The 57,671-nt window shown below is 68.6% G+C and carries 46 protein-coding genes and 1 pseudogene (2 of these 47 only partly in view); 30 read left to right on the top strand and 17 right to left on the bottom strand.

Going from position 1 to position 57,671, the window contains the following annotated elements; genetic code table 11:
* Positions 1 to 117, top strand: the 3' end of a protein-coding gene (locus AZL_RS33675; protein WP_012977624.1) for a sensor histidine kinase. It extends 1,218 nt beyond the left edge of the window; only the last 117 of its 1,335 coding nucleotides appear in the window; the start codon falls outside the window, past its left edge; its stop codon occupies positions 115 to 117.
* Positions 118 to 153: 36 nt separating this feature from the next.
* Positions 154 to 555 (top strand): response regulator, encoded by a 402-nt coding sequence (locus AZL_RS27260; RefSeq protein WP_012977623.1) that lies wholly within the window; start codon positions 154 to 156, stop codon positions 553 to 555.
* Between the two features lie 66 nt (positions 556 to 621).
* Here AZL_RS27260 and AZL_RS27255 read toward each other — a convergent pair whose 3' ends face one another.
* Genes AZL_RS27255 through AZL_RS27245 form a run of 3 tightly spaced genes read right to left on the bottom strand, consistent with a single transcriptional unit; the run spans position 622 to position 2,718 of the window.
* The gene (locus AZL_RS27255; protein ID WP_012977622.1) at positions 622 to 1,323 is read right to left on the bottom strand and encodes a nitroreductase; all 702 of its coding nucleotides are present in this window, start codon (positions 1,321 to 1,323) and stop codon (positions 622 to 624) included.
* A complete protein-coding gene (locus tag AZL_RS27250) occupies positions 1,313 to 1,798 on the bottom strand; it encodes an OsmC family protein (protein WP_012977621.1) in 486 nt (161 codons plus the stop codon). The genes AZL_RS27255 and AZL_RS27250 overlap by 11 nt, the downstream gene beginning before the upstream one ends.
* A gap of 14 nt (positions 1,799 to 1,812) precedes the next feature.
* A complete protein-coding gene (locus AZL_RS27245) occupies positions 1,813 to 2,718 on the bottom strand; it encodes an AEC family transporter (RefSeq protein WP_247894478.1) in 906 nt (301 codons plus the stop codon).
* A gap of 353 nt (positions 2,719 to 3,071) precedes the next feature.
* On the opposite strand from AZL_RS27245, the gene bcsA reads away from it, so the two are divergent.
* The 6 genes from bcsA (at position 3,072) to AZL_RS27215 (ending at position 13,274) form a co-directional block, all read left to right on the top strand.
* On the top strand, positions 3,072 to 5,357 hold the full coding sequence (gene bcsA, locus AZL_RS27240; RefSeq protein WP_012977619.1) for a UDP-forming cellulose synthase catalytic subunit: 2,286 nt from the start codon (positions 3,072 to 3,074) through the stop codon (positions 5,355 to 5,357).
* Positions 5,358 to 5,366: 9 nt separating this feature from the next.
* Complete coding sequence (locus AZL_RS27235) at positions 5,367 to 7,898, top strand: cellulose biosynthesis cyclic di-GMP-binding regulatory protein BcsB (protein ID WP_247894477.1); 2,532 nt, start codon at positions 5,367 to 5,369, stop codon at positions 7,896 to 7,898.
* Positions 7,895 to 8,941: a glycosyl hydrolase family 8 gene (locus AZL_RS27230; RefSeq protein ID WP_012977617.1), complete on the top strand. Its 1,047-nt coding sequence runs from the start codon at positions 7,895 to 7,897 to the stop codon at positions 8,939 to 8,941. The genes AZL_RS27235 and AZL_RS27230 overlap by 4 nt, the downstream gene beginning before the upstream one ends.
* Positions 8,938 to 10,797 (top strand): hypothetical protein, encoded by a 1,860-nt coding sequence (locus AZL_RS27225; RefSeq protein WP_012977616.1) that lies wholly within the window; start codon positions 8,938 to 8,940, stop codon positions 10,795 to 10,797. Before AZL_RS27230 ends, AZL_RS27225 begins: the two co-directional genes overlap by 4 nt.
* Before the next feature lie 10 nt (positions 10,798 to 10,807).
* Positions 10,808 to 11,518: a cellulose biosynthesis protein BcsN gene (gene bcsN, locus AZL_RS27220; protein ID WP_247894476.1), complete on the top strand. Its 711-nt coding sequence runs from the start codon at positions 10,808 to 10,810 to the stop codon at positions 11,516 to 11,518.
* A 79-nt stretch (positions 11,519 to 11,597) separates the two neighbouring features.
* Entirely contained in the window at positions 11,598 to 13,274 is a 1,677-nt protein-coding gene (locus tag AZL_RS27215) for a tetratricopeptide repeat protein (protein ID WP_012977614.1), read from the top strand.
* Positions 13,275 to 13,304: 30 nt separating this feature from the next.
* Here the strand turns inward: AZL_RS27215 and AZL_RS27210 are convergent, their stop codons facing one another.
* On the bottom strand, positions 13,305 to 14,324 hold the full coding sequence (locus tag AZL_RS27210) for a DUF6537 domain-containing protein (protein WP_012977613.1): 1,020 nt from the start codon (positions 14,322 to 14,324) through the stop codon (positions 13,305 to 13,307).
* 154 nt (positions 14,325 to 14,478) lie between these two features.
* Here AZL_RS27210 and istA point away from each other — a divergent pair, with 154 nt between their 5' ends.
* Entirely contained in the window at positions 14,479 to 15,993 is a 1,515-nt protein-coding gene (gene istA / locus AZL_RS27205) for an IS21-like element ISAzs2 family transposase (RefSeq protein WP_012973785.1), read from the top strand.
* A gap of 10 nt (positions 15,994 to 16,003) precedes the next feature.
* On the top strand, positions 16,004 to 16,759 hold the full coding sequence (gene istB / locus AZL_RS27200; protein ID WP_012972684.1) for an IS21-like element ISAzs2 family helper ATPase IstB: 756 nt from the start codon (positions 16,004 to 16,006) through the stop codon (positions 16,757 to 16,759).
* Positions 16,760 to 16,918: 159 nt separating this feature from the next.
* Here the strand turns inward: istB and AZL_RS34865 are convergent.
* A pseudogene (locus AZL_RS34865) lies at positions 16,919 to 19,425 on the bottom strand (indolepyruvate ferredoxin oxidoreductase family protein); the annotation flags it as partial.
* A gap of 162 nt (positions 19,426 to 19,587) precedes the next feature.
* Entirely contained in the window at positions 19,588 to 21,225 is a 1,638-nt protein-coding gene (locus AZL_RS27190) for a GMC family oxidoreductase (RefSeq protein WP_012977610.1), read from the bottom strand.
* A 182-nt stretch (positions 21,226 to 21,407) separates the two neighbouring features.
* Here AZL_RS27190 and AZL_RS27185 point away from each other — a divergent pair, with 182 nt between their 5' ends.
* A complete protein-coding gene (locus AZL_RS27185) occupies positions 21,408 to 22,046 on the top strand; it encodes a DsbA family protein (RefSeq protein ID WP_012977609.1) in 639 nt (212 codons plus the stop codon).
* A 16-nt stretch (positions 22,047 to 22,062) separates the two neighbouring features.
* Here the strand turns inward: AZL_RS27185 and AZL_RS27180 are convergent, their stop codons facing one another.
* The 3 genes from AZL_RS27180 to AZL_RS27170 all read right to left on the bottom strand — a co-directional run bounded on the left by AZL_RS27180 (position 22,063) and on the right by AZL_RS27170 (position 26,534).
* Positions 22,063 to 22,947, bottom strand: coding sequence for a DMT family transporter (locus AZL_RS27180; protein WP_012977608.1), 885 nt, complete (start codon positions 22,945 to 22,947; stop codon positions 22,063 to 22,065).
* 17 nt (positions 22,948 to 22,964) lie between these two features.
* Entirely contained in the window at positions 22,965 to 25,478 is a 2,514-nt protein-coding gene (locus AZL_RS27175) for a cation:proton antiporter (protein WP_012977607.1), read from the bottom strand.
* 141 nt (positions 25,479 to 25,619) lie between these two features.
* On the bottom strand, positions 25,620 to 26,534 hold the full coding sequence (locus AZL_RS27170; protein ID WP_012977606.1) for a LysR family transcriptional regulator: 915 nt from the start codon (positions 26,532 to 26,534) through the stop codon (positions 25,620 to 25,622).
* 232 nt (positions 26,535 to 26,766) lie between these two features.
* On the opposite strand from AZL_RS27170, the gene AZL_RS33660 reads away from it, so the two are divergent.
* Positions 26,767 to 27,687, top strand: coding sequence for a helix-turn-helix domain-containing protein (locus AZL_RS33660; protein ID WP_148219663.1), 921 nt, complete (start codon positions 26,767 to 26,769; stop codon positions 27,685 to 27,687).
* On the opposite strand, the gene AZL_RS27160 is transcribed toward AZL_RS33660, so the two are convergent.
* Entirely contained in the window at positions 27,651 to 28,397 is a 747-nt protein-coding gene (locus AZL_RS27160; protein ID WP_012977604.1) for a carbonic anhydrase, read from the bottom strand. The two genes, AZL_RS33660 and AZL_RS27160, sit on opposite strands and share 37 nt — an antisense overlap.
* Positions 28,398 to 28,706: 309 nt before the next feature.
* Between AZL_RS27160 and clpB the strand changes: the two genes are divergently transcribed.
* The 6 genes from clpB (at position 28,707) to AZL_RS27130 (ending at position 35,546) form a co-directional block, all read left to right on the top strand.
* Positions 28,707 to 31,391, top strand: a complete 2,685-nt coding sequence (clpB, locus tag AZL_RS27155) for an ATP-dependent chaperone ClpB (protein WP_012977603.1) — start codon at positions 28,707 to 28,709, stop codon at positions 31,389 to 31,391.
* Between the two features lie 125 nt (positions 31,392 to 31,516).
* Positions 31,517 to 32,311, top strand: a complete 795-nt coding sequence (locus AZL_RS27150; RefSeq protein WP_012977602.1) for an SDR family oxidoreductase — start codon at positions 31,517 to 31,519, stop codon at positions 32,309 to 32,311.
* Between the two features lie 15 nt (positions 32,312 to 32,326).
* On the top strand, positions 32,327 to 33,706 hold the full coding sequence (gene pabB, locus AZL_RS27145) for an aminodeoxychorismate synthase component I (RefSeq protein WP_012977601.1): 1,380 nt from the start codon (positions 32,327 to 32,329) through the stop codon (positions 33,704 to 33,706).
* Positions 33,703 to 34,509: an aminotransferase class IV gene (locus AZL_RS27140; RefSeq protein ID WP_012977600.1), complete on the top strand. Its 807-nt coding sequence runs from the start codon at positions 33,703 to 33,705 to the stop codon at positions 34,507 to 34,509. The genes pabB and AZL_RS27140 overlap by 4 nt, the downstream gene beginning before the upstream one ends.
* 20 nt (positions 34,510 to 34,529) lie before the next feature.
* The gene (locus AZL_RS27135) at positions 34,530 to 35,000 is read left to right on the top strand and encodes a hypothetical protein (protein WP_042445749.1); all 471 of its coding nucleotides are present in this window, start codon (positions 34,530 to 34,532) and stop codon (positions 34,998 to 35,000) included.
* Between the two features lie 153 nt (positions 35,001 to 35,153).
* A complete protein-coding gene (locus tag AZL_RS27130) occupies positions 35,154 to 35,546 on the top strand; it encodes a hypothetical protein (protein WP_012977598.1) in 393 nt (130 codons plus the stop codon).
* An 8-nt stretch (positions 35,547 to 35,554) separates the two neighbouring features.
* Here the strand turns inward: AZL_RS27130 and AZL_RS27125 are convergent, their stop codons facing one another.
* Complete coding sequence (locus AZL_RS27125; RefSeq protein ID WP_042445933.1) at positions 35,555 to 36,499, bottom strand: LysR family transcriptional regulator; 945 nt, start codon at positions 36,497 to 36,499, stop codon at positions 35,555 to 35,557.
* A 171-nt stretch (positions 36,500 to 36,670) separates the two neighbouring features.
* Here AZL_RS27125 and wrbA point away from each other — a divergent pair, with 171 nt between their 5' ends.
* Positions 36,671 to 37,273 carry an NAD(P)H:quinone oxidoreductase gene (wrbA, locus tag AZL_RS27120; protein WP_012977596.1) on the top strand — a complete coding sequence of 201 codons (603 nt, stop codon included), beginning with the start codon at positions 36,671 to 36,673 and terminating at the stop codon, positions 37,271 to 37,273.
* 38 nt (positions 37,274 to 37,311) lie between these two features.
* Positions 37,312 to 38,274: a glutathione S-transferase family protein gene (locus AZL_RS27115; protein WP_012977595.1), complete on the top strand. Its 963-nt coding sequence runs from the start codon at positions 37,312 to 37,314 to the stop codon at positions 38,272 to 38,274.
* 31 nt (positions 38,275 to 38,305) lie between these two features.
* On the opposite strand, the gene AZL_RS27110 is transcribed toward AZL_RS27115, so the two are convergent.
* Positions 38,306 to 38,680: a hypothetical protein gene (locus tag AZL_RS27110; RefSeq protein WP_012977594.1), complete on the bottom strand. Its 375-nt coding sequence runs from the start codon at positions 38,678 to 38,680 to the stop codon at positions 38,306 to 38,308.
* A gap of 310 nt (positions 38,681 to 38,990) precedes the next feature.
* On the opposite strand from AZL_RS27110, the gene AZL_RS27105 reads away from it, so the two are divergent.
* The 3 genes from AZL_RS27105 to AZL_RS27095 all read left to right on the top strand — a co-directional run bounded on the left by AZL_RS27105 (position 38,991) and on the right by AZL_RS27095 (position 42,676).
* Positions 38,991 to 40,121: an ISAs1-like element ISAzs11 family transposase gene (locus AZL_RS27105; RefSeq protein WP_012973990.1), complete on the top strand. Its 1,131-nt coding sequence runs from the start codon at positions 38,991 to 38,993 to the stop codon at positions 40,119 to 40,121.
* 114 nt (positions 40,122 to 40,235) lie between these two features.
* Positions 40,236 to 42,230, top strand: coding sequence for a PP2C family protein-serine/threonine phosphatase (locus AZL_RS27100; RefSeq protein ID WP_012977593.1), 1,995 nt, complete (start codon positions 40,236 to 40,238; stop codon positions 42,228 to 42,230).
* A 107-nt stretch (positions 42,231 to 42,337) separates the two neighbouring features.
* Positions 42,338 to 42,676: a hypothetical protein gene (locus tag AZL_RS27095; protein ID WP_042445746.1), complete on the top strand. Its 339-nt coding sequence runs from the start codon at positions 42,338 to 42,340 to the stop codon at positions 42,674 to 42,676.
* A gap of 15 nt (positions 42,677 to 42,691) precedes the next feature.
* On the opposite strand, the gene hemF is transcribed toward AZL_RS27095, so the two are convergent.
* Together hemF and AZL_RS27085 are read right to left on the bottom strand one after the other, a co-directional pair.
* A complete protein-coding gene (hemF, locus tag AZL_RS27090) occupies positions 42,692 to 43,567 on the bottom strand; it encodes an oxygen-dependent coproporphyrinogen oxidase (protein ID WP_012977592.1) in 876 nt (291 codons plus the stop codon).
* Complete coding sequence (locus tag AZL_RS27085; RefSeq protein ID WP_012977591.1) at positions 43,564 to 44,061, bottom strand: tRNA (cytidine(34)-2'-O)-methyltransferase; 498 nt, start codon at positions 44,059 to 44,061, stop codon at positions 43,564 to 43,566. The genes hemF and AZL_RS27085 overlap by 4 nt, the downstream gene beginning before the upstream one ends.
* Before the next feature lie 271 nt (positions 44,062 to 44,332).
* Here AZL_RS27085 and petA point away from each other — a divergent pair, with 271 nt between their 5' ends.
* The 4 genes from petA to AZL_RS27065 all read left to right on the top strand — a co-directional run bounded on the left by petA (position 44,333) and on the right by AZL_RS27065 (position 47,624).
* Complete coding sequence (gene petA / locus AZL_RS27080) at positions 44,333 to 44,902, top strand: ubiquinol-cytochrome c reductase iron-sulfur subunit (RefSeq protein ID WP_012977590.1); 570 nt, start codon at positions 44,333 to 44,335, stop codon at positions 44,900 to 44,902.
* 28 nt (positions 44,903 to 44,930) lie between these two features.
* Entirely contained in the window at positions 44,931 to 46,199 is a 1,269-nt protein-coding gene (locus tag AZL_RS27075; protein ID WP_012977589.1) for a cytochrome b, read from the top strand.
* The gene (locus AZL_RS27070; RefSeq protein ID WP_012977588.1) at positions 46,199 to 46,960 is read left to right on the top strand and encodes a cytochrome c1; all 762 of its coding nucleotides are present in this window, start codon (positions 46,199 to 46,201) and stop codon (positions 46,958 to 46,960) included. Before AZL_RS27075 ends, AZL_RS27070 begins: the two co-directional genes overlap by 1 nt.
* A gap of 112 nt (positions 46,961 to 47,072) precedes the next feature.
* Positions 47,073 to 47,624 carry a DUF924 family protein gene (locus AZL_RS27065; protein ID WP_012977587.1) on the top strand — a complete coding sequence of 184 codons (552 nt, stop codon included), beginning with the start codon at positions 47,073 to 47,075 and terminating at the stop codon, positions 47,622 to 47,624.
* Positions 47,625 to 47,703: 79 nt separating this feature from the next.
* Here AZL_RS27065 and AZL_RS33655 read toward each other — a convergent pair whose 3' ends face one another.
* The 3 genes from AZL_RS33655 to AZL_RS27050 all read right to left on the bottom strand — a co-directional run bounded on the left by AZL_RS33655 (position 47,704) and on the right by AZL_RS27050 (position 53,671).
* Positions 47,704 to 50,751 (bottom strand): autotransporter domain-containing protein, encoded by a 3,048-nt coding sequence (locus AZL_RS33655; RefSeq protein ID WP_012977586.1) that lies wholly within the window; start codon positions 50,749 to 50,751, stop codon positions 47,704 to 47,706.
* Positions 50,752 to 51,197: 446 nt separating this feature from the next.
* Complete coding sequence (locus tag AZL_RS27055; protein WP_012977585.1) at positions 51,198 to 52,076, bottom strand: response regulator; 879 nt, start codon at positions 52,074 to 52,076, stop codon at positions 51,198 to 51,200.
* Between the two features lie 134 nt (positions 52,077 to 52,210).
* Positions 52,211 to 53,671: a helix-turn-helix domain-containing protein gene (locus AZL_RS27050; RefSeq protein WP_012977584.1), complete on the bottom strand. Its 1,461-nt coding sequence runs from the start codon at positions 53,669 to 53,671 to the stop codon at positions 52,211 to 52,213.
* 231 nt (positions 53,672 to 53,902) lie between these two features.
* Between AZL_RS27050 and AZL_RS27045 the strand changes: the two genes are divergently transcribed.
* The 3 genes from AZL_RS27045 to scpA form a co-directional block, all read left to right on the top strand.
* Entirely contained in the window at positions 53,903 to 55,435 is a 1,533-nt protein-coding gene (locus AZL_RS27045) for an acyl-CoA carboxylase subunit beta (protein WP_012977583.1), read from the top strand.
* Positions 55,436 to 55,446: 11 nt separating this feature from the next.
* Positions 55,447 to 57,447, top strand: a complete 2,001-nt coding sequence (locus AZL_RS27040) for an acetyl-CoA carboxylase biotin carboxylase subunit (protein WP_012977582.1) — start codon at positions 55,447 to 55,449, stop codon at positions 57,445 to 57,447.
* Between the two features lie 141 nt (positions 57,448 to 57,588).
* Positions 57,589 to 57,671: the start of a methylmalonyl-CoA mutase gene (gene scpA / locus AZL_RS27035; RefSeq protein ID WP_012977581.1), read on the top strand. The gene runs 2,071 nt beyond the window's last position; the window shows 83 of its 2,154 coding nt (coding positions 1-83); its start codon is at positions 57,589 to 57,591; its stop codon lies beyond the right edge, outside the window.

Below are 57,671 nucleotides of genomic sequence, written 5' to 3'. Positions count from 1 at the left end.
ACTGTCCGCAATCTGACACGGCAGATCCGGGGTCGGTTGGAGATCGAGCATTTGACTCCGGGGACACGCTTCCTTTTAACTTTCCCCATGAAGTCGCGGACGCCAACCCAGGCGTGATGCTTCCGGAGATCTTGGAAAAGTTATAAAGAAGCAATGAAGATATTGATTATAGAGGATGAATATCTGATCGCGGAGGGTGTGTCCCTGACGCTCCAGTCCGCTGGTCACGAGGTGACGGGGATCGCCGACGATCTGTCCACCGCCGTCGCCCTGGCCGGACGGGAGAAGCCGGACATGGCCTTCGTCGACATCAAGCTGGCCAACGGGTCCAGCGGGCTCGATGTCGCGCGGGAATTGAAGATGATGGGCATTCCCTGCGTTTTCGCCACCGGGAACCCGCCCAACAAGGCCCAGGCCGGTGGGCTTGGCCTTGGCTATATCGCCAAGCCCTTCTCGCCGCGGGTTCTGGTCCAGACCGCCGCCTTCGTCTCCGCGTTGCTGTCGCCCTGCGCGCCGGCCGCGACCGCGCCGAACGGGTTCGTCAGGCTGCAATGACGGGAATCATGCGCCGCGCCCGCGGTCGCGGGCGATAGCGGGTTCCGACCCTTTCCGAACCCGCTATCAGAAGCCGGTGAAACGGGTGAAGGAGGAGGCCGCTTCGCGTTCAGTCGGGAAGCTGTTTTCCGGGGCCGACCAGTCGGCGAAGCCCAGCGCCATGCCGCTGGCGATGATTTCGGTGTCGGGCAGCCCCAAATGGCGGGCGGTGATGGCGTGGCGATAGCAGAAGGCCGCCTGCGGGCAGGTCTCCAGCCCGAAGCCGCGGGCGACGAGCATGACATTTTGCATGAACATGCCGAGGTCGAGCCAGCCGCCCTTGCCCATGTCGCGGTCGATGGCGAAGAACAGCCCGACCGGCGCGCCGAAGAACAGCCAGTTGCGGCCATGCTGGCGCGCCATCTGGTCGCGGTCGCCCTTGCCGATGCCGAGCGCCCCATAGAGAGCCCAGCCGACCGCCCGCCGTCGGCCGAGATAGGGTTCCCGCCAGCTTTCCGGGTAATAGGGATATTCGGCGATCTCCGGTTCTCCTGCCTCGTGAGCGGCGAGCAACTCCGCCGACAGGGCGTCCCGCGCCGCTCCGGCGATGGCGTGCACCTTCCAGGGCTGGATGTTGGAGCCGCTCGGCGCGCGGGCGGCGAGATCCAGGATGCGCAGCACCGTCTCCCGCTCCACCGGGGTCGGCAGGAAGGCGCGGACGCTGCGCCGGCCGCCGACGGCGTCCAGGACGGGCAGGGGAGGGGAGCTTCCGTTCGGATCAATGGCCATCGTTCGCGACCTCCACCCTGGGCTCATGCCGGACCGGAAAGTTGACGGAGCGGGCGATGAAGCATTTCTCCGCCGCCTGATGGTGCAGGGCGAGTGCCGCATCCGCGTCCGATCCGGGAGCCAGGGTCACCCGCGGCCGCAGCAGGACGGCGGTGAACTGGCCGGCGCCGTCGGCCTCCTCCGCCATCAGCCCCTCGGCGTCGTCGGAATAGGCGGTGACGACGATCCCGGCGGCCGAGCAGAGATGCAGATACCAGAGCTGGTGGCAGGAGGACAGGGCGCCGACCAGCAGTTCCTCCGGGTTCCAGCGTGCCGGATCGCCGCGGAAGGCCGGGTCGGACGTCGCGGGAATCGCCGGCTTCGTCCCGGCGCACAACGCATGGTCGCGGCTGTAGGCCCGGTAGGCCGATGTGCCGGTGCCGAGATTGCCGGTCCAGTCGAGCCGGACGGCGTAGCGGTGTTCCCTATGCGCCATGACCCTCGTCCCTCCTATTCCATCACGATCATCAGAAGCGCGGGCAGGCCGATGAAGGCCATGGTGGTGGAGCCCAGCACCATGCCCGCCACATCCTCCGGCGCGTTGCCGTAGCGCAGCGCCCACAGATAGTTGAAGACCGCCACCGGCATGGAGCTTTGCACCAGCACCACGCCGCGCGCCGCGCCGGTCAGCCCCATCGCCCAGGCCACCAGCAGCCCCATGGCGAAGCCCACCGCCAGCCGGAAGCCCGACATCGACAGCGCCCGCAGCGCTCCGGACAACCGAAGCTTCGACAGCGCCACCCCCAGCGAGAACAGCATCAGCGGCACGGCGCAATTGCCGAGCAGGGTCGTGCTGTTGCCGATCCAGACCGGCAATGGCAGCCCGGCCAATTGGATCGCCACCGCCAGCGCCACCGCGTAGATCGTCGGCGTCCGCGCCATCTGTCCCAGGTCGAAACGCCCGGCCGCCAGCGCCGGCCCCAACGTGAACTGGCCGACCGACATCACCGCGTAGAACAGCACGGCGAGGCTGAGACCGTTTTCCCCGAAGGCGAACAGGCAGACCGGCAATCCCAGATTGCCGGCGTTGGGGAAGGCCATCGCCGGCACATAGACCCGCAGCGACAATCCCGTCGCCAGCAGCACCGGCACCGAGGCCAGCGCCGTCAGCGCCATGCAGGCCGTCGCCGCCAATGCCATCTCCCCCATCACATCGGCTGACAGATGCAACCGGGTCAAGGCGGAGAAGACCAGGCAGGGCGAGGACACGTTGATCGCGAAGGTGGTGATGAAGGCGCTGTCATAGGGCAGCTTTCCGCGGGTCCAGCCATAGCCCAAGGCGGCCACCACGAAAACCGGGGCCAGGACGGCGAACGCATCGGACAGCAGGGCGAGGCTGGGCATTGAAATGGGCATGGAAACCGGAGGAGGACAGCGTCTTGGTTGAGGGACAGGCGAATTGTCCGCCACCTTGGCGGCAATCCCGTCCCGCGTCATCCCCGCAGACATCGGCCATCGCGCAAGGCTGCCGCGCAAAGGAACCGGTTGCGGCATCGCCCGAGCGTCTGCCGACCCTGCCCGAGTCGTGGCCCTTCCGGCGCTCCGGCCTGCGCGCATGTGTCGCGGTTGGTTCGCAATTGGGATTGTACCTGAGGAACAAAGATAGCTTTTAAGCGATATTTGCTTAATACAGGTAACGATTTGTAACGAAGCTTGAGCGATAATGGGGACTCACACTAGGGTGCGATGGCCTCATTCTGCGGATTCGTATGACAACTTCGTCCGATGCCAAGACCGTTGTTCGACCTATGAACAACAGGGCGCAGCAAACCAAACGACAGGCCAGCCTGAACAACCGCAGGTTTTCATTGCGTTCTGTCTTGCTGTGGATTCTATTGTTGTTGTCTGCGGGTTTGTTTCTTGCGCTGGCGGCCCTGCCCGTTGGAAGATTTGCAAGTGCCGCGATCTCAGCCGGTGTGGTTGTGGCGGCTTTCGTGTTGGGGCGCTTCTCCCAACGGTTCTGGCATGCCCGGACCCTGACCGTGCTGCTGCTGGCCTTCGTCACCTTCCGCTATTTCTTCTGGCGGCTGACCGGCACGCTGCCGCCGGGGGACGATCTGGTGAATTTCGTTCCCGGCGTCACCCTGTTCGCCGCCGAAGCCCTGTCCTTCGTGCTGTTCCTGACATCGTTGTTCGTGATCATCGATCCGCTCGAGCGCGAACCGGCGGCACCGACGGGCGATCCGGCCTCCTGGCCCAGCGTCGACGTCTACATTCCCTCCTACAACGAGGAGCCGGAACTGCTTGAGACGACGCTGGCCGCCGCGGTCTCCATCGATTATCCGCGCGACAAGCTGACCGTCTATCTGCTGGACGACGGCGGCACCGATCAGAAGCTGGCCCAGGCCAACCCCGAGTTGGCCGCCGCGGCGAAGGAACGGCGCGAGACGCTGACGGCGCTGTGCGAACGGCTGCACGTCATCTACATGAGCCGGCCGCGCAACGAGCATGCCAAGGCCGGCAACATCAACCACGCCTTCCAGAAGACATCGGGCGATCTCGTGCTGATCCTGGATGCCGACCATGTCCCGACGGTGGGCATCCTCAAGGCGACGGTGGGATTCTTCCAGCGGGATTCCGGCCTGTTCCTGGTCCAGACGCCGCATTTCTTCGTCAATCCCGACCCGGTCGAATACAACCTCGGCACCTTCGAACGGATGCCGAGCGAGAACGAGATGTTCTATTACTCGATCCAGCCGGGGCTCGACCGTTGGAACGGGTCGTTCTTCTGCGGATCGGCCGCCATCCTGCGCCGCGCGGCGCTGGAGGAGGTCGGCGGCTTCAGCGGCGACACCGTGACCGAGGATTGCGAGACGGCGCTGGAACTGCATGCGCGCGGCTGGCGCAGCGTCTATCTGCCCCGTCCGCTGATCGCCGGTCTCCAGCCGGAGACCTTCGACAGCTTCATCGCCCAGCGATCGCGCTGGACCCAGGGCATGGTCCAGCTGTTCCTGTTGAAGAACCCGTTGTTCAAGCGTGGGCTGACCATCGCGCAGCGGCTGTGCTACCTCAGCACCATGATGTACTGGTTCTTCTGGTTCTGGCGGCCGATCTTCCTGCTGTCGCCGCTGTGCTACGCCCTGTTCGGGCTGGAGATCTACCGCATCAATCTGCCGGACTTCGCCTGTTTCGTCATTCCGCATGTCTTCGCCGCCGCCTTCCTGTCGCAGTTCCTGCATGGACGGATGCGCTGGCCGCTGTTCTCGGAACTGTACGAGTATCTTCAGTCCTTCCATGTCTCCCGCGCGGCGCTGGCGACGATGATCCGGCCGCGCGACCCGGTGTTCAAGGTCACGGCCAAGGGCCAGTCGGTGGAGGGCGACGGCTTCTCCCCGCTCGCCACCCCCTTCATCGTCACCACGCTGCTGCTGACCGCCGGGCTGGTCGCCTGCGGCTGGCGCTATTACCTGTTCCCCGAACACCGTGCCGCCATCGTTCCGGTGGCGGTGTGGTGCTCCCTGAGCCTCCTGCTGGCGCTCGGCGGTCTCGCCGTCGTCTATGAGCGCAAGCGTGTCCGGCGCCAGGAACGCTTCACCGTCGACCGTCCGGCGGTGCTGAAATTCGCCGATGGCACCAGCATCGACCTGACGGTCGCCGACGTGTCGGCCGGTGGTGTCGGCCTTGTGGTCGAGCCGAGCTGGCGCGACCTGCTGAGCCTGCCCGACCAGACGCCGGTGCTGACCATCGCCGCGACCGAGACGGAGGCGGCGACGACCACCGGCGTGCGCATCTCCCGCATCGAGCCGCGCAACGGCGAGTTGGCGGTCGGTGCCGGATTCGCCCCGCGCGACCGCCAGGACATCGTGGAGATGGCGCGCTTCGTCTTCGGCAACAGCGTCGGCTGGGACAGCGTCCTCGACCGCAAGCGGGTGGCCGCGCCGACCTTCTTCGGCGGGCTGCTGTTCTTCGCCACGCGGGTGGTGCCGCGGCTGGGGCATGTGCTGCTGGCCCTGCCCGGCGCGCTGCGCCGCATCCTGACCTTCCAGGCTCCCTAGATGGCGGGCATGCGCAACCATACCGGCGCGGGCCGGCGGGCCAGGATGCTGCTGGCTTCCCTGGCGGTTCTGTGCCTCTGGGCCGGCTGGGCGGCGCCGGTGTCGGCGGCCGACCGGCGGGTGATCCCGCTGTCGAACCTGCGTGACGGCCAGCCCGAGGTCACCCTCAACGGCGAGACGGAGACGGTGGCTCTGCGCGCCGTCCTGCCGCCGGTGATCGGGCTGGCGTCGGCCATGCTGACGCTGACCTACGAGAACGGCATCGACATCCTGCCCGAGAAGGGGGCGCTGTCGGTCTTCATCAATGGCGCGCCGGTGGCGGATCTGCCGCTTTCCGCCTTCAAGGGGCCGGTCAACGCCTCCATCACCCTGCCGGCCAACCTGATCCGTCCCGGCGAGAACCAGATCGTCTTCCAGACCAGCGCCCAGCACCGCGCCATCTGCACGGTGCGCGGCACCTATGACCTGTGGGCGCGGGTCAATCTGGCCGCCTCGTCGCTGACCCTTTTGTCGGATGGCGGCGTTCCGGAGCCGGACCTGGCGATGATCCGTCAGCTTCTGGCCGCGGCCGACCGCGCGCGCGAGCCGCTGGCGATCCTCCAACCCGGCAGCGAGATCGACGCCGATCATCTCGGCTGGGGCTCCATGGTGGCGCAGTCCTATGGCCTGCTGCTGGGCGATCAGACCCCGCGGGTGGTGGCGGTTCCGGTGAAGCCGGCGGGCGGTGTGGCGCCGACGTTGGAGAGCCTGCCCCTGCCGGGCAGCAAGAACATCCTGATCGGTACCCGCGACCGCATCGCCCCGCTGTTGGGCGAGACGCGCGCCGCCGCCATCAGCGGCCCATTCCTTGCCGTCTATCCCGTTTCCGCCACCACCGGCGGGAGCGCCGATTCCCTGCGTGGCGGCTTCGTCGCCGTCGCCTCCGGCCGGACGCAGCAGGAGGTCGACCAGGCGGTGATGCGGCTTGCCGATCTGTCCCGGCCGCTGCCGACGCAAACCGCCATGATCGTGACCGACGCGAGGGCGCCGGCGGTCCCGCCGACCGCGCCGGCGCAGGTGGAAGGACGCTACCACCTGTCGGAGCTGGGCTTCCGGACCGTGCAGCACAGCGGCTATCGTTATAGCGGCCGCATCGGCCTGACCCTGCCGGTTGGCTTCGCCCCGGTCAGCGACCGCTCCATCCTGTTCCATGTCAACGCCGTGTTCGAGGGCAATCTCGGCCCCGGCGCCGTGCTGAACGTCCGGGTGAACGGCAAGTCGGCCGGCGCCATCGAGGTCGACAAGCGGTCCAGCGGCGTGATCGACAATGGCGAGATGCCGCTGCCGATGGAGCTGTTCCGGCCCGGCCCCAACCAGATCGAGATCGAGGCGGAATTGCCGCCGGCCGGCGGCACCGACTGCGTCTTCGCGGTGCGGCGCCCGGGCTTCACCCTGCTGGACAGCTCCAGCATCGAAATCCCCGGCTTCGCCCGGCTGGTCACGCTGCCCAATCTCGGCGGCTTCGCCAACACCGCCTTCCCCTATGGCGGCATGGCCGCGGGAGAGCATGCGCCGCCCTTCGACCTTGTCGTCGTCGGGCGCGATCCCGCCTGGTTCGGGGCGGCCTGGAGCCTGACCGCCAAGCTGGCGCAGCGGGCGGGTGACCTGATGGCGGTGGTGCCCTATGTCGGCTGGGACGGCGTGCCGGACGACAATGCCCTGATCGTCGGCCCGGTCGCGGCACTGCCACAGGCCGTCTTCGCCTCCGCCCCGCTTCCAGCCGACCGTCTGGCCAGCCTTCTGGAGGCCGGCTCCCTGATCGCCCAGGCCAAGGCCCGCGGCGAACCGATGGCGAGCGCCGACCGCCGCGCCCTGGCGGAGCGGCTGCGGCTGGGTTGGTCCGGCAACGGCGCCCGTCCGCCCACGGCGCGGCCGGGGGCGGGGACGCCGCAGAGTCCGGGGCAGCCGTTCGCCCTGGCGGGCTCGGCCCTGGCGGCCGACGGCGGCGCCAGCAACCGCTGGCAGCGCCTGGCCGGCGATGCCAAGGAGCAGTCCGGCGGCGGGCGGAGCTGGGTGCCGGACTGGGCACGGCGGGTCATGGCGGCGGCGGCGCGCTATATCAGCCACTGGACGGTGGAGGAGGCGCAGATCGACGTCGTGGCGTTGACCGAGAACGCCGACATGCTGCCGGAGGCGGCCCTGCTGCAATATCGGGGGCAGGGGGCGGAGCCGCTGACCTGGACGCTGCTGACCGCGGCCGATTCGCGCGCCATCGACCGGGCGATGCGCAGCCTGGGCGATGCCGGATCCTGGGACAAGCTGCGCGGCGGCGGGGCGCTGTGGAGCAGCGCCGCGCCTGCCGTCACCAGCCTGGAAGCGTCGCATCCTTACCAAATCATTCTCAATCCCTTTGACATCGGCAATCTGATCCTGATTCTGGCCCGCAACCTGTCGCAGCGGATCGAGCTTCTGTTCGCCCTGCTGCTGGGGACGGGGGTCGTGCTGACGGCCAGCATGCGCCTGCTGCTGAAGAGCGGGCATCGGGAACGGAGCGGGTCATGACGGCATCGCGTCGCGGGGTCTTGATCGGAACGGCGGCCCTTGGACTGGCCGCGGCGCTGCCGCGGACGTCACGGGCCGCCCCGTTCGACGCGGCCGCGTGGCGCCGCTATGCCGAGCGCTTCCTGCTGCCGGAGGGGCGCATCGTCGACACCGGCAACAAGGGCATCAGCCATTCCGAAGGGCAGGGCTACGGCATGCTGCTGGCGGCGGCGGCCGGCGACCACGCCGCCTTCGACCGGCTGTGGGGCTGGACCCAACGCGTGCTGATGGTGCGCGGCGACGGTCTGGTCGCCTGGCGCTGGACGCCGGATGGCGGGGTCGCCGACCGCAACAACGCGTCGGATGGCGACATGCTGATCGCCTGGGCGCTGCTGCGCGCCGCCGAGGTCTGGCAGGCCGAAGCCTACCGCTCCGCCGCGACCGCCATCGTCAAGGCGCTGGCCGCCGGGCTGCTGGTGGAGCAGGCGGGGCTGACCGTCCTGCTGCCGGGGCGCGACGGCTTCCGCAAGGGCGACACGCTGGTCCTCAATCCCAGCTATTGGATCTTTCCGGCCATCCGCGCCTTCGCCGCCCTGGCCGGCGGCGAGCGCTGGAACCGGCTGACCGATTCCGGGCTGATCCTGCTGTCCAAGGCGCGCTTCGGCGAGTTCCAGCTGCCGCCGGACTGGATGACGCTGGATGCCGCCGGGACGGTGGGCATCGCCGACGGCTTCAAGAAGCAGTATGGCTATGACGCCATCCGGGTTCCGCTCTATCTGGCCTGGGACGGCTACCGCGATCCCTATTATTTCCACCCCTACGCCAGTCTGGCGGCGAAGTTCGGCGGCAAGGCGGTTCCCGCCACCGTCTCGTTGCCGGGCGGCACCACCACCCAGGTGGCGGCGTCGGTCGGCATGCTGGCGGTCTACCGGCTGGCCTGCCGGCTGGCGGGAAACGGCGATGCGGTGACGGTGCCGCCGCCGGCGCCGGACGACGATTACTACTCCGCCACCTTGGCCCATCTGTCAGCGCTGGCGGCACAAAGCCTGGGAATCGATCCGTGAGCCGTCCTCTCCTGCTTCCAGCCCTTGTCCTCGCCGGCATCGCCGTGACCGCCGGCTTGACCGACGCCCGCGCGCAGTCGAACGGCGGCGCCCGCGCGCTCGCCCCCGGCGTGAAGGTGGAGGTGGCGCCCGCCCCCGGCAGCGGCTCCGCCCCCGCCGCCGGCAAGGTGGACGAGACGGCGTTGCGTTACTACGCCCGCATCGGCGACGGCGAGCGGCTGGAGGCGGAGATCGCCCGCCTGCGGGCACTCGATCCCGGTTGGGAACCGCCGAAGGACCTGTTCGCGCCGCAGCCGACCACCCCGGGCGTCGACGAGTCTCCGTTCTGGAGCCTGCTTTCCGCCGGCAAGGTGGCGGAGGCGCGGGCGGCCGTGGCCGAACAGCGGCGCAAGTCCCCCTCCTGGCGGCCATCGGAAAAGCTGCTTCAGGAGATGGACCTCGCCGAGAGCGCCGGGCGCATCCGGTCCGCCAGCGATACCAAGCGCTGGCAGGATGTGGTCGATGCCGCCGCCGCGACCCCGGAGGCGGTGGCCTGCAACCGGCTGGACAATGCCTGGCGGCTGGCGGAGGCCTATGCCGAGCTGAAGCAGACCGACCGTGCCTTCGACACCTACAAGACCATCGTCACCACCTGCCCCAAGGCGAAGGAGCGGCGCGACACCATCTTCAAGGCGTCGCGCTATTTCGGCCCCGACCGGCTGCGCGAGCTGAGCGCGCTGGGCGCCACCGCCAATCCGGCGACCGGGGAGGATTACTCCACCGTCCGCACCGCGGAGGCGGAGCTGGAGACCGGCCGACTGCTGGAGCGGCTGGGCAACGCCAAACCGGGGGCCAAAGCGGGAGCCCTGTCTGCGGCCGACCTGTCGCGGGTCCAGGGGATCATCCGCGACAAGCAGGATGCCGACGGCGCCATCGCGCTCGGCTGGTATTTCCAGAAGCAGAGGAATTTCGCCGAGGCGCAATCCTGGTTCTCCCAGGCCAATGGCTGGGCGCCGTCCGACAAGGCGGCGGAAGGGCTGGTCCTCGCCTACAACGGGTTGGGCGAGAAGGCGCAGGCCCGTGCCGCCGCCGCCCCGTGGAAGGGGAAGTCGAGCCGCGTCGATCAGGCGCTGAAGGCGGTCGATCCGCCGCGCGCGCCCGCGTCGGGCGGGCGCGGCGCGCCGCAGGGACCGAGCGAGCTGGACCGGGCTCTGGCCCGCCATGATTTCGCCGAATGCCTCGCCATCATCCGCAACACCATCTCCAGGAGCGGCCCGACCGCCGCCCTGGTGCAGCAACGCGGCTGGTGCCTGTTGGAGCTGAAACGCCCGTCGGAGGCCGAAGCCGCCTTCGCCGAGGCGCAGACCCTGGCCGCGCGCGAACCGGCCAAGGCGCCGGCCAAGGCTGGGGCGCCGGCGTCGTCGTCCGCGTCGGGTCAGGACTCCGCCCAGGCGTCCGGTCGCACTCTTTCGGCCACGGGCCTGCCGCAGGCGGCGACGCCGGCGCAGGAGAACGCCTATGGTCAGGCCGTGGCGCGGCTGGCGACCGGCGACACCGCCGGCCTGACCCGTGATCTGCCGCGCGCCAACATGACCCCGGCGCAGAAGGCGGAAATCCGTGCCGCCCTGATGGCGACGGAGGCGAACCGGGCGCTGGAGGACAAGCGCTACAACGACGTGCTGCGTCTTCTCGACGCCCGCAAGGAGTTGGAGCCGGAACCGCGGAATCTCGGCATCCTGCGCGGCTGGGCGCTGTACAACCTCTGGCGCTATGACGAGGCCTACCGGCAATTCAAGTCCATCGACGACCGGCTGAGCACGCCGGAGTCGCGCGAGGGCGTGAGCGTCACCTGGAAGACGATCTACCATGACTGGTGAGGGAGCCCCGATGCCCGAGACTCCGACATCCGCCGCCCCGCGGTTCCCCATGGCCCGGCGCCGTTGGCGCAATGCCGCGCTGTGGACGGTGCTGGCCGCGGCAACCCTGCTGACCTCCGGCTGCGCCGGCTGGGTTCGTGACAATCTGACCCAGACGCCCACGCCCTGGCGGCGGATCCAGCCGGCGGCGCTGCCGGTGACCTTGCCGGACAGCCGTGACTTCTCCATCGTCGCCGCCCGCATGCGCGATACCGGCGCCGTCTACAAGACCTACATCGTGGCGTTGGCCAACCCGACGATCCTGCCCGGCGAGAACCGCCTGACCATCGACGTCCACACCCTGCCCGACAGCCTGTTCGGCGCCCTGGTCCAGCCACCGCGCGTTTTCCCCGTGCCGCTCTATACGATGGAAACGCTGACGGAGACGACGCGGCACGAATTTCCCGACATGCGCGTGAAGGTCGCCGACGCCGCCCGCCGCAACCGCTATGGCGACTATGACTATGTCGTCGCCCAGGACGAGGCGAACAGCTGCGTCCTGGCCTGGCAGCTGATCACCGACCATAAGCGGATGCTGCCGGAGCGGATCGAGGCGGTGCGGCTGGAATACCGGGTTTGCGGCGTCGGTTCCAACATCCGGGCCTTGCTGGCGCCCTTCGACGGCCTGTCGTTGACCCTGCCGGAAACGGTGCTGGAAGCGCAGGATCTGGGCGGACTGTAGGGGAGCGGGCGGGACAGCCGCGTCCCTTTGCTGTAATCAGGGGTGGACCCGCGTCTCCAGAGTTCAGGGCCCGCCCGCGATGACCACCGTATCCGAAGCGCTGCGCCTGGCCGTCGGCCTGCATCAGGGCAACCGGCTGGCCGAGGCGGCGGACATCTACCGGAAGATCATCGAGGCGGCTCCGGCCGTCGCCGATGCGTGGCATCTGCTGGGCGTGCTGCACCACCAGTCCGGGGAATCGGCCGAGGCGGTGCGCCTGATCGGCGAGGCGATCAGGCGGGATCCCCTGTGCGCCGCTTACCATGACAATCTCGGATCGGCATTGCGGGCGGTGAACCTGGCATCGCCGGCGGCCGGGCATCACCGGGCCGCGATGGCGATCGATCCCGGCTGGGTCAAGCCGTTCGGCAACCTCGCCGGTGCCCTGACCGACCTTGGCGACGGCGATGGTGCGGCGGGCGCTCTGCGCCGGGCCTTGCGGCTGGCGCCGGACAGCGACAGCTATCTGCTGCGGCTCGGCGACTGTCTCTATGCCCTGGACCGGACGGCGGAGGCGGAAATGCTGTACCGGCGCCTCGACACGCTCCAGCCCGGCCGTCCCGATTGCCTTTACCGGCTGGGCCAATGCCGGCTGGCGGCGAGCCGGCTGATGGACGCCGGGCTCGCGACCGCCCGGAGTCTGGTCGACCGCGCGGCGATGACGGAGGCCATCGCCTGTTTCGCCAGTGCCGCCACCGCCGGGCACGCCGATGCCGCGAAGAACCTGTTCGGCACCGCCATCGTCGCCATTCAGACCGGGGTGATGGACGATGGGACGCTGGAGCGGACCGCCGCCATCGGGCGGCGGCGCCTGATGGTGGAGACCAGGGACAGCGTCGCCCTGTCGGTGGTCTGCTATCACCTCTATCGGCGGGAGCGGCTCGACCTCGCCTGCCGCTATTTCCGCAAATACGCCCGTCACTGGACCCCGCCGGAGATCGCCGCCGATTTCGAGATGCTGCTGTGGTCGATGGTGCGTAGCGAGCCGGCCTTCTTCGAGCGTCTGACCGTCGAGCCGCCGGCCTGCTTCACCCGCGCCGGCCGCCGCCTGCCGGTTCCGCCCAAGGCCGATGGGAGGGCGATCCTGCTGGTGGGGTGCGATGGGGAGTATTGGCGCCGGTTCGGCGCCGGTTTCCTTGCCACATGGCGGGAGCGGGCGGGGACCTGCGCCCTGCATGTCCATGTCGTCAACCCGTCCGGCGCCATCGAAATGGATCTGATGCGGTTGGCGGGGGAGGGGGATGGAGCGCTGTCGCTGTCCTTCGAGACCATCGATCTCGGCGGCCTGCCGGAGCCGGTGCGGCTGACCTATTTCGCCTCCGCCCGCTTCGCGGTGACGCGGCAGCTCCTGCGGCGGGGCGCGGGGCCGGTGATCCAGGTCGATCTCGATGCCCATCTGCTCGCCGATCCGGGGGCGGCGATGGCGGAGTGGCCGGACTGGGACGTCGCGGTGATGCAGGACCGCCGCCGACGCGGGCCGACGCGTGATTTCCTCGCCGGCTTCCTCGCTTTCAACCGGACGCCCGCCGCGTTGCGCTATCTGGACCTCGTCGTCGCCTATATCGGCCGGCATTTCGACCAGGGGCGGGCGTTCTGGGGGCTGGATCAGGCGGCCCCCTATTGCACCCATGACCATCTGGCGCGCAGCGGTGCCGCACCGCGTCTGATCCGGTTCGATTTCGAAGCCTTCCCCTTCCTGCATTTCCTGGAAAAATAGCGATGCGGGGCGGCCTTCACGCCGCCTGCTTCACGCCGCCTGCGCCGGTCGGTCCCGCAACCCTTGTTCAAGCGCCCGCCAGCGCGGCTCCACCGCCTCGACCGCGCGCTGCTTGACCGGGCCGAAGCCGCGGATCTGCTGGGGCAATGCCGCCAGCTCCACCGCGATGGCGAGCCGGTCGGCCGACAGCCGCCCGGCGATCTCCGCCACCGTCGCCTCGTAGCGGGCGATCAGGGCGCGTTCCATCCTGCGTTCCGCCGTTCGGCCGAACGGGTCCAGCGCCGTGCCGCGCAGCCGTTTCAGCGCCGCCAGACCACGAAAGACCGGCAGGATCCAGGCGCCCAGCGTCATCTTGCGCGGCGCGCCATGGCCGTTGGTCCGCCGCGCCAGCAGGGGCGGGGCGAGGTGGAAGAGCGGCTTCCAGTCGCCCTCGAACCGGTCCTCCAGGCTTTTGCGGAAGGCCGGATCGCTGTGCAGGCGGGCCACCTCATACTCGTCCTTGTAGGCCATCAGCTGGAAGGCGCTGCGCGCCACCGCCTCGGCCAGCGCGGTCGAGCCGGGAGCGACGCGCGCTTCGGCCCGGCGTGCCCGTTCCACCAGCGCGCGGAAGCGGTCGGCATAGGCGCGATCCTGATAGGCGGTCAGGAAGTCCGCGCGACGCTCGACGATGGTGGCGAGGTCGGTCGCGGGAGCCTGTTCCTCCGTGCCAAGGGCCGCCAGCAATTCCGGCCGATGCGCGGCGAGCCGGCCGAAGGCGAAGGCGCGCAGGTTGGCGGCGACACCGGTGCCGTTCAGCTCGATGGCGCGGGTCAACGCCTCCAGCCCGACCGGCAGCAACCCTTTCTGGAAGGCGACGCCCATCAGGAAGACGTTGGCGAGGATGCTGTCGCCGAACAGGGCGGTGACCACCCGGTTGGCGTCCACCACCTCCACCCGGTCGGGTCCGGCGGCCCGGCGCAGGGAGCGCAGCAGGGATCCGGCGTCGGGCAGTTTGTTGCCGTCGCGGGTGAAGGCGCCGGTCGGGGCGATGCATATTTCGGCGGAAAGCACCCAGCGGGAACGGCGGAAAGCGCCCGGGCAGAACGGTGAAAGCGCCCAGCCGTTTCGGTGAATTCGCCCACCCGTAGGAGTGGTGGTATCGGGGTCCGAACCAGCCTTTGGCATCCCCATGATCTTTCCACGGCACAGGCCAAGGAGGATCGGGATGCCCCGAGCGAGGTCGGACATGCGGCGGATCAGAGAAGTCCTTCGTCTGCGGGATGAGTTTGGCGCCAGCCAACGGCAGATTGCCGATGCCTGCCGGCTGCCGCGCAGCACCGTGCGCGATTACCTGGAGCGGCTACGGGCCTCCGGGCTGCAGTACGCGGATGTGCTGGGCTGGACGGACGTCGAGCTGGAGGAGCGGCTGTTCCCGCCTCCGGTCACGTCGGCGCGCCCGGTGCCCGACTGGCGGCACATCAGCCGGGAACTCGGCCGCCGTGGCGTAACGCTGCGGCTGCTGTGGGAGGAATACCTGGAGGTCCATCCCGGCGGCTATCGCTACACCCAATTCGTCCAGCATTTCCGGGCATGGCAGGGTGCTCATGCCGAGCCGCGTCTGCGCCGGGAACATCGGCCGGGGGCGGCGATCGAGGTTGATTACGCTGGGATGACGCTGACCGTCGGGCTCGGCGCTGAGGCGCGGCAGGCCCAGGTGTTTGTCGCCTGCCTGCCGTATTCGGGCTACGTCTATGCCGAGGCGACCTGGACCCAGCAGGCGGAGGAGTGGCTGGCCTCCCACGCCCGGCTGTTCGAACATCTGGGCGGCGTGCCGGGCAAGCTGGTGCCGGATAACCTCAAGGTCGGCGTCAGCCACGCCTCCTTCTACGATCCGGCGATCAACCCGGCTTATCACGATCTCGCCCGGCACTACCGCACCGCCGTCCTGCCGGCCCGGGTGCGGCGCCCGCGCGACAAGCCCAGCGCCGAGAACGGCGTGCAGCAGGTCGAGCGGCGGGTGCTGGCCCCGCTGCGCGATACGCCCTTCGCCACGCTGGACGCCGCCAACGCGGCCTTGCGCGACAAGCTGGCCACCCTCAATGCCGCTCCCTTGAGCCGCCGGCCGCAGGACACGCGCGCCGGCCTGTTCGCCGCCGAGGAGCAGCCGACCCTGCGCCCCTTGCCGCCGGACCGCTTCGTGCCGGGCACCTGGGCGCGCCACAAGGTCCCGCCCGACTATCATCTCGCTCTCGACGGCGGCGTCTACTCGGTGCCCCACACGCTGATCGGCAAGACGGTCGACGTGCACAGCACCGCCGGCGTGATCAGCGTCTTCCTGCGCGGCAAGCGGATGGCCTGCCATGTCCGCCGGCAGGACGGCGCCACCGTGACGCTGGACGCCCATCGCCCCGCCAACCACCGGGCCGTCGCCCGCTTCACCCCCGATGCCATCCAGACCGAACTGGCCGCCATCGGCCCGGCCGCCGCGCTGCTGTTCGAACGCATCCTGGCCGGCGCCGATCACCCCGAACAGGCGGTGCGGGCCGGGATCGGCCTGATCCGCTTGGCGGCCACCCACGGCACCAGCCGGCTGGAGCAAGCCTGCCAGGCGGCGCTGGAGGCCAACGTCGGATCCTACCGCTACGTCCAGCGCTGGTTGACCGCTCCCCCGGCCACAACGGCGGACGCGGCCGGTGCCGGCGAGCACACCAATCTGCGCGGCCCTTCCTACTATCACTGACGGAGATACGATGATGAAGCACGTCAACCACGAGCGGCTGCGCCAGTTGCGGCTGTACGGCATGGCCAAGGGGTTGGAGGCGCTGGAACGCCTGCCCGATCGCGGCCAACTGGCCTTCGACGAGCAGTTGGGCACGCTGATCGAGCGGGAAGCGGCAGAGCGCGCCAACACCGCACTCGCCAGCCGACTGAAACGTGCCCGGCTGCGCCAGACGGCCTGCCTGGAGGACCTCGACCTGCGCACCCCGCGTGGGCTCGATCGCGGTGTTGTGCGCGAGCTGGCCACCGGGCGCTGGGTGAAGGAGAACCGGCCGGTTCTGATCACCGGCCCGACCGGGATCGGCAAGACCTGGCTGGCCTGTGCACTCGGCAACCAGGCGGCGCGGGAAGGCCACAGCGTACTCTACACCCGGCTGACCCGCCTGCTGGACGATCTGGCCACCGCCCGCCTGGACGGTTCGCTCGCCCGGCTGCTGCGACGGATCGCCCGGCTCGACCTGCTGATCCTGGATGACTGGGCGATGACCGAGCTGACCGCGCCTCAGCGCCTGGACCTGATGGAGGTGATCGATGACCGCCACGACCGGGCCGCAACCATGCTGGCCACCCAAGTTCCCGTGGCCAACTGGCATCGGCTCATCGGCGATGCCACCTACGCCGACGCCATCCTCGACCGCCTCGTGCATCGGGCCTACCGCATCGACCTGCATGGCGACTCCATGCGCCGCACCAAGGCCGATGCCGCCAGCGAAACCCCCGACACCTAAGGCCGGTGCTTGGCAACCAAACCCACAACCTTCATAACGTAAATCCAGGGTTCGGCCCCGGCTCCCACCAGCTTGCAATTCGGGTGGGCGCTTTCGCCGAAACGGTGGGCGCTTTCAACCGAAACGCCTGGGCGAATTCGCCGAAATACGCAGGGCGACATGGGCGTTCGCCACCACCCGCGTCCGGCCCAGCCGCACCGTCTTCAGCGCTTCCGGGGACGCCGCGACCACCGTATCGCAGGCCAGCACCAACTGTGCCCGCTTCGGATCGATGCGTGCCTGGTTCAGCCGCGCCGCATCCTCCGCCACGCGAAGATAGCTGTGGACGGCGCCACCCTTCTGGGCGAAGCCCATGAAGTCGAGCACCGAGGACGCCTTGCCTTCCAGATGGGCCGCCATCGCCAGCACGGCGCCGATGGTGACGACGCCGGTGCCGCCGACGCCGACGATCAGGATCTCGGCCAAGCTCTCGGCCAGCATCTCCGCCGGGTCCTCCGCCGCGCCGCGATGGGGGAGCGGCAGGGCCGCCAGTTCGTCGGCGAAGCGGGCGGCGACCTTGTCGGGGTCCGGCTTGCGCAAGCGGCCGCCGACCACCGAGACGAAGCTGGGGCAAAAGCCGTCGGCACAGGAATAATCCTTGTTGCAGCTGGACTGGTCGATCCGGCGCTTCACCCCGAATTCGGTCGGCTTTGGCTGCACCGATAGGCAGTTGGACTTCCGGCCGCAATCGCCGCAGCCCTCGCAGACCAGATCGTTGATCACCATCCGGCGGGCCGGGTCGGCCAGCGTGCCGCGCTTGCGCCGGCGGCGCTTCTCGGCCGCGCAGGTCTGCTCATAGACCAGGATCGTGACGCCGGGGATGTCGCGCATCTCGCGCTGGACCGCGTCGAGCTCCTCGCGGTGATGCACGGTGGTGAAGGGGGCCAGACCGCTGCGGCCGTCGTATTTCTCCGGTGCGTCGCTGACCACGGCGATGCGGGTGATGCCCTCCGCCGCCAGTTGGCGGGTGATGGCGGGGACGGAGATCGGGCCGTCCACCGGCTGGCCGCCGGTCATGGCGACGGCGTCGTGAACAGGATCTTGTAGGTGATGGTGGCCTTGGCCGCCACCGCCTGCCGGATCGCCAGCAGGCCGGAATGGAAATAGGTGCCCTCGCCCAGATTCTGGAAGATGTGCCGGCGCTTGCTGAAGGGCGCCTGCCCGATCCAGCTCACCCCCTCGCCGCCCATCTGGCTGAGGCCAACCGTGTCGCGGTCCATCCAGGACGCCATGAAATGGCAGCCGATGCCCGCCAGCGCCTTGCTGCCCTCCGGCACCCTGGTCGAGCTGTTGTGCGGACAGCCGGAGCAGAAATAGGGCGTGCGCGCCAGAGAGGGACCGGTGGCGGCGGGCGCCTCGTCCGGCAGCAGGTCGGCCAGCCGGGTGGAGAAATCCCGCTCGGGCAAGCGATGGCCGATGCGCTCCACCAGCGCCTTGGCGACGATCCAGGGGCGCAGCTCGCCGGTGGCGGGGAGGAGACGGGCGCCGAACTCGTCGGTCTTGCCGACCACGGCGCGCGGCCGCTCGCCGGCCGGCAGGTGGTACAGCAGATCCTTCAGCTGTCCCTCGACGACGGGAGCCTTCTCCTCGACCACCAGGATCTCCTCGGCACCTCGGGCGGCGGACAGGGCGAAATCCGGCTCCAGCGGCCAGGACAGGCCGATCTTGTGGACCGACAGGCCGATCTCCGCCGCCTCCGCCGGGCCGATGCCCAGCAGGCGCAGCGCCTCCATCAGGTCGAGATGGGCCTTGCCGGTGGTGACGATGCGCAGCCAGCCACCGGTTCCGAGGACAGTGCGGTCGATGCGGTTGACGCGGGCGAAGGCCTTCACCGCCGCGATCTTGGCGGCCAGCCGCTCCTCAATGGCGAGGCCGGGCAGATCGGGCCAGCGCTGATGCAGCCCGCCCGGCGGTGGCTCGAACGCCACCGGCAGGAAGCCCTGGTCCAGCGATGGCAGTTGAATGGTGGCGGCGCTTTCCACCGATTCCGAGATCGCCTTGAACCCGACCCAGGCGCCGGAAAAGCGCGACAGGGCGTAGCCGTAGAGGCCGAACTCCAGATACTCGCGCACGCCCGACGGATTCAGCACCGGCATCGACCAGGCGATCATCGCGAGGTCGCTCTGGTGCGGCATGCTGGAGGACACGCCGCCATGGTCGTCGCCGGCCACCGCCAGCACCCCGCCATGCGGCGAGCTGCCATAGGCGTTGGCATGCTTCAGCACGTCGCCGGAACGGTCCAGCCCCGGCCCCTTGCCGTACCACAGCCCGAACACGCCCTCGACGGTGCCTTCGCCGGAGGATTCGACCTGCTGGCTGCCCATGACGGCGGTGGCGCCCAGATCCTCGTTGATGCCGGGGACGAAGCGGATGGCGCGGGCGTCCAGATGCGCCTGCGCCTGCCACAGCGCCTGATCCAGCCCGCCCAGCGGCGAGCCGCGATAGCCGCTGACGAAGCCGGCGGTGTTGAGGCCGGCCCGGCGGTCGCGGTCGGCCTGGAGCAGCAGCAGCCGGACCAGCGCCTGGGTGCCGGAGAGATAGACCTGCCCCTCGGTCCGGCCATAGCGGTCGTCCAGGCGATAGGCGTGGTCGATGTCCGCCCGTTCCGGTCGCAGCCCTTTCGGCATACCGTCCATGTCCCGTCCCCCCGATTATCGTTCGTTGGGACGAGTGTGCGCCCTTCGTGGGCAAATGATTTTGCGGGTTGGCTCGGAATTGGGAGTGTTCGGAAAATCCTTTTTCTGATTGTTGGCTTGGCAAGCGAAGTCTTTGCGTGCGTTCGGGTGGAGTCACTCCCGCCGGGCGGCGCGGCGGTCGGCCCGCATCAGGGCGGCGCCGCGTTCAGCGATCATCACCGTCGGCGTGTTGGTGTTGCCGGAGGTCAGGGTCGGCATCACCGAGGCGTCGATCACCCGCAGGCCACGCAGGCCGCGGACCCGCATTTCGGAATCGGTGACGGCGGTGGGATCGTCCTTGGCGCCCATCCGGCAGGTGCCGACCGGGTGGAAGATGGTGGTGCCGATGTCTCCGGCGGCCCGCGCCAACTCCTCCTCGCTCTGGAAAGCGGGGCCGGGCTTGTATTCCTGCGGATGATAGGGGGCGAGTGCCGGCTGCGCCACGATGCGGCGGGTCAGCGCCAGCGCCTTGGCAGCCTTCGCCCGGTCGGCCGGGTCGGACAGATAGCAGGGGGCGATGGCCGGGTTGGCCCGGTGGTCGGCGGTGGTGATGCGGGTCCAGCCGCGCGAGGCCGGGCGCAGATCGCAGACGCTGGCGGTGAAGGCGGGGAAGGGGTGGAGCGGATCGCCGAACTTCTCCAGCGACAGCGGCTGCACATGATATTCCAGGTCGGCGGTCGCGACCTCGGGAGAGGATCTGGCGAAGACGCCGAGCTGGCTGGGCGCCATGGTCAGCGGTCCCTTGCGGAACAGGGCATATTCCAGCCCCATCATCGCCTTGCCGAACAGGCTGCCGGCCCGCTTGTTCAGCGTCACGATGCCGTCGACCTTGTAGATCATGCGCAGTTGCAGATGGTCCTGGAGGTTGGCGCCGACGTCGGGCGCGTCCAGCAGCACGGGAATCCCGAGTTTCCTAAGATGCTCCGCCGGGCCGATGCCGGAGCGTTGCAGGATCGCCGGGCTGCCGATGGCTCCCGCCGCCAGCACCGTCTCGATCCGCGCGGCCGCCCGTGCCGGCTCCCCCTTCATGGTGAAGCGGATGCCGGTGACGCGGCCGTCGGCGATCTCCACCCTGTCGATGGCGGCGTCGATGGCGAGCTTCAGGTTCGGACGGTCGAGCGCCGGGCGCAGGAAGGCCTTGGCCGCGCTCCAGCGCACGCCGCCCTTCTGGTTCACCTCGAAACTGCCGACGCCGAGATTGTCGCCGCGGTTGAAATCGTCGTTGCGGGGAATGCCGAGCTGCTGCGCCGCCTCGGCGAAGCGGTCGAGCAGGTCCCAGCGCAGCCGCTGCCGCTCCACCCGCCATTCGCCGCCGGCGCCGTGCAGCTCGTCGGCGCCGCGCCAGTAATCCTCGCTGCCCTTGAAGACCGGCAGCACCTCCCGCCAGCTCCAGCGCGAATCGCCGGTGAGGGCGGCCCATTCATCGTAATCGCGCGCCTGTCCGCGCATGGCGATCATGCCGTTGATCGACGAACAGCCGCCCAGCACCTTGCCGCGGGCGTAATGGATGCTGCGGCCGTTCAGCCCCGGTTCGGCCTCCGTCTTGAAGCACCAGTCGGTGCGCGGGTTGCCGATGCAGAACAGATAGCCGGCGGGAATGTGCAGCCAGATCCAGTCGTCCTTGCCGCCGGCCTCCAGCAGCAGGACCGAGATTTCCGGATCGGCCGACAGCCGGTTGGCCAGCACGCAGCCGGCGGTGCCGCCGCCGGCGATGATGTAATCGAAGCCGCCGAAGTCGAGCACGTCCACCATCCTTTCCTTCCCACGGAGTTTTATCGATTTTTCGGATTCATTAGATTGCTGACCGCGCGAACGATCCAGCGAAATTTCGCCGCAGCGCCGGCGGGAGGCCGCCGGCTTCATCGGTTGCTACACAGCGCGGTCGGTGGCGGCTATGGTGCGGCGGGACCCCATCACCAGCCACGGATGCCCTCATGAGCCGGACCGTCACCTATCTGTTCGATCCGCTCTGCGGCTGGTGCTACGGCGCCTCGCCGGCGGTCGCGTCGCTGACGGGCATCGGCGATCTGGCGCTGGAGCTGCTGCCGGTCGGCCTGTTCGCCGGTGCCGGCGCCCGGCCGCTCGACGAGGGGTTCGCCGCCTATGCCTGGGCGAACGACCAGCGTATCCATGCGCTGACCGGCCAGATCTTCAGCGAGCGCTACCGCACCGACGTCCTGGGCGGCTCGGGGCAGTCGCTGGACAGCGGCCCGGCGACGCGTGCCCTGACGGCGGTGGCGCTGACCGCGCCGGAGCGGGAGTTCGCGGCGCTGGCCGCCATCCAGTCGGCGCGCTATGCCGATGGGCGTGACATCACGGCGGCGACGACGCTGGCCGATGTCCTGACCGCGCTCGGTCTCGATGCCGCCGCGGCTCTTCTTGCGGAGGAAGGCGGAGCGCTGGCGGAGGCCATGGCCGTCCGGGTGGAGCGCGGCCGGCGGTTGATGGCTGATTACCGGGCCAACGGGGTGCCGACCCTGCTGTATGACGACGGCACCCACCGGCGCAAGCTCGACTCCGACATCCTCTTTTCCAAGCCCGGCAGGCTGGCCGCTCTTCTGCGTGCCGGCTGAGCGCGGCGCTCCATCGTCACTTGCGGTTGACCAGCGCCACGCCGCAGACCGCCACGGCCATGCCGGCCATCGCCACGATGCCCAGCCTCTCTCCGAAAAGCAGCCAGGCGATCAGGGCGGTGACCGGCGGGGTCAGGTAGAACAGGCTGGCGACCTTGGCCGCGGCACCGCGGCGGATCAGGGCGAACAGCAGGAAGATGGCGCCGACCGACAGCACGAGGCAGAGCCACAGCAGGGCGAAGACGAACTCCCCCGTCCACTGCACCCGCATCGTCTCGGTCAGCGGGGCGGCGACCGCCAGGGCGAGCGCGGTGGCGCCATATTGGATGGCGGTGCCGCTGCGCAGATCCATGCCGCCGCCATGGCGTTTCTGGTAGAGCGTGCCCAGCGTGATGCCGACCAGCGCCACCAGGGCATAGCCGAGCGGCACCAGATGCGCCGCGTCGATGGCCAGCTTCTCCCGCACCACCAGCCCGACGCCGGCGAGGCCGAGCAGCAGTCCCGCCCATTGCCGGCCGGTCACCCGTTCGCCCAGCAGCGGACCGGACAGGGCGGCGGTCAGCAGCGGCTGGATGCCAACCACCAGTGCCGTGACCCCCGCGGGCAGGCCGCGCGCCATGGCGATGAAGATGCCGCTCAGATAGACGCCATGCACCAGCAGCCCGGCCAGCGCGATCCGCCCGGCGGTCGGCCAGTCCGTGGGCCAGGGCGCCCGGCTGGCCAGGGCCACCAGCGCCAGCACCAGGGCGACCAGCCCCAGCCGGATCAGCAGGAAGGTCAGCGGCTCGACATAGGGGAGGCCGTATTTCGCCCCGATGAAGCCGGTGCTCCACAGCAGCACGAAAAGACCCGGCATCAGGCGCAGCCAGATCGGGCCGCTCCCCGTCGCGGTCTCACCCATTGGACATCCCTTCCCGGTCAGCTCACCGCCGGAACGGCCGGCGACGGTGGGGTCGGCTGGCGGCGTGCCTCGGCGACCGCCTGGATGTGGGAACGCAGGTTCGCGTCCTTCTGCACCAGCCGGCGGAAATCCTTCTCATCCAACACCAGCAATTGGCAATAGCCGAGCGCCCGCACATCCGCATTGCGCCGCTGGCGGGTCAGCAGCGCCATCTCGCCGAAGAAGTCGCCGGTGCCGAGCTTCACCGGCTCCGTCAGGTTGGGCACCAGCACCTCCACCGCGCCCGACGCGATGAAGAACATGGCCTCGCCGCGCTCTCCCCGGCGCACGATGGTCTCGCCCGGCAGCGCCAGCTGGGCGCGCAGCAGCGTGGCGATGGTGCCCACCCGTTCCGCCGGCAGGTCGGCGAACAGCGGCACCCGGCGCACCAGCTCCGCCACGTCGAAGCGGACATCCAGCTTCGGCAACCGTTCCAGCGCGCGGCGGCGCTTTTCCAGGTCGCGCTCCAGGTCGGTCAGCACCTCCTGGCTGATGATCGATTCGGCATACAGGGTCCGGTAGTCGGCCTGCTCCAACCGCAGGGCGGCGCGGCCGACATAGCGGCTTTGCAGCACCACCGCGTAATCGGGATATTGCAGTTTCAGCGCCGACAGCGCCTGATCGACGATGGCGAGCCGGCCGACCAGCATGCCCTCCAGTTCGAACGCCACCTCCTGGCCCAGCACGCGGGCCAGCCGGTCGCGGGTGAAGGCCAGCAGCTCGCGCAGCACGGTGCGCACGGCCACCAGTACCTCGAACCGCATCGACAGCCGCTTGGCCAGCGGCCGGTGGATGCCGAAGCGGCGTTGCAGCCAGCTCGCCACCCGCATCCAGGGGGAAAAGGCGATGAAGGGCTCCTCGAACTCGCGATAGCCGTTGCGGCCATGGCTCTTGACCGTTTCGAGCAGGCGCCCGCTGCGGCCGGAGAGCAGTTCCATCACCCCGCGCGACACCACCCCTTCGGAGAAATGGGCGAAATAGAGCTCCTCCTCGCGGTTCACCAGGATGACGAGGCCGATGGTCACGCGGTCCTCGCCGCTCAGCTTGGCCTCCTCCTGGCTGTCGCGGTCGATCTGCTTCAGCCGCTCCTCGTAGCGCGCGACCATCACCTCCTTGACCGCGCCGTCGACCTCATAGGTCCTGGCGACGGCGGTGACGCGATCGCGGATGCTGTCGGTGGACAGCGCCAGCGCCCGGTTGCGCATGGCGCGTTCCACCGGCGTCAGCTCGTCCAGCTTCAGCACGCGGATCAGCCAGCGCAGCGTGGTGCCGTTGACGAACAGCGTGACGAAGACGAAGCCGGTGACAAGCACCGCGACGAAGCTCTGGACGCCGTCCTTCACCCGGAAATTCTCGGTCACCGCCAGGGCCAGCGTCAGCGATACCGCCCCGCGCAGGCCACCCCACAGCATCACCGCCTTGTAGGAACCGCTGACCTTCTGCGCCAGCCCGGCCCAGGACAGCACCGGCAGCAGCCCGAACAGCACCACCGCCCGCGCAGCGAATGCCGCGGTCACCACCACCAGCACCAGACCGACCTCGGCCCAGCCGGCATTGGCCAGCAGGCGCGGCACCAGGATGGCGGTCAACAGGAAGATCATGGAGTTGGCCCAGAAGCCCAGCTGCTGCCAGACATGCTCCAGCGCCCCCCAGGTGGCGGGGGAGATGCGGGTCTTGCCGACCGAGCCGATGACCAGCGCCGAGGTCACCACCGCCACCACGCCCGACGCGCCGACATAATGTTCGGCAACCACATAGGAGAGGTAGGCCAGGGCGACCGTCAGCGTGATTTCCGCCATCGGCTGGTTGCGCATCGGCTCCACCAGCATGCAGACGATGCGGCCGCAGATGTAGCCGGTGACGACGCCGCCGGAGAAATCGCGCAGGAAATCCAGCGCCGCCGCCCCCGCCCCGCCGTTGGAGGTGCGGGTCAGCATGTCCAGCAGCAGGGTGAACAGGGCGATGGCCGCGGCGTCGTTCAGCAGGCTTTCGCCTTCGACCAGCGTGCTCAGCCGCCGCGGAGCGCCGAGGTCGCGGAAGATGCCGATCACCGCCGCCGGGTCGGTGGAGGCGACGATGGAGCCGAGAAGCAGGCAGGCGACCAGCGGCATCGGCGTGAACAAATTGACCGCATAGCCGACGGCGAAGGTGCAGACGAAAACCGCCACCACCGCCATCAGCAGGATCGGCCCGAGATCGTCGAACAGCCGCCGCACATCGACCGCCAGCGCCGTTTCGAACAGCAGGATCGGCAGGAAGATATGCAGCAGCACGTCGGACGAGACGTCCAGCTCCGCCAGCGAATTCAGGAAATCATGGATCGGATCCTGGCCCGGCCCGGCGAAGGTCTGGATCACGGCGCCCAGCGCCACGCCGACGCCGGCCAGCAGCACCGTATAGGGCATCTGGAAGCGTGCGGCCAGCGGCGGCAGGAAACTGACGAGGGCGAGAAGCCCGGCAACGCCGAGGATTTGGATGACGATGTCGTGCATGTTCCCACGGGGACGGCTGCGGCGTGGGCTGCACGGTATCGCCGCACTGTGGCAGGAGCAAGACCGCCAACCAGCGAATCCTGCGGCAAAAAATGGGCGGCGAAAAGGGGGTGGGGGAAAGGGAGGGTGGCGAGAGGCCGGTCAGCGCCAGCCGCCCTCCCGCGTCAGACCGGCCAGGATCCCGTCCAGAATGGCGCGCGTCGCCCGTGCGGCGGCCGACAGCGGCCGGCCGGCGGCATGGGCCAGCAGGATGGTCCGGTCGATCTGCGGATCGACGATGGGCAGGCCGGTCAGCCGCTCCGCCGCCGTGCCATGGCGGGCCACCCGTTCCGACAGGACGGTGTAGCCGCAGCCCTCGGCCACCAGCGCCTTGATCTGTTCCAGCGCGTCGATCTCCAGCGCGACGGTCACGTCCGCCCGCGCCACCAGCGCCGCATGCTCCACCTCCTCGCGCACGCCGTGCGGGCGGCCGGGCAGGATCAACGGCAGGGCCAGCGCCTCGGCGAAGGGGATGGCGTCGCGCCCGCGCAGCAGCGGGTCGTCCGCCGGCCCGACCAGATGCAGGCTTTCCCGCGCCACCAGTTTCGTGTCCAGCCCCCCCATCTCCTTCGCCCCGAACACCAGCGCCAGGTCGAGCCGCCCCGACAGCACCCATTCCAGCATATGGCCGGACAATCCCTCCACCACCCGCAGCCGGATTTGCGGATGGGTGCGGCGCACCGCCAGCGCCAGCGGCACGGTCAGCACCGGCCCCAGCGAGGTCGGGATGCCGACGGTGGCGGGTCCGGCCGGCACCGCCTCCACCGCGCGCACCTCGTCGCGCAGCCCGTCCATCTGGTCGATCAGCGCCGCCGCCCGCTGCGCCAGCCGCTGTCCGCTTTCCGTCGGCATCACGCCGCGCGCGGTGCGCAGCAGAAGCTGGCAGCCGAACTCCTCCTCCAGCCGCTTCAGATGCAGGCTGAGCGCCGGCTGCGCCACCCGCAGCGCATCGGCCGCGCGGGAGATCGAGCCATGCTCGACGATGCCCAGGAAATAGCGCAGCTGACGCACATCCATCCTTGCCGGTGCCCCTGCCATCCATACCGTGACACTATGAAGGGGCCGTTGGTGATCGTGTGTCAATATGGGGATCGCCCCAGCGCCGGAACGGTCGGCCTTCCGCACCGGCGCGGTTGTCCCATCCGGACCTGCGCGAAATAGTCTAGAGTGGCCGTCGGATATTTGTCTTGCCAGCGGGGAACCGATGGAGGTTGGGACGAAGGACATGGCGGAAGAGGGACCGGAATGGATGCGGCGGCATCCGGAGTTTCCGGCGGTGCTTGCCGAGTTCTGCGACCGGCTGGTCGGCCCGCTGCGCGGACAAAGGCTGATGATCAAGCTGTTCGGCCAGCGGGCGCCGACCGAGATCGCCGCCCGGATCGTGCTGATGCACGCCACCGCCCGCGCGCCGGAGGAACGGCCGACGCTGACCCGCATCCAGGAGCGCCTGCCCGGCACCCGGCAGACCGCCGCCTTCGTCGCCCTGCTGCGCGGGTTCGGCATCGTCCACACCGAACGCGATCCGCGCGACGCCCGCATCCGCTATCTGGTGCCGGGCCCGGTCATTCTGGACGGCCTGCGCGGCTGGTTGGCGCTGCATCTTTCCTGCCATCGCCGGCTGGCCGGCGGCGAGGATTTGGCGGAGAGGCTGCATGGCGACCCTGGCTTCCACGACCGGGTGCTGGGCGAATGCGAAATCCTGCTCGATCCGCGCCATCGGGCTCTGCTGCGCTTTCCCGAACTGGCCTGGCTCGACGAGCATGACAGCGGTCTCTATCTCGCCCTCACCCTGGCGGAACGCGGCCTTGCCCGGTCAGGTGCGGAGGATGGCTGGGTGGACGCGCCGGCCAGCGATCTCGCCCGCCTGCTGGGGGTGTCGCGATCCCACATCCGCAACCTGATCAACGCGATGGAGATGCGCGGACTGGTCCGGCAGGACGAGCGCCGCCGCCGGCTGCTGCCGACCCAGCATTTCACCGGGATGGTGGAACGCTGGGCCTGCCATCAACTGCACGGCATCGCGGCGGCGGCGCGCCGGGCCGCTTGGGATTGCGACGCTCTCCCCGCCGCCGGCCAAAACAGTGCCGGTCAAAATTATGTTGGCCAAAACAGCGTTGGCCAAAACAGCGTCGGTCAGAGCAGCCCGACCTTGCCGGTGGCGATGTCGTAAAGACCACCGACGATCCTCACCCGGCTGTCCGCCACCATCGGCGCCACGATGGGTTGGGCGTCGGCGAGGCGGCGGACGTTGTGGCGGACATTCTCCATGGTCGCCTCCGCCATCAGGTCGGCGGGCTTGCGGGCGATCGCCGCCTCGACGCCGGGCTTCAGCGCGTCGACCAGCCCCGGCAGATGGCCGGGAAGCTGCGCCCCGTCCTGGATCGCCTTGATGGTGGCGCCGATCGCGCCGCAGCCGCTGTGGCCGAGCACCAGGATCAGCGGGATGTTCAGCATTTTCACGCCATATTCCAGGCTGGCGAGACCATCGTCATTGACGAAATTGCCGGCCACGCGGACGACGAACAGGTCGCCCGGGCCCTGATCGAACAGGATTTCGGGCGAGACCCGGGAATCGGCGCAGCTGACGATGGCGGCGAAGGGGAACTGGGCCGCCGCCCGCGCAGCCCGGCCGACCGAGTAATCCCGGTTGCGCGCGGTGTTCGCCGCATAGCGGGCATTGCCGGCGGTCAGGCGCCGCAACGCCTTGTCGGGCGACAGGGGGGGCGGCGGGGGTGCCGCCTTATCCTTGGCGGCTTCCTTGGCCGTGGCGGCGAGAGGGGCCATCGTCAAGGCGCCGGCCGTGCCGGCAAGCGCGGCACCGGTCCTGAGCAGATGCCGGCGCGACAGTCCGGCCTCGGCCGTTTCGCACAACAGACACATTTCTAACCCTCCGCATTTCGGGGTCATTCTTGTCGAGGACGGGTGAAGCCGGCGACCGGCCGTGCCGCACCATCCATCGCCCCAGTGTTGGCATGGGGCCGCGCCGGGTGGTCGTCCAAAAATTGCAGGCATCGGGCGGAGACGCGGTTGTCACGGCCGCGCTCGCCGCGGCGGCTCCCCCCTCTTGATCGCCGCAAATGTGTTAACCATTTACCCATCAGGCGCCGGGCGATCGCGCATCTCGCGGATCGTGGACGCGCCGTCCCGCGCCGGATGGCTGGGCGGGAGACCTTGGAAACGGAGTGCCGGATGGACTTCGGTCAATTCACCGATCGCGCCCGCGGCGTGATCCAGGCGGCCCAGATCGCCGCCCTTGCCGAGCGGCATCAACAGCTTCTTCCCGAACATCTGCTGAAGGCCCTGATCGACGACACCGGCGGCGTCACCGCCCGTCTGGTGCGTGATACCGGCGGCGATCCCGATCTGCTGAAATCCGCGACCGAGGAACAGCTCGCCCGCGCTCCGGTCCAGGCCGGGGCCGGCGAAGGCCCGCAGCCGCTCTACATGTCGCCGGCGTTGGCCGCCGTGCTCCAGGGCGCCGTCGCCTCGGCCCGCACCGGCGGCGACCGCTTCGTCACCGCCGAACGGCTGCTGGAGAGCCTCGCCCGCCAGAGCGGCCCGCTGCGCGCCCTGTTCCGCCGGGCCGGTGTCGATGCCGACGCGCTGGCCGCCGCCGCCGACGCCCAGCGCAAGGACCATCCCGCCGATGCCGAGACCGAGACGACGTCCGGCGAGGCGCTGGCCCGCTACACCCGTGACCTGACGGAAGAGGCGCGGCAGGGCCGGCTCGATCCCGTCATCGGCCGTGACGACGAGATCCGCCGCACCATCCAGGTGCTGGCCCGCCGCACCAAGAACAATCCCGTGCTGATCGGCGAGCCCGGCGTCGGCAAGACCGCCGTGGTCGAGGGGCTGGCCCAGCGTCTGGCCGCCGGCGATGTTCCGGAAGGCTTGAAGGACCGCCGCGTCCTGGCGCTCGACCTCACCGCCCTGCTGGCCGGCGCCAAGTTCCGCGGCGAGTTCGAGGAGCGGCTGAAGTCGGTGCTGTCCGAGGTGGCGGAGGCCAACGGCCGCATCATCCTGTTCATCGACGAGCTGCACACGCTGATCGGCGCCGGCCGCACCGACGGGGCGATGGACGCCGCCAATATGCTGAAGCCCGCGCTGGCGCGCGGCGAACTGCGTTGCGTCGGCGCCACCACGCCGGACGAGTACCGCAAATACATCGAGAAGGATGCGGCGCTGGCCCGCCGCTTCCAGCCGGTGACGGTGGACGAGCCGTCGGCCGACGACGCCGTGTCGATCCTGCGCGGGATCAAGAGCAAGTATGAGGTCCATCACGGCGTGCGCATCGCCGACGCCGCGGTCGTCGCGGCGGTGACCCTGTCGGCCCGCTACATCGGCGACCGCCGGCTGCCCGACAAGGCGATCGATCTGGTCGACGAGGCGGCGAGCCGCCTGCGCATGGCCATCGACAGCAAGCCGGAGGCGCTGGATGCCGTCGACCGCCGCGTCGCCCAGTTGAAGATCGAGCGCGAGGCGCTGAAGGCCGAGCCGGACGCCGCCTCGCAGGAGCGCCTGCACGCCCTTGAGGGCGAGTTGACCGAGGCGGAAGCCCGCCAGTCCTCGATGGAGGAGGAGTGGCGCGCCTCGCAATCCCGCCGCACCGAGGGGCGCCGCCTGAAGGAGGAGCTGGACCAGGCTCGGACGAAGCTGGAGCGCGCCCAGCGCGACGGCGACTGGGCCAAGGCCGGCGAGTTGGCCTATGGCGTGGTGCCCGATCTGGAGAAGCGGCTGGCCGACGCCGAATCGCGCGCCAGCACCGAGCGGGACGAGGTGACGGCCAAGGATATCGGCGCCGTCGTCACCCGCTGGACCGGCATCCCGGTGGAGCGGATGCTGGAGGGCGAACGCCAGCGGCTGAAGGGCATGGAGGACAAGCTGGCCGAGCGCGTGGTCGGCCAGAAGGAGGCGGTGCGCGCGGTGTCCAAGGCGGTGCGGCGCGCCCGCGCCGGGCTGAAGGATCCCAGCCGCCCGACCGGCTCCTTCCTGTTCCTGGGGCCGACCGGCGTCGGCAAGACCGAGCTGGCCAAGGCGCTGGCCGCCTTCCTGTTCGACGACGAGACGGCGATCACCCGGCTCGACATGTCGGAATATATGGAGAAGCATGCGGTCAGCCGGATGATCGGCTCGCCTCCGGGCTATGTCGGCTATGACGATGGCGGATCGCTGGCGGAGCGCATCCGGCGCCGGCCCTATCAGGTCGTGCTGCTGGACGAGGTGGAGAAGGCGCATCCCGACGTGCTGAACGTGCTGCTTCAGGCGCTCGACGACGGGCGGCTGACCGACGGGCAGGGCCGCACCGCCGACTTCCGCCACGCCATCCTCATCATGACCTCCAACCTGGGGGCCGAGGCGTTGAGCGCCCTGGGCGATGACGAGGACATGGCCGGCGTGACGGTCGAGGTGATGGACGCGGTGCGCAAGGCCTTCCGGCCGGAGTTCCTGAACCGGCTGGACGATGTCCTGATCTTCCGCCGGCTGGGCCGCGACCAGATGGCGCGCATCGTCGATATCCAGCTCGCCCGCGTCAATGAGCGGCTGGCCGAGCGGGGCGTCATCCTGGCGGCGGACGAGGCGGCCAAGCGGCGGCTGGGCGATCTGGGCTGGGATCCGGCCTTCGGCGCCCGTCCGTTGAAGCGGGCCATCCAAGGCCTTGTCGAGGACCCGATCGCCGAGCGCCTGCTCGACGAGGAGGTCGAAGGCAGGACGACCATGGCCCTGTCGGTGGTCGACGGCCGGCTGGCGCTGGACGGCGTGGTGGTCGAGGAGGAGCGCGCCCACGGTTTCAAGGCGCCGGAACGCCCGCCGCTCGGCTTCGCCCTGCCGCCGGTGGCCGCCGCCGCCGCGGCGCGGGAGGCGTCGGTCCACTGACTGGTTGAAGCGCGAGGGGGAAGGGGGTGCGGGCTTTGCGCCCCTTTTCCCATATCCGGGGCTGCCGTTGCGTCGCTGCGTCTGCTAAATGACCGCTGCAACGCCGCACCGGACAGGGGGCAGACATGACCGGGACGACTCCTTCCAATTTGGCCTACCTGTCGACCTTCTCGCTTGCCGGTCAGGTGGCCCTCGTCACCGGGGCGGGCCGTGGGCTGGGGCTGGAGATCGCGCGGGCGCTGGCCGGAGCGGGGGCGCATGTGCTGCTGAACGGTCGCGATGCCGCGACGCTGGAGGCCCGCGTGGAGGAGATCGCCACCACCGGCGGGTCCGCCTCGGCGCTGGCCTTCGACGTGTCGGACCGGGTAGCGGTGCGCGATGCCTTCGCGCGGGTCGGGGGGGAGCATGGCCGGCTCGACGTGCTCGTCCAGAATGTCGGACAGCGCAACCGCAAGCCGCTGACCGAGATGACGGATGACGAGATCTCGACGCTGCTTGACATCGATCTGGCCTCCTCGCTGATTCTGGCGCGGGAGGCCGCGCGGTTGATGCTGCCACGGGGCCGCGGCCGGCTGATCGCCGTCACCTCGGTCGCCGGGCAGATCGCGCGGGCCAACGACAGCGTCTATGCCGCCGCCAAGGCCGGTCTGAACGGCATGGTGCGGGCGCTCGCCGCCGAATACGGCCCGCATGGCCTGACCAGCAACGCCATCGCTCCCGGCTTTTTCGCAACCGAAACGAATGCGGCCATCACGGGCGATCCCGAGCGCTCGGCCTATTTCGCCAACCGCACGCCGATGCGGCGCTGGGGCCGGCCGGAGGAGATCGCCGGGGCGGCGGTGTTCCTCGCCTCGGCGGCGGCGTCCTATGTCAACGGTCACGTCCTGGTGGTCGATGGCGGCGCCACCATCCTGATGTGAACCGACTGCCTTGCGATGCTGACGATTCCGATCTCCTGCGGCGATCCCGCCGCCCTGTTCCGTTCCTGGAGCGCCGAGCCTTGGGCGATGCTGCTCGACAGCGCGGCGCCCCATCCGCAAAATGGGCGTTACTCCTACATCGTTGCGGAACCGTTCCAGACTATCGAGGCCATCGGTGGTCAGACGCTGGTCGATGGCACGCCGATGGCCGGCAGTCCGTTCGACGCGCTGGAACGGAGCCTGGCGGCGTGGTCAGGCCCGTCCAATGGACCGGTTCCCTTCACCGGAGGAGCTGTCGGCTTCATTGGTTACGAGACCGGAACAGCTTTGGAAGGGCTGCGCTCCCGCCATGGCAATCCAGGTGGCCAGCCTGATTTGGCCTTTGGCCTGTATGACGTCGTCGCCGCATTCGACCGGCGGGAGGGGGCGGCCTGGGTCATCGCCGCCCGGCCGGAGGCGGAGGCGCGTGCTCGGCGCATGGCGGCGCGGCTGTCCATTCCGGCTCTGGAACAATCCCAGGGTCCGGCGCCCTTGCGCTGGCGATCGGAGCTATCCCGGCCCGACTATCTCGACCGGGTCGGGCGGGTGCTGGACTATATCCGCGCCGGCGACATCTATCAGGCGAATTTCACCCAGCGTTTCCTGGCCGATGCCGACAGGGGGCTCGACGCCTACGCGTTGCATGAACGGCTGCGGCGCCTCAGTCCGGCGCCCTTCGCCGCCTTCCTGAATTGTGGCCCCCGGTTGCGGCTGGCCGGGGCCTCGCCCGAGCGTTTCATCCGGCTGGGCGCCGACCGGACGATCGAGACGCGGCCGATCAAGGGCACCCGCCCGCGCCATTCCGATGCGGCGGCCGATGCGGCGGCGGCGGCGGAGCTGTCGGCCAGCATCAAGGACCGCGCGGAAAATCTGATGATCACCGACCTTCTGCGCAACGATCTGGCCCGCGTGTCGGAGGTCGGCAGCGTCAGGGTGCCGGTGCTGTTCGGGCTGGAAAGCTTCGCCAGCGTCCATCATCTGGTTTCGGTGGTCACCGCCCGGCTGCTGCCGGGGCTGGGGCCGGTCGATCTGCTGCGTGCCGTCTGCCCCGGCGGTTCGGTCACTGGGGCGCCGAAGATCCGCGCCATGCAGATCATCGACGAACTGGAGGTGGCGCGGCGCGGCGCCTATTGCGGTTCGGTGGCCTGGATCGGCTTCGATGGCGCCATGGACAGCAACATCGTCATCCGCACCCTGTCGGTGACGCCGGATGCGGTGATCGCCCAGGCCGGCGGCGGCATCGTCGCCGATTCCGATCCGGCGGCGGAGCATGAGGAAATGCTGGTGAAGGCCCGCGCCCAGTTGCGCGCGGCCGGTGATCCGGTGGCGGGGGAGACATGGGAGGGAATGGAATGACCATCTGGCTGAACGGTCGGCTGATCTCCGCCGTCGAGGCGCGGATCGATCCCGCCGACCGCGGCTTCACCCTCGGCGACGGGGTGTTCGAGACGATCCGGATCAAGGATGGCCGGCCGCGCCATCTGTCCCGCCATCTGGAACGGCTGGCCGCCGGGGTGGCGCTGCTGCGCCTGCCGCTGCCCTATGACGCGGGGGAGCTGAGCGGCGCCATGGCGGTGCTGGTCGCGGCGACCGGGACCGCCGACGGTGTGCTGCGCCTGACCCTGTCGCGCGGCACCGGCGCCCGCGGGGTGCTGCCGCCGGCCGACGCCCGGCCGACCCTGCTGATGACGGTGGCAACCGCCACCCATATGACGGCGCCGGTCGCCGCCGTCATCGCCCGCTGCACCCGCCGCAACGAGCATTCGCCGCTGTCGCGGCTGAAGTCTTTGAACTACCTCGATTCCATCCTGGCCCGGCAGGAGGCGGCGGAGCGCGGCGCCGATGAGGCGCTGCTGCTGAATGGCGCCGGCCGGCTGGCGGAATCGAGCGTCGCCACCCTGTTCCTGTCGGTCGGCGGCCGGCTGCTGACCCCGCCGATCACCGACGGCGCCCTGCCCGGTATCCGCCGCGCCCTGATCCTGGAGCGCCATGGCGCGGAGGAGGCGCCGCTCGCCCCCGAGGATCTCGCCCGCGCCGACGAGGCCATTCTGACCAACAGTCTGGGGCTGCGCCCGCTGGTGGCGGTGGACGGCCGCCCTGTCGGTTCCGCTGGCGCCGGGCCGGCGCTGGCCCGTCTGTTGGAGGACCCGGATCTGTGACCGCCAAGAGAGGACCCCTGATGATCGAGGCCGTGACCTTTCCCGAGTTGACCGTCATCGGCCGCATGGTCGAGGCCAGCCCCGGCGATCTGTCGGCGGCGCTCGCCGCCGCCTGGGAGCGCGTGTTCGCCGCCGGGACCGGAACAGCCGCCTTCGCCGCCGTGTGGCTGCCGCCGGAGACGGGGGCGGAGAAGAGGCCGGCAGGGGAGGCGCCGCAGCGCCGGCTCGTCGGCTTCATGGCGGCCAAGGCCAGCGAGGTTCCGGCCGGCATGCTGCGCGTCGATCTCGATGCCGGCCGTTACCTGCGGGTTGCGGTGGATGGCCCGCAGGCCGCGATCGCCGACGGCTTCGCCCGTCTGCATGCCCATGCCGCGGCGAACGGCCTGGGCCTGTCCGGCCTCGCGCTCGATTTCGGGTATCGCCCGGACCGGGCGGACGCGCGCCATGAGCTGCATCTGGCATTGGCTCCGCAACTTCCGGCGCTGGCCTGACCCCGGCGGCCAAGCGTCGGCTTGACGATTCCGGCACTGACCGGCGTCGGCGTCCATTGCCAGACGCGGAGGCAAACACTATGATTCAGTTGGTGCAACCCGGGTGTCCGCAGGGGCGAGACCCGTACCGCTTGAGACGATCGGAAGACCCGCATGGACGCTGACGACCTTTCGCTGGACGACAACCGCACGATCCAGGCCATCGGCATCCTCGCCGATGTGCTGGACGGGGTCGAGGGGCCGGGTGGTCTCGACACCGTGCTGGTGTCCAAGGCGCTGCGTCAGGTGATCGCCACCAAATCGCAGCCGGCCTTCGAATTCGCCTCGCGCGCCTTCAACACGCTGGAACCGTCGGTCCGCCGGCAGGTGGCGGAGAGTGCGGACGAGGCGGCGCATCATTCCATGGAGCTGCGCGGCCGGGTCGGCGGCTTCCTGTCCACCGCGCCGAAGAAGCCGGTCCCCCAGGGGCCGGTGGTCGGCCAGCAGCCGAACTTCATCACCGCGCTGAACCTGCGCTCCCGCCGCCGGCCGAACCAGCCGTCTTGAGCGGTGCCTTAACCTTCTGAACCGGCTTCCTGAGGCAGGGCGTCGAGCAGCGCGCAATCCCAATAGGGGCGCGGGCCGAAGCGCTGCACCAGGAAATCGACGAACACCCGCACCTTCGGCGACAGGTGGCGGTTCTGCGGATAGACCGCGTTGACGCTGACCTCCGTCGGGATGTGGCTGTGCAGCACGCTGACCAGCTCGCCGCGCGCCAGCGCCTGCCCGCACAGGAAGGTCGGCGACATGATGAAGCCGACACCGGCCGCCGCCGCCTCGCGCAGCAGGTCGCCGTTGTTGCTGCGGATCGGTCCCGACACCCGGATGCCGCGGCTTTCTCCATCGACGATGAATTGCCAGAGGTCGGGATTGGGCACATTGGTGTAGATCAGGCAATTATGGTCGGCCAGATCGTCGGGCGTTTCCGGCACCCCATGCTTTTGCAGATAGGCCGGGCTGGCGCACAGCGCCATCCGCGCCGGGGCCAGCCGCCGGGCGATCAGCGAACTGTCGCGCAGCCGGCCGATGCGCACCGCCAGATCATAGCCCTCGTCGACCAGATCGACCGTGCGGTCGTTCAGGTCCATGTCGATCTCGATGGCGGGGTAGCGCTCCAGGAACTCCGCCACCGCCGGAGCCAGATGCAGGATGCCGAAGCTGACCGGCGCGTTCAGCCGCAAGCGGCCGCGCGGGGCGGCATGCAGGTCGGCCACCGCCTGTTCCGCCTCCTCCAGGTCGGCGAGGATGCGGGTGCAGCGCTCGTAATAGGCCTGTCCGACCTCGGTCAGGCTGAGCTTGCGGGTGGTGCGGTTCAGCAGCCGCGCGCCGAGGCGGTTCTCCAGCTCGCCGATGCGGCGGGAGACCACCGACTTCGACAGGTTGAGCCGGTCGGCGGCGGCGGTGAAGCTCTTGGTGTCCACCACCTTGATGAAGGCGAGCATGTCGTCGAGGCGATCCATGGCATTGTTGTACACCCGGAAACAATAAGGTGCCAAGATCCGGGATTACCGGAAGCGCCTCCACGCCCTATCTCTGGTGTCACCGCCGGGCCGCCCGCATGGCCGCGACGGGGCGAAGCGTGGTCCACATCGGTCGACCGCGATCAGGCAACCGAACGGGGAGTGACGGCGATGGCGAAGATTCTGGTCCTCTATTACAGCAGCTGGGGCCATGTGTCGGAAATGGCGCAGGCGGTGGCCGAGGGTGCCCGCTCCGTCGCCGGAACCGAGGTGGCGGTGAAGCGCGTGCCCGAACTGGTGCCGGAGGCCGTGCGCCAATCCGCCCATTACAAGGACGAGAGCGGCATTCCCGTCGCCACCGTGGACGAACTGCCCCAATATGACGCCATCGTCATCGGCACGCCCACCCGCTACGGCAACATGGCCGCGCAGATGAAGAATTTCCTCGACCAGACCGGCGGGCTTTGGGCCAAGGGCGCCTTGAACGGCAAGGTCGGCAGCGTCTTCACCTCCACCGCGACCCAGCATGGCGGGCAGGAGAGCACGATCCTCAGCACCCATACCGTTCTGCTGCATCTGGGCATGGTGATCGTCGGGCTGCCCTATTCCTTCCAGGGCCAGATGGGCGTGTCCGAGGTGATGGGCAATTCCCCCTATGGCGCCAGCACCATCGCCGATGGCGACGGCTCGCGCCGGCCGAGCGCGGTCGAGCTGGACGGCGCCCGCTTCCAGGGCCGCCATGTCGCCGAGATCGCGACCAAGCTGCACGGCTGATCGGTTAAAGCGTGATTGTTGAGGAAGGGGAGGGAGCCGTGGGCCTGCTGATCGATGGACAGTGGCGAGACCAATGGTACGACACCAAGACGACCGGCGGCGCCTTCGTCCGGACGGAGGCGCAGTTCCGCGACCGGGTGTCGGCCGACGGCTCCACCCCCTATCCGGCGGAGGCGGGGCGCTATCACCTGATGGTGTCGCTGGCCTGCCCCTGGGCCCACCGCACCCTGATCTTCCGCAAGCTGAAACGGCTGGACGCGGTGATCGGCGTCAGCGTGGTCGAGCCGCTGATGCTGTCGGAGGGCTGGACCTTCGCCGAGCCGGAGCCGGTCACCGGCGCCCGGCGGATGTATGAGGTCTATCTGAAGGCCCAGCCCGGCTACAGCGGCCGGGTCACCGTGCCGGTGTTGTGGGACAGGAAGACCGGGACGATCGTGAACAACGAGTCGGCGGAGATCATCCGCATGCTCAACCGCGAATTCGACGCCTTCACCGACGTCCGTGCCGATTTTTGCCCGCCGGATCTGCTGGAGGAGATCGACCGCGTCAACGCCCTCGTCTATGACCGCATCAACAACGGTGTCTACAAGGCCGGCTTCGCCACCGCGCAGGACAAGTACGAGGCCGCCTTCGACGCCCTGTTCGCGGCGCTGGACGAAATCGAGGACCGGCTGTCACGCAGCCGCTGGCTGGCCGGCAACCGGCTGACCGAGGCGGACTGGCGGCTGTTCACCACGCTGGTGCGTTTCGACGCCGTCTATGTCGGGCATTTCAAGTGCAACAAGCGGCGGATCGCCGATTATCCCCACCTCTCGGGCTATCTACGCGACCTGTATCAGGTGCCGGGCGTGGCCGAGACGGTCGATTTCGACCACATCAAGCGCCATTACTACGGCAGCCACGCCACCATCAACCCGACCGGCATCGTGCCGAAGGGACCGGAGCTGGACCTCGGCGCCCCGCACGGGCGCGCCGCGCTCGGACCCGATCCGATGCTCTGACCGGCGGAGCGGTGGGTGACCGGAAGGCGGCTCAGGGCTTGTAGCAGCGGGCCATGTCTTCCGGGTTGCCCATCGCCTCGCACTGGAAGCCGTTGGAGAATTTGAAGCGCAGCGGGCCGGTCTTGCGGACGCTGACCACCGGCTTCTTGCCCGAATCCTGGAACTCGACCCAGGCGGAGCTGTCGAAGCGGGTCTGCAACCCATTGCTCAGGAACACCCGGCCCTGGCGGTCCTTCAGAACCTGGACCCCGGTGTTGAAGAGCAGATTCGGCCCATCCTCCTTCGCCGACAGGCCGTTGGTGCAGTTCACCCCGTCCGGCTTGACCGCGACGCATTCGTATGGGCGCGGCTGGCCGGCGGTGAGGACCATGGCGTAGACGGCGATTTCCAGGACATTCATCGGCATGGCGGCACCGGTGGCGTTGTCGGCGATATGGCGAAGGGCTGGGCGGTTCCCCGGCTGATTCCGCGGCTTCAGAGTCCATGGCTTGGCAACCGCGATCCCGAGCCGGTCCCTTCCGTAGTACGGACCATCTGGTTACGAAAGAGATAATGTCGCGCTTGCGGTCGAATCTTGCGTAGCGGTCGAGAAACTCCCGTCCAGGCCGCGACCTGACCGCTGCGGCGGCAGGGGAATCGCATTTGGAAAAATCGAGTAGCGTGTGTGAGAGAAAAGGATTCTGTAAGGGGCTTTATCGCCGATTTTGGAGCCCCCGATGCAATCGTGGTTTGAGAAAGCGTTCGATGCGTTGCCGGACCCACGCACGGGCAACGCCAAGCGGCACGACCTGCTGGAGATCCTGACGATCGCGCTGACGGCAACGGTGTGCGGGGCGGAGAGCTGTGCCGACTTTGCCGACTTCGCGGTGGATCGCGAGGGGCTGTTTCGGTCGTTTTTGCGTCTGGAGAACGGGGTGCCGAGTCACGACACCTTCTCGCGCATCTTCCGGCTGCTGGACCCGGTGGCCTTTGCCGCCTGCTTTGGCCGTTTCCTGGAGGGGCTGGGAACGGCCGGGGCTGGGGTGATCGCCATCGACGGCAAGACGTTACGCCGCTCCTTCGATGACGCGGCCCGGTCCAACCCGCTGGCGGTGGTGACGGCCTTCGCCTCGGCGACGCGGCTGGTGGTGGGCCAGCACAGCTACCGGGTGGCCGAGGGCGACAGCGAGATCCTGGCCGCCCGTGCCCTGCTGGAGTGCCTGGATCTCCAGGGCCATCTGGTCACCGCCGACGCCATCCATTGTCAGGAGGAGACCGCCCGCCTCATCCGGAAGCGCGGCGGCGACTACCTGCTGCGGCTGAAGGGCAACCATCCCGCCCTGCTCGCCATGGTCGAGGAGTACTTCACCGACCCGGAACTGTGCGCCGGGCTGGCGAGTGCCACGACCACCGACGCCGATCACGGCCGGATCGAGACCCGGCGGGCCTGGGTGTGTCACGAATTGGATTGGCTGCGCGGTCCCAAAGCGGCCAGCAGCGAACCGGTCCTGCTGCCCGACATGGCCTTTCTGGGCTTGATCGAGGCTACCGTCGAGCATCGCGGCAAGACCACCGTGACCCGGCACTACCACATCGCCTCGCGCGCGCTCAGCGCGGCCGACTATCTGGAGGCCGCCCGCGCCCATTGGTCGATCGAGAACGGGTTGCACTGGATGCTCGACGTCGTCTTCGACGAGGATCGCGCCCGCAACCGCAAGGATCACGGGCCGGAAAACCTCGCCACCCTCCGCAAGCTCGCGCTCAACATCCTGAACCGCGCCCGTCGCGATATCTCCGTCCGCCGAAAGCGAAAGCGCTCAGGATGGTCCGACGAGTTCGCAAGATCCATCCTCGGCCAAATGCGATGACCCTGGCTGCGGCGGCCCGACGCCTGGACTTGCGCGTTGCGGACCGGTAGAAGCGGTTGCATCGGCCGTTGCATCGGCCATTCGCTTCAGCCGGAGGGGGGCGGGCGCAATCCCATGACGTTCCAACAGCGTTTGATCCTGCTGGTCACCGGTCTGGTGCTGCTGGCGGTTGCGGCGGTGACCACGGCGATGGCCTGGACGACGCGCGCCGCCCTGACCGAGCGGATCGAGGTGGAGGCGCGGCTGGCCGCCGGCCTGCTCGCCCGCGGCGCCGCCCAGTCCCGCGACATCCCGCAGGAGGTGGATGCCCTGCTGTCGGAACGGCTGCTGTCGGAGGCGACGCTGACCGCCCATCTGGTGGCGCTGGCGGAAACGGCGAAGCTGGCGCCGCGGGCGATCAACGACCGGCTGAAGCAGATCGCCGAGGCCGGCGGCCCGGACGAGATGTGGGTCACCGACAATCGTGGCCGCGCCTATCTGCACAATCTACCCGGTCCCGACCCGCTGTTCGGCCAGGATGCCAAGGCTGGGCCGCGTCATGGCGCCTATACCGGCCTGCTGAACCGCTCACCCTCCTCGCAGGTCTCGGAGCCGGCGGTGGAGAACGGCAAGCTGATGAAATTCGCCGGTGTGGCCGGTGTCGACAAGCCGCGCATCGTCCAGGTCGGCGCCGAGGTGCGGCGGCTGGGCGACATCCTGCGCAGGTCGGGGACCGATGGCCTGATCGACGGGCTGCTCGCCACCCGCGCGGTGGAGGCGGCCTGGCTGCTCGACCGTGATGGGCGGGTGCTGGCCCGCGGCGCGGTAATGGCCGATGGCGCCGGCAACCCATTGTCCGAGGCGGATACCGCCGCGGCCAAGGCGGCCGCGCCCGGCGGCGAGGTGACGCTGCGCGTGTCGGGGTCCGGCATGATCGCGCTGGCGCCGATCAAATATGCCGGCCCCGCCGTGGCAACCGGTCCCGCCGCCGGCGTTCCGGCGGTCGCGGTGGTGCGGGTGCCCTATACCGAGCCGGGGGCGATGCTGGGCCGCCAGCTGAAGATCGGCGGGCTGGTCGGCATCTTCGTGCTGGCGCTCGGCGTCTATGCCTGCCTGCGCTTCGCCCGCGACCAGATGGCGCCGGTGGAACGGCTGAGCGAGGCGGTCAAGGCGGTGGAGGCCGGTCGCTTCAATCCGCTCTCCCTGAACGAGGCGGCCGACCGCGACGACGAGTTCGGCCGGCTCTCCCGCGTTTTCCGCCGGATGGCGATGGAGGCGACGGCGCGTGAGGAGACCCTCGACGCCCAGCTGGTCATGCGCGGGGCGGAGCTGGAGACCAAGAGCGAGAAGCTGGCCGCCGCCGAGCAACTGATCGAGGAGGAGCAGCGCGCCGCCCGCGACGTGCAGTCCAACCTGCTGCCCCGCCAGCTTCCGGTGGGGCGCGACAGCCAGTTCTACGGCACGCTGGTGCCGGGCCATGCGGTCAGCGGCGACTTCTATGACGTGGTCGAGCTGGACGAGCGCCACAGCCTGCTGGTGGTCGCCGGCGTGTCCGGCGGCGGCGTGCCGGCGGCCTTCCTGATGCTGATGGTGCGTGGCGCCATCCGAGAGTCCGCCCGTTCCGGCATCGGTCCGGCGGCGATCCTGACCCAGGCCAACGAGCGGCTATGTGGCGAGAGCCCGTTCAACGGCTTCGCCTCCGCCTTCGTCGCGGTCTATGACCGGGTCACCGGGGCGCTGGTCCATGCCGCCGCCGGCCATCGCGGCGCCTGCCGCATCGCCGTGGATGGCGCGGTGGAGTTCCTGTCCGATGCCGGCGGTCCGGCCCTGGGCGTGCGCCGTGGCGCCCCCTATGCCGAGGCGACGACGGTGCTGGCCCAGGACGAGGCGCTGTTCCTGTGCACCGACGGCGTGCTGCGCTCCATCGACGGTCAGCACGAACCCTTTGGCGAGGCGCGGCTCGCCGCCGCCCTGGCCCATGGCCGTGCCCTGTCGGCCCGCGACCGCACCGAACTGGTCCTGCGCACGGTCCAGGCCCATGCCGGCACCGATGGCGCCGTCGCCGGCGATCTGGTGTGCCTGGTGATGCGCCGGCTGCTGCCGGTGGCGGAGACGGCGGAAGCGGTTTGAAGCGGCTTTCACCGGGATCGTCTCGACGTTTTCCTTCGGAGAGGGTTTCTTCGCGGTTGCGAAAGCCCTATCCTGGCGCCGCCAGATCCTGAAGGGAGCGCGCGAGCATGGACCGCAAGCCGGACGAGACGACGCTGACCGCCCATCTGCCGAACCTGGAAATCCAGATCCGCCACCGTGAGGCGGGGGAAGATGGGGCGGAGGTGATCGCGATCCAGCTTCGCGCCACCCCGTCCTTCGGCGCCGTCGCGAATCTGCTCGCCCCCACCTTAATGAACCCGCTGCTGCTCGCCGGCCCCGGTTTCGCGGGGCTCGGAAAGCCGAACGCCAACCCGATGGCATCCGCCACCGGGCTGGTCGAGATGTGGATGGCGCCGATGCGGCTCTGGGGCGAGCTGGTCCAGCAGGCCTGGGCGCCCTGGCTCCAGATGGGCCGGCGCCGTTAGGTCTGCCCAATCAAATCAGGGCCATTTCACCTCGGGCGGCAGGCTCATCAGAATGGCTTCGGTGTTGCCGCCGGTCTTCAGGCCGAAGGTGGTGCCGCGGTCATAGAGCAGGTTGAACTCGACATAGCGGCCGCGACGAATCAGTTGGTGCTCGCGCTGTTCGGCGGTCCAGGGCCGGTTCATGTGGCGGCGGACCAGGGTGACATAGCTGTCGAGGAAGCTGGCGCCGACATCGCGGGTGAAGGCGAAATCGGCCTCCCAATCCCCCGAAGCGAGCTGGTCGTAGAAGATGCCGCCGACGCCGCGCGCCTCGCCCCGGTGGGGCAGGTGGAAATAGCGGTCGCACCACTCCTTGTAGCGCGGGTAATAGTCCGGGTCATGGCGGTCGCAGGCGGCGCGCAGGCCGGCATGGAAGTCGGCCGTGTCGCGGTCGTCCGCGACCATCGGCGTCAGGTCGGCGCCGCCGCCGAACCAGCCCTTGGTCGTCACGATGTGGCGCGTGTTCATGTGGGTCGCCGGAACCAGCGGCGAGCGCATATGCGCCACCAGACTGATGCCCGACGCCCAGAATTCGCCGGTTTCCGCCGCACCGGGGATGGTGGCGCGGAATTCCGGGCTGAAGGTGCCGTGGACGGTCGAGATGTTGACCCCGACCTTCTCGAACACCCGGCCCTTCATGACCGACATGGTGCCGCCGCCGCCTTCGCCGCCCTCATGGTCGGGGCGGGTCCAGCTCTTGCGCTCGAACCGGCCGGGGGGGAGGTCGGCATGGGTGCCGGTCAGCTCCTCCTCCAGCGCCTCGAAGGCGGTGCAGATGCGGTCGCGCAGCTCCTTGAACCAGGCGGCGGCGCGGGCCTTGCGGTCTTCGATCACACTGGCTTCGACGGTCATGGCGTATCCGGCTGTGCGGGAGCGGTGGCTGCGGCGGTTTGCCGATGGTTGAACGCGGCGGTCTGCCGCAGGGCCTCACCCAACACCATCGCCGCGCTGACCGCAACGTTCAAGGAGCGGGCGGGCGGCATCATCGGGATGAGCAGCCGGGCGTCGGCGGCGTCATGCACCTCGTCCGGCACCCCGGCGCTCTCCCGCCCGACCAGGATGCGGTCGCCGGGGGCGAAGCGGAAGTCGGTGTAGGGGATCGCCGCCCGCGTGGTGAGCAGCACCAGCCGCCCGTCGCGCGGCGTTGCGCAGTAAGCGGCCCAGGAGCTGTGGCGGGTCCAGTCGAGATGGTCGATATAATCCATGCCCGCGCGCCGGAGTCGGCGGTCGTCGAGCAGGAACCCGCAAGGTTCGATCAGGTCGAGAGCGACGCCCAACCCCGCCGCGAGTCGCATCAGGGTGCCGGTGTTCTGCGGAATATCGGGTTCGAACAGGACGAGACGCAAAGCGGGACTTGCCTCAAAGTGTTTGTTTTGCATACAAATAGTCAGCCCCGGCACACGCGACAAATTGTCCCCCGGCCAAGGACTGTTCAAGATGTCGACGCGACGGTATACCGCAGGCCTGACGCTGGAGATACCCTCTCCGGACGGATGCGGCGTGCCTGAGGGTTTTCCTTCCGGCGGGCAGGTTCGCCGTGTCATGCATTGATTATGGTCCATCGGTCGTCCGGCGCGGGCAAAGGGCGTCGGGCATGCCTTGAGGAGAAACAGGCTTATGGCTCAGACCACGCATCCGCCCGGGACGGGTGGCCACGCGGCCTCCGGCGGCGAGGGGGGTTCCCGCCGCGATTTTCTGTATCTTGCCACCGGTGCGGTCGGCGTTGTCGGGGCGGCCTCGGCGGCATGGCCCTTCATCGACAGCCTGAACCCGGCGGCCGACACCCTGGCGCTCGCCTCCATCGACGTCGATCTGGCCCCCGTGGCCGTCGGCCAGGCCATCACGGTCACCTGGCGCGGAAAGCCTGTCTTTGTCCGCCACCGCACCGCCGAGGAGATCGAATCCGCCAAGACGGTCAATCTGGGCGACCTGCGCGATCCGGTCGCCGACGATGCCCGCGTCAAGAAGCCGGAATGGCTGATCGTGATCGGCATCTGCACGCATCTGGGCTGCGTGCCGCTTGGGCAGAAGGTCACCGATCCGCGCGGCGACTATGGCGGGTGGTTCTGCCCCTGCCACGGCTCGCACTACGACACCGCTGGGCGCATCCGCAAGGGCCCGGCCCCCGCCAACCTGGTCCTGCCGACGTATGCCTTCACCGGCGATGCGAAGATCCGGCTCGGTTAAGCGGCCCAACGGTTCTGGAGACCCCGAGATGGCTCAGGTTCAAGCCACCAAATTCAAGAATCCGGTCGTGAACTGGATCGACAGCCGCCTGCCGATCTTCACGATGCTGGATCACGAGTACAATCACTATCCGATGCCGCGGAACGTCAACTATCTGTGGGCGTTCGGCGCGATCGCCGGCATCATGCTGGTGATCATGATCGCCACCGGCCTGTTCCTGGCGATGCAATATTCGTCGCACACCTCGCTGGCCTTCGATTCGGTCGAGCGCATCATGCGCGACGTGAATTACGGCTGGCTGATCCGCTACGTGCACGCCAACGGCGCGTCGATGTTCTTCATCGCCGTCTACATCCACATGTTCCGCGCGCTCTATTACGGCTCCTACAAGGCCCCGCGCGAGATCCTGTGGATCCTCGGCGTCATCATCTTCCTCGTCATGATGGGCACCGCCTTCATGGGCTATGTGCTGCCCTGGGGCCAGATGAGCTTCTGGGGCGCCACCGTCATCACCAACCTGTTCTCGGCCTTCCCGATCGTCGGCGACCCCATCGTCACCCTGCTGTGGGGCGGCTTCTCGGTCGACAACCCGACGCTGAACCGTTTCTTCGCCCTGCATTTCCTGCTGCCCTTCGTCCTGCTGGGGCTGGTGGTCCTGCACACGGCGGCGCTGCATGTCTGCGGGTCGAACAATCCGCTGGGCATCGACGCCAAGGGCCCGCAGGACACCGTTCCGTTCAACCCCTACGTCACGGTCAAGGACGGCTTCGCCGTGGTGATCTTCCTGATCATCTACGCGGCGTTCGTGTTCTTCATGCCGAACTACATGGGTCATCCGGACAACTACATCCCGGCCAACCCGCTGGTGACCCCGGCGCACATCGTGCCGGAATGGTACTTCCTGCCCTTCTACGCCATGCTGCGCGCGATCCCGGACAAGCTGGGTGGCGTGCTGGCGATGTTCGGCTCGATCGCGCTGCTGGCCTTCCTGCCCTGGCTCGACCGCTCCAAGGTCCGCAGCTGCAAGTTCCGTCCGGTCTACCGCCAGTTCTTCTGGATCCTGGCGATCGACGCCCTGATCCTGGGCTATGCCGGTTCCCAGCCGGCCGAGGGGTCCTGGCTGCTGATCGCGCGCGTCGGCACCTTCTACTACTTCTTCCATTTCCTGATCCTGCTGCCGCTGCTGGGCAAGCTGGAGCGTCCGTTGCCGCTTCCCAACAGCATCTCCGAGTCCGTTCTGAAGGGCGGGGGCGGCATCGCCGCCGGCGCCCATGCCAAGCCGATGGAGAAGGCCTGATGCGCGCGTTGAAGACCGCAATCCTCTCGGCGGCGCTGGCTCTCGGCATCGCCGGGGCCGCGCAGGCCTCCGAAGGCGTGCATATCCCCAAGCAGAACTGGCCGCATTCCGGCATCTTCGGCACCATCGACAAGGCGGCGGCGCAGCGCGGCTTCCAGATCTACAAGGAAGTCTGCTCGGCCTGCCATTCCATGCGTCTGGTGCCGATCCGCACGCTGGCCGGCATCGGCTTCAAGGAAGACGAGCTGAAGGGCATCGCCGCCGGTTACGAGATGACGGCCGGTCCGAACGACGCCGGCGAGATGTTCAAGCGTCCGGGCCTTCCGGCCGACCGCTTCCCGTCGCCGTTCGCCAACGATCAGGCGGCCCGCGCGTCGAACAACGGCGCCCTGCCGCCCGACCTGTCGTTGATGGCGAAGGCCCGCGTCGGCGGCGAGGATTACATCTACGCCTTCCTCACCGGGTTCGAGGAGCCGCCGGCCGACGTCAAGCTGATGGACGGCATGAACTACAACAAGGTGTTCCCCGGCCATCAGGTCGGCATGCCGAACATCCTGCAACCCGACGGCGTCACCTTCGCCGACGGCACCAAGGCGACGGTGGAGCAGCAGGCGCACGATGTGGCGACCTTCCTGACCTTCGTCGCGGAACCGCATCTGGACGCCCGCAAGCAGATGGGCGTCAAGGTCATCCTGTTCCTGCTGGTGCTGGCCGGCCTGATGTACGCCACCAAGCGCAAGCTGTGGAGCACGCTGCACTGAGCCCGACGGTTCGGTGAGGCGATTCGGACTGGACAGGGCGCCCCTTCGGGCGCCCTGTTTTGTTTGGGGAAAATATGTCGTCCGGGCGGCTGGCAGGGGACGGAGAAGACGGATGGTGGACAGTCTGATCGACGAGATCGTCGATTTCTGGTTCGACGAGGCGATGAAACCCTATTGGTTCCGCAAATCGGCCAGCTTCGACCGGGCGGTCGCCGACACGCTGGGCCCGCATCACGCGGCGGCGGCCCGCGGTGATTACGATCATTGGATCGACGATGTCGACGGCTGCATCGCGCTGTGCGTCCTGCTCGATCAGGTGCCGCGCAACATCTTCCGTGACGATCCGCGCGCCTTCGCCACCGACGACAAGGCGAGGTGCGTGAGCGACCATGCCGTCGCCAATGGCTTCGACCTGGAATGCACCACCGACGAGCGGATCTTCCTCTACCTGCCCTATGAGCATCATGAGGATCTGGCGAGTCAGGACCGCTCCGTCGCGCTGTTCACCGAGCGGGTTGGCGACGAGACCACGGTGCTTTATGCCCTGCGCCACCGCGAGATCATCGAACGCTTCGGCCGCTTTCCCCACCGCAACGCCATCCTCGGCCGCCCCGGCACGCCGGAGGAGGAGGCGTTCCTGACGGAGCCGGACGCGTCCTTCTGAGCGTCCGGTCCCATCATGCGGTCTCTTTTCGGATGCCCCGCCGGCCGGAGCGGAAACCGCGGCCGGCGGGGCGGGGTGCTTACCAGCTGGCCTTCAGGCCGACCGTGACCGCATGGTCGGTCTGGTGGCGGCGAAGGGTGGCGTCGTAATTGGTGAACAGGCGGAGATCGTCGCCGAGCACACCGGCGAGGCCGACGCCGAGAACGGCGGCGTCGCGGCCGACATGGCTGCCGGCGATGGTGAAGGGCTGTCCGACCACCGCCATGGTGGTTTCGGCGTTGCGGTCGGCGAACTCGTGTTCCCAATGGACACGAGCCTCCGGCTCCAGCGCCAGTCCGTTCTCGGTCCTGACCTGACCGACCACCCGACCGCCCAGCGAGCTCCGCAGGCTGTTCACCCTGGTGTCGCCCACCGTCAGATTGAAGGCGCCGGCGCCGCGTTCGGTGAAACCGTCGACCCTCACATGGTGATAGGAGAGCCCGACATCCGGTTCCACGGCGAGGCCGCCGGCCGTGAAGCGCTTTCCGGCGCGCATGGCGGCGCCGAAAGTACCGCCATGGGTATCGCCGCTGGCGGTCGCCGCCAGTCCGCCGACGGCGATGTCGCGGCGGGTGTCGTAGCGGCTGAGGGTGTAGCCGAGGCTGCCGTCGACGAAGAACGCGCCCGGAGTCCAGGTGCCGTAGGCGGCGAGCTGGTAGTTGTCGCCATCGGTCCGGCCGGAACCGTCGCTGCCCCTGGTGCGGCTGCGGGCGTAGCCGAAGCCGGCGCCGACGACGACCTCGTCCGATACCGCCAGGTCGACGCCGGCGACGCCGCCGCCGATGGTGGCGCGGTTGCCCGGCGCGTTGCCATCGCCGGAGTTGCGCGAGAAGACGCCGAGGCCGCGTACCCAGGGGCTGATGCCGCGCGCTCCGCCATTGCCGGATGCCGCCGCCTTGGAGACCTCGATGCCGCCGCCGTCGCTGCCGACATTGAGGCTGAACAGATCCCGCGACGCCGCCTCCGCGATGCCGCCGCGGCCATCATGGAGCTGGGTCATGCGGGCGCCGAGCGACTGGCCCATGCCACGGGCGACGGTCAGGCTGCTTGAAGCGGCGCCGAGAGTGCCGGCGCCGGAGAGCGTGGTCAGCCCCGTCCGCAGGGCGTCGCCGGTGCCCGCGGTGCCGAAGCCGGCGAGCAGGATGCTGGTTGCGCTGTCGGCGGAGACGCCGTTGCCGGTCGCCCCGCGGACGCGGTCGAGGGCGCTTGCCGCGGCTTGCTGGTTGGCGGTGAGCGGGGTGCCCGTGGCCTTGGCGTCGGCGTAGGACGTGGGGGCGACATAGAGAATGATGGCGTTCGGGTAATAGGCGACGCCGAAGCTGGTGTTGGGCAGCAGCATGGCGGTGGTCGCGGCGCTCGGGGCGAGGCCGGCGAAGCGGCCGGAAACCCCGTTGGCCGCCGCCGTGGTGACGATGACGTAGCTGCTGCCGATCGCCGGGTTGCGGTAGCCCGAGCTGTTCGCCAGCTCCGTTCCCATGATCGGGCGCAGCAGGCCGCCGGCGAGGAAGGTCGCGCTGCCGGTGCCGGTGATCTGGGCGTAATGGCCGGCCCCCGCGCCCGGCGTGGTGCCGTCGATGGCCATGGCCAGCGTGCCGGCATCCTCCACGCGGCTGGCGCCGCTGAAGCTCTCGGTGCCGGTCAGGGCCAGCGTGCCGCCGCTCACCTGGATGCCGCCGAAGCTGTTGCGGCCGGAGAGTGTCAGCGTACCGGTGCCGTTCTTGATCAGCCGGCCGGTGCCGGTGATGTCGTTGTTCCAGGAATCGGCCGCGTTGAAGCCGCCCTTGGCGGCATCCATGGTGACGGTGACGTCGCTGTTCAGCGCGGCGTAGCCGTCGGCCGCCGCGTAGAGGTCGAGGCGGGCCCAGCCGGAGCCGTCGTCAAGCGGATAGCCCGATGGCAGTTCCGTGGTGGCCAGCACCTCGCGGCGCTGATCCGCCGTCAGATATGGAAAGCGGGTGGAGAGCAGAACCTCCGCCCCTTGCGGAACCACCGGGGCGAGGGTGGTCGGTCCGACCGGCGACAGGCCGTAGGTCAGGCGATAGGTCCAGTCCGCCTTGTTCTGCGCCTTGTTGCTGAAGCGATCACCGGCTTCACCGTTGACGCAGGAGGACAAGGCGCCGAAAGCCAACGACCCGGCGCCGCAGGCGCTTTGCAGGGAGTTGCGGTAATTCGCCGTTGCCTGGTCGAACTGGGCCTTGTAATCGGCCGGAATGACGACGCCGCCGACCGTGGCGCCGACATAGCTGGGATTGTTGTTCAGCATCTGGGCCAGGTCATAGGTGGCCAGGATGCGGCCGGCGATCACATCGAGGGCGTAATGGACGCCCATGACGATGCGGGAATAGCCGTATTCGGAACCGCGGGTCAGGGATTCCTGGAAGCGCTCCGGAACCATCAGGGCGTTGACCAGCGAGAAGGTGTAGCCGCCGGTCGCGTGGCCGCTGGGGAACGACCCGGAATTCACGCCGTTGTAGGCGCTGCCCGGCAAACCGTAGGGCGCATTCGGAAAATCCGATCCCGTATAGAGCCTGATCTGTGGGGAAACCAAATAAGGCCGCGGATCGCCGGAAGTGCTGGTCGGATAACCGTTGACCGACCGGCTGTAGCCGTAGGCGTTCTTGAGAATGTTCTGATTTCCAAAGTAGTTCTTGTTATATTCGGAATCCGCCTGTGCCAGCGTCCATGCCTGGTTGATGGTGTCGAACAGCGTCTTGTCGGCCGGAGTGATGGCCGGAGAGACCTTGGTGTTCGACTGGGTCAGGCTTGACAGCAGCTTGCCGGCGCGCGGACCCAGCCCGTCGCTCAATTGTTGCGTGCCGGTGATATATTGGACGAAGGACGGCGAAAGGGACGGCCCGAGATTGAGGGCGTCGTTGTAAGCCTGAAGCCGCTGGGCGTCGGTGGCGGCGTTGTTGACCGCCACCGTCGCCGAAAGATTCTGTTGAAGTGTGGCGCTCGACAAGGAACTGAAGGGCGACAGCAGCGCGGAGGCGTTGGAGTTGGCGATGGTCTGTCCGAAGGCGGGCATGGAGAGGCCGGCCACGGCGATGGCGAGCAGCGATACGGATCCAAGTTGGATATGGCGCATGTGATCCCTCTATTATAGATTATAGAAAATCGATGCTTCCACCGTATTTCGAGCGTAGCGGCGGAGCCTCCGCCGCAGTTCGGTGGAGACGACGCCATCTGCGCAAAAGTTCGGTTCATCGGCTTGTATGGGTTGCCGGAAACCTGTTGCAGTTTGCCTACAGATCGCCGAATAATTTGTTCCGCTTCGAATTATTGTGCTTATTCGTCGCATTCCTGCACTTACACCCCCGCTCCTCGCGGGCATTCCGGTGTACGGGGGCGGTCGATGCCGTGCGTGGATTGGATTGGGTAAAATCGGACTCGATTTGCCGCATGAACCCGATCACCGGCCAATGGCTCGCGGCGTCTCGCATTTCATGGTGACAGCGGGATAGCGTGGAAGGGTGGCCGTACTCCGCCCGAGGCGCCCGCCGGCCCCATCCGGGCCGGCTGGTTCAGGCCGGCTCAGGCCGGCTGCGGCGCCAGCCAGCGTTCCAGGGCGCCCAGCAGGTCGGCACGGCGGACCGGCTTGGTCAGATAATCGTTCATCCCGGCGGCCAGGCAGCGGAGGCGATCTTCCGGCTGGGCGTTGGCGGTGACGGCGATGATCGGGATGCGGGCCCGCTCGTCGCCCAGCCGGCGTATGGTGGTGGTGGCCATCACCCCGTCCATGTCGGGCATGGCGACATCCATCAGCACCGCTTCGGGCGGCACCGGCGCCTGGGCGATGGCCTCCACCGCCTCCGCTCCGCCGGTGGCTGTCTCGACCGAGAAGCCGGCCTTGGCGAGCAGCCCGGCCACCACCATGCGGTTGGTGGCGCTGTCGTCGACCACCAGCAGCCGTCCGCCGCGCGAGCGTGCCCAGCTCGTCAGCCGTTCGGTATCGGTTGCGCGGGAGGGCAGCGCGGCCGGAATGTCCAGCACCGCCCGTGGCCGCCCGTCCATCGCGAACTCCATCGTGATCTGGGCGCCGAGCGCCGTCAGCAGGCGGCGGGCGAGTTCCCATCCGAAGCCGCCCTCGCCCCGGATATCGAAATGGCCGCTCAATTCGGTGCGCAGGGTGACCCGCTCCTCCCCCGCCGGCAGGGCGGACAGACGGACCGCCAGCCGGCCCGGCCCGGCGCTGGCGATGGCGCTGGCCACCAACGTGTTGCACAGGGCGCCGGCGGTCTCCGCGTCGCCGACCAGACGTGGCGGTGTTCCGGTCAGCACGCTCACCTCCAGTGCGACGCCCCGTCCCTGGGCCAGCGCCGCGGTCGATACCGACAGCATGCGGGCCAACGCCTCCGGGGCGAAATCCGTCCCCTGCTGGCTGGGAGCGCGATGCAGATTGTCACTGTCCATGGCCCGCCATTGGCAAAATGCGAAGCAGCTTGCAAAGACCGACGCCGGGAATGCCCGAAAGCACCGCTTCCGCCAGTCTTCCCCCGTTTATCAGCAAGAGGTGGGCCAACAGGACGCTCCGCAAGCTGTTCTCGTCAGCGCGGCTGCGCGTCCGGCGGGTTGAACAGGTAGGGGACGAAGCTGCGGTGGTGTTCGTCCACCCGCAATTCGCTGCCGATCGGGGGAAAGGCGCGCTGCTGACAATCGGTGCGTTCGCACAGGCGGCAATTGACGCCGATCGGAACGGCGGCCTTCATGTCGGCGATGTCGATGCCGGCGGCATAGACCAGTTCCGGCGCATGGCTCGCCTCGCAGCCCAGTCCGACGGCGAATTGCCGGGACGGCTTCAAATAGGCGCCGCCACGCTTGGTCACCGTGCGGGCGATGCTGATATAGGCGGTGCGGTCGGGCATCTGGGCGAACTGCACCAGGATCTTTCCGGGCTGGGCGAAGGCCTCATGCACGTTCCACAGCGGACAGGCGCCGCCGAAGCGCGCGAAATGGAAGCGGGTGGCCGAATGGCGCTTGGTGATGTTGCCGGCCATGTCGACCCGCACGAAATAAAAGGGCAGGCCGCGCGCCCCCGGCCGTTGCAGGGTGGAGAGACGGTGGCAGACCTGCTCGAAGCTGGCGGAGAAGCGGCTTTGCAGCTGTTCGATGTCGTGGCGCAGAACGCGGGCCTGGGCGGCGAAGGCACGGTAGGGCAGCATCAGCGCCCCGGCGAAATAGTTGGCCAGCCCGACCCGGCAGATCGACCGCGCATCCTCGCTGGAGAATTTGGCCTGATCGACCAAATCGTCGATCAGGTCGCCGAATTCCAGCAGGGCGATCTGGTTGCCCATGTGGAAGGCCCGGCTGGCGCTGGTCAGCAGGGCCGACAGCCGCAGCGTACCGGTCGTGGCGTCATAGCTGCGCATGGCGGTGTCGCCCGCCTCGTCGGCGACGATCTTCACCCGCACGTCGTGGCGGCGCTTCAAATAGGCGGCCAGCTCGTTCAGCAGCGATCCGGAATGGATCTGTTCGGCATCCCACAGCCGTTCCGCCGCCTCGTCCAGCGGGCCGATGTAATTGTTGCAGTAATGGAAATAGTCCCGCACCTCCTCGTAGGGGAATTGCGGCCCGGCGAAACTGTCGCCCTCCTGATTGCTGGGTTCACGGTTGGATAGGCTGTCGGCCAGCGACTGCACCCGCTCATGCAGCTTCTGATAGGCCTGATGCAGGCTGAGCACCCGGCGCGCCAGTTCCGGGCTCGCCCCCACCACGCTGCGCAACTCGCCGGAGGTCAGCGGCGCGCCGGCGAACAGCGGGTCGGCCAGGGCCTCGCGCAGGTCGGAGACCAGCCGGCTGTCCTCATCCTCCAGGAAGGCGGACAGCTCCAGCTCGAAGGTGGCGGCGATCCGCATCAGCACCGGCAGAGTCAGCGGGCGCTGGTTGTTCTCCAACTGGTTGAGATAGCTGGGGGAAAGCTCCAGCGTCTTGGCCAGCGACGCCTGGGTCAGGCCGCGCTGTTCGCGCAGGCGGCGCAGCTTGTAGCCAAGGAAGAGTTTCTTTTGCATGCGTATAAAATCCCGCCCGCCCCTCGGCCTTGGAAACCGGCCGTTCTTCGCAATCTTAGCAAGCGCAAAGCCGCATTTGCAAAGGGCTTCGCAACTTCGCACCTTTTTGCGAAGAGGTCGTTTGAAGCGCTGCGAAGTTTGTGAATAATTCGCGGCGTTCCGGTGAATGATCGCGTCGCTCGACACCGGAGCGGGGAGAGGCGGCGCGACGCCAAATAATGGGAACGCCCGATGCAAGACATTCTGGCCAAGTTGGAGTCCAAGCGCGCCGCGGCGCGGCTGGGCGGCGGTGAGAAGCGCATCGCCGGCCAGCACGCCAAAGGCAAGCTGACCGCGCGCGAGCGGATCGAGCTGTTCCTCGACGAGGGATCCTTCGAGGAGTTCGACATGTTCGTCGAACACCGCTGCATCGACTTCGGCATGGAAAGCCAGAAAATTCCGGGCGACGGCGTGGTCACCGGCCACGGCACCGTCAATGGCCGCCTCGTCTTCGTCTTCAGCCAGGATTTCACCGTCTTCGGCGGCGCGCTGTCGGAGGCGCATGCCGAGAAGATCTGCAAGATCATGGACCAGGCGCTGAAGGTCGGCGCCCCGGTCATCGGGCTGAATGACAGCGGCGGCGCCCGCATCCAGGAAGGCGTGGCGTCGCTCGGCGGCTATGCCGAGGTGTTCCAGCGCAATGTCGACGCGTCGGGCGTCATCCCGCAGATTTCCCTCATCATGGGGCCGTGCGCCGGCGGCGCGGTCTATTCCCCGGCGATGACCGACTTCATCTTCATGGTGAAGGACAGCTCCTACATGTTCGTCACCGGCCCCGACGTGGTGAAGACGGTGACCCACGAGGTGGTGACCGCGGAGGAGCTGGGCGGCGCCGTCACCCACTCCACCAAGTCGGGCGTGGCCGATCTGGCTTTCGAGAATGACGTGGAAGCGTTGCTGCAACTGCGCCGCTTCATCGATTTCCTGCCGTCGTCGAACCGGGAGAAGGCGCCGGTCCGCCCCTGCGCCGACCCGCTCGACCGCGAGGATTTCTCGCTCGACACGTTGGTGCCGGAGAATCCGAACAAGCCCTACGACATGAAGGAGCTGATCCTCAAGATCGTCGACGAGGGCGACTTCTTCGAGCTTCAGCCGGAATACGCCAAGAACATCCTCATCGGCTTCGCCCGCATGAACGGCTCGACGGTCGGCATCGTCGCCAACCAGCCGATGGTGCTCGCCGGCTGCCTTGACATCGACAGCTCCAAGAAGGCGGCGCGCTTCGTCCGCTTCTGCGACGCCTTCGAAATCCCGATCCTGACCCTGGTCGACGTCCCCGGCTTCATGCCTGGCACCAGCCAGGAATATGGCGGCATCATCAAGCATGGCGCCAAGCTGCTGTACGCGTACGCCGAGGCGACGGTGCCGAAGGTGACCGTTATCACCCGCAAGGCGTACGGCGGCGCGTACGACGTGATGTCGTCCAAGCATCTGCGCGGCGACGTCAATTATGCCTGGCCGTCGGCCGAAATCGCGGTGATGGGCGCCAAGGGTGCGGTGGAGATCATCTTCCGCGGCGACATCGGCGACGCCGAGAAGATCGAGGCGCGTACGGACGAGTACAAGCAGAAATTCGCCAATCCCTTCGTCGCCGCGTCGCGCGGTTACATCGACGACGTCATCATGCCGCACGGAACCCGCCGCCGCATCACGAAGGCGCTGTCCATGCTGAAGAACAAGCAGCTCCAGAACCCCTGGCGCAAGCACGACAACATTCCGCTGTGAGGGCCGGCAGCATGTTCGAGAAGATCCTCATCGCCAACCGTGGCGAGATCGCCTGCCGCGTCATCCGCACGGCACGCCGCATGGGCATCAAGACCGTCGCGGTCTATTCCGACGCCGACAGGAACGCGCTCCATGTCGAGATGGCCGACGAGGCCGTCCATATCGGCGCCGCCCCGTCGGCCCAGAGCTATCTGCTGATCGACCGCATCGTCGAGGCCTGCAAGAAGACCGGCGCCCAGGCCGTCCATCCCGGCTATGGCTTCCTGTCGGAAAAGCGCGAGTTCCAGGAGGCGCTGGCCGCCGCCGGCATCGCCTTCATCGGTCCCGATGCCCATGCCATCCAGGCGATGGGCGACAAGATCGAGTCCAAGAAGCTGGCCAAGGCGGCCGGCGTCTCCACCGTCCCCGGCTATCTCGGCGTCATCGCCAATGACGACGAGGCGGTGATGATCGCCCGCGACATCGGCTATCCGGTGATGATCAAGGCCTCGGCCGGTGGGGGCGGCAAGGGCATGCGTGTCGCCTGGAACGATGAGGAGGCGCGCGAGGGCTTCCGCTCGGCGACCAACGAGGCGCGCTCCAGCTTCGCCGACGACCGCGTCTTCGTCGAGAAATACATCCAGCAGCCGCGCCACATCGAAATCCAGCTGCTGGCCGACGGGCAGGGCACCTGCCTGTACCTGCACGAGCGCGAATGCTCGATCCAGCGCCGCCACCAGAAGGTGATCGAGGAGGCGCCGTCCCCCTTCCTCGACGCCGCCACCCGCAAGGCGATGGGCGAGCAGGCGGTGGCGCTGGCCAACGCGGTGCAGTACAAGTCGGCCGGCACGGTCGAGTTCATCGTCGATGCCGAGCGCAACTTCTACTTCCTGGAGATGAACACCCGTCTTCAGGTCGAACATCCGGTCACCGAGCTGATCACCGGCCTCGACCTCGTCGAGCTGATGATCCGCGTCGCCTATGGCGAGAAGCTGACGATCCGCCAGGAGGACGTGAAGCTGAACGGCTGGGCCGTCGAGGCGCGCGTCTATGCCGAGGACCCCTTCCGCAACTTCCTGCCCTCCACCGGCCGCCTGACCCATTATCGGCCGCCGGCCGCCGACCAGCAGGTTCGCGTCGACACCGGCGTGTATGAGGGCGGCGAGATCTCGATGTATTACGATCCGATGATCGCCAAGCTCTGCACCTGGGGGCAGACGCGCGACGCGGCGATCGCCGGGATGCGCGAGGCGCTGGACCAGTATTACATCCGCGGTGTCAGCCACAACATCCCGTTCCTGGCCTCGCTGATGGCGAACCAGCGTTTCGTCGACGGACGGCTGACCACCAACTTCATCGCCGAGGAATATCCCAACGGCTTCCACGCTTCCGATCTGCCGCCGGAGGATCCGGCCGTGCTGATCGCGGTGGCGGCGGTGATCCACCGCAGCCTGAACGACCGCGACATCCAGATCTCCGGCAAGCTGCCCGGCAGCAAGGCGGCGGTGCGCGACGACTGGGTGGTGGTGCTGGACGGCGCCCAGCATGGGGTGCATCTTCGCCCGGCGGATGCCGGCGCGCGGCGCATCGGCTATACCGTCGACATCGGCGGCAGGCACCATACGGTGCTGAGCGACTGGCGGATCGGCGAGCCGCTGTTCCACGGCACGGTGAACGGCCAGGCGGTTTGCGTCCAGATCGACCGCGTCGGCATCGGCTATCGTCTGCACCACGGCGGCGCCCAGGCCGTCGTCAAGGTGCTGACGCCGAAGGCGGCGGCGCTGGACGCGTTGATGCCGGTGAAGGCGCCGCCGGACATGTCGAAGTTCCTGCTGTCGCCGATGCCGGGCCTCCTGGTGTCGCTGGCGGTGGCGGAGGGCCAGGAGGTCAAGGCCGGCGAGGTGCTGGCCGTGGTCGAGGCGATGAAGATGGAGAACATTCTGCGAGCATCGCAGGACGGGACGGTCGCGAAAATCCACGCAGCCCCGGGCAGCAGCCTGGCGGTCGATCAGAAGATCGTGGAATTCGCGTAACCGTATAACAATAAGAAACGTAAACGAGAGGAAGCGTACCCCTGCCCCCCTTCCGGCCCTTCGAGCGCCGGAAGGGGGCGCATCGGGAGGAAGCGCACCGCCAGTTTCACCAGCGCGATTAAGAAGCCCCAGGAGGCGTCGATGACCGAGTTCCCGCAGAAGACCCTTGCCGATTGGGACAAGCTGGCCGCCAAGGATCTCGGCGCCGACGGAGATATTTCCAA

Origin of the sequence: Azospirillum sp. B510 (assembly GCF_000010725.1) — a bacterium.
Classification (GTDB): Bacteria; Pseudomonadota; Alphaproteobacteria; order Azospirillales; family Azospirillaceae; genus Azospirillum; species Azospirillum lipoferum_B.
The sequence above is the reverse complement of the archived record's forward strand: the minus strand, read 5'-3'. Positions and strand labels throughout refer to the sequence as shown.

Coding starts and splice junctions, on each gene's coding strand:
- AZL_RS27055 (WP_012977585.1), bottom strand. CDS start 52,076: ATGGACAGTGACAATCTGCATCGCGCTCCCAGCCAGCAGGGGACGGAT.
- bcsA (WP_012977619.1), top strand. CDS start 3,072: ATGACAACTTCGTCCGATGCCAAGACCGTTGTTCGACCTATGAACAAC.
- AZL_RS27140 (WP_012977600.1), top strand. CDS start 33,703: ATGACCATCTGGCTGAACGGTCGGCTGATCTCCGCCGTCGAGGCGCGG.
- AZL_RS27130 (WP_012977598.1), top strand. CDS start 35,154: ATGGACGCTGACGACCTTTCGCTGGACGACAACCGCACGATCCAGGCC.
- pabB (WP_012977601.1), top strand. CDS start 32,327: ATGCTGACGATTCCGATCTCCTGCGGCGATCCCGCCGCCCTGTTCCGT.
- AZL_RS27250 (WP_012977621.1), bottom strand. CDS start 1,798: ATGGCGCATAGGGAACACCGCTACGCCGTCCGGCTCGACTGGACCGGC.
- AZL_RS27180 (WP_012977608.1), bottom strand. CDS start 22,947: ATGGGTGAGACCGCGACGGGGAGCGGCCCGATCTGGCTGCGCCTGATG.
- AZL_RS27095 (WP_042445746.1), top strand. CDS start 42,338: ATGGACCGCAAGCCGGACGAGACGACGCTGACCGCCCATCTGCCGAAC.
- AZL_RS27190 (WP_012977610.1), bottom strand. CDS start 21,225: ATGGTGGACGTGCTCGACTTCGGCGGCTTCGATTACATCATCGCCGGC.
- AZL_RS33655 (WP_012977586.1), bottom strand. CDS start 50,751: ATGCGCCATATCCAACTTGGATCCGTATCGCTGCTCGCCATCGCCGTG.
- hemF (WP_012977592.1), bottom strand. CDS start 43,567: ATGACCGTCGAAGCCAGTGTGATCGAAGACCGCAAGGCCCGCGCCGCC.
- AZL_RS27150 (WP_012977602.1), top strand. CDS start 31,517: ATGACCGGGACGACTCCTTCCAATTTGGCCTACCTGTCGACCTTCTCG.
- AZL_RS27125 (WP_042445933.1), bottom strand. CDS start 36,499: ATGGATCGCCTCGACGACATGCTCGCCTTCATCAAGGTGGTGGACACC.
- AZL_RS27105 (WP_012973990.1), top strand. CDS start 38,991: ATGCAATCGTGGTTTGAGAAAGCGTTCGATGCGTTGCCGGACCCACGC.
- AZL_RS27070 (WP_012977588.1), top strand. CDS start 46,199: ATGCGCGCGTTGAAGACCGCAATCCTCTCGGCGGCGCTGGCTCTCGGC.
- AZL_RS27185 (WP_012977609.1), top strand. CDS start 21,408: ATGAGCCGGACCGTCACCTATCTGTTCGATCCGCTCTGCGGCTGGTGC.
- AZL_RS33660 (WP_148219663.1), top strand. CDS start 26,767: ATGCGGCGGCATCCGGAGTTTCCGGCGGTGCTTGCCGAGTTCTGCGAC.
- AZL_RS27045 (WP_012977583.1), top strand. CDS start 53,903: ATGCAAGACATTCTGGCCAAGTTGGAGTCCAAGCGCGCCGCGGCGCGG.
- AZL_RS27135 (WP_042445749.1), top strand. CDS start 34,530: ATGATCGAGGCCGTGACCTTTCCCGAGTTGACCGTCATCGGCCGCATG.
- AZL_RS27245 (WP_247894478.1), bottom strand. CDS start 2,718: ATGCCCATTTCAATGCCCAGCCTCGCCCTGCTGTCCGATGCGTTCGCC.
- clpB (WP_012977603.1), top strand. CDS start 28,707: ATGGACTTCGGTCAATTCACCGATCGCGCCCGCGGCGTGATCCAGGCG.
- AZL_RS27175 (WP_012977607.1), bottom strand. CDS start 25,478: ATGCACGACATCGTCATCCAAATCCTCGGCGTTGCCGGGCTTCTCGCC.
- AZL_RS27075 (WP_012977589.1), top strand. CDS start 44,931: ATGGCTCAGGTTCAAGCCACCAAATTCAAGAATCCGGTCGTGAACTGG.
- AZL_RS27050 (WP_012977584.1), bottom strand. CDS start 53,671: ATGCAAAAGAAACTCTTCCTTGGCTACAAGCTGCGCCGCCTGCGCGAA.
- AZL_RS27170 (WP_012977606.1), bottom strand. CDS start 26,534: ATGGATGTGCGTCAGCTGCGCTATTTCCTGGGCATCGTCGAGCATGGC.
- AZL_RS27065 (WP_012977587.1), top strand. CDS start 47,073: ATGGTGGACAGTCTGATCGACGAGATCGTCGATTTCTGGTTCGACGAG.
- istB (WP_012972684.1), top strand. CDS start 16,004: ATGATGAAGCACGTCAACCACGAGCGGCTGCGCCAGTTGCGGCTGTAC.
- AZL_RS27160 (WP_012977604.1), bottom strand. CDS start 28,397: ATGTGTCTGTTGTGCGAAACGGCCGAGGCCGGACTGTCGCGCCGGCAT.
- AZL_RS27040 (WP_012977582.1), top strand. CDS start 55,447: ATGTTCGAGAAGATCCTCATCGCCAACCGTGGCGAGATCGCCTGCCGC.
- petA (WP_012977590.1), top strand. CDS start 44,333: ATGGCTCAGACCACGCATCCGCCCGGGACGGGTGGCCACGCGGCCTCC.
- AZL_RS27215 (WP_012977614.1), top strand. CDS start 11,598: ATGACCACCGTATCCGAAGCGCTGCGCCTGGCCGTCGGCCTGCATCAG.
- AZL_RS27255 (WP_012977622.1), bottom strand. CDS start 1,323: ATGGCCATTGATCCGAACGGAAGCTCCCCTCCCCTGCCCGTCCTGGAC.
- istA (WP_012973785.1), top strand. CDS start 14,479: ATGCCCCGAGCGAGGTCGGACATGCGGCGGATCAGAGAAGTCCTTCGT.
- AZL_RS27230 (WP_012977617.1), top strand. CDS start 7,895: ATGACGGCATCGCGTCGCGGGGTCTTGATCGGAACGGCGGCCCTTGGA.
- bcsN (WP_247894476.1), top strand. CDS start 10,808: ATGCCCGAGACTCCGACATCCGCCGCCCCGCGGTTCCCCATGGCCCGG.
- AZL_RS27260 (WP_012977623.1), top strand. CDS start 154: ATGAAGATATTGATTATAGAGGATGAATATCTGATCGCGGAGGGTGTG.
- AZL_RS27235 (WP_247894477.1), top strand. CDS start 5,367: ATGCGCAACCATACCGGCGCGGGCCGGCGGGCCAGGATGCTGCTGGCT.
- wrbA (WP_012977596.1), top strand. CDS start 36,671: ATGGCGAAGATTCTGGTCCTCTATTACAGCAGCTGGGGCCATGTGTCG.
- AZL_RS27100 (WP_012977593.1), top strand. CDS start 40,236: ATGACGTTCCAACAGCGTTTGATCCTGCTGGTCACCGGTCTGGTGCTG.
- AZL_RS27110 (WP_012977594.1), bottom strand. CDS start 38,680: ATGCCGATGAATGTCCTGGAAATCGCCGTCTACGCCATGGTCCTCACC.